This is a genomic window from Coxiella-like endosymbiont, from assembly GCF_030643785.1.
Taxonomy (GTDB): domain Bacteria; phylum Pseudomonadota; class Gammaproteobacteria; order Coxiellales; family Coxiellaceae; genus Coxiella.
In genome coordinates this window covers 922,743-980,413 of the sequence record NZ_CP094378.1, presented here as the reverse complement: position 1 = coordinate 980,413, position 57,671 = coordinate 922,743, and the positions used below count along the sequence as shown (strand labels likewise).

Sequence of the window (57,671 nt, the reverse complement as noted above, 5' to 3'; positions counted from 1 at the left end):
TTGAACTAAGGCAATATTAGGTTTCGACAAGTGATTAATCAATTGCAAAAGGTCGGCAAAAGCAATTGCATCAGCTTCGTTTTCTTCACGAGTGAATCCTGACATACGTTTCATCCAATTTAAATCGGCACCCGCGCAAAAATTAGTCCCCTCCGCATTGATAATAATGACTTGACATGTTTCTTCGTGATTTGCTTGTTGTAAAGCTTGTTTTAATTCAGCAATAAATTGCTCATCAAACGCATTATGTTTTTCAGGACGGTTAAAAGTAATTAAACCTATATTTCCTTCATAACGTTGGCGGATATAAGTAAATTTATTCATAATTGTCCTTCCTTTTTACATTCGCAAAATTCCAAAACGGGTTTCCCGAATAGGTGCATTTAGGCTTGCAGAAATGCAAAGACCTAATATTCGACGAGTGTCGAGAGGGTTAATAACACCATCGTCCCATAGTCGAGAACTGGAATAGTAAGGGTTAGCTTGTGCTTCATAATTAGTCCGGATATTGGCTTTAAATTGAGCTTCTTCTTTTCCATCCCATATTTCGCTGTGCCGTTCCATTTGGTTGCGCTTCACTTGTGCCAAGACGTTTGCAGCTTGTTCGCCTCCCATAACTCCAATACGTGCATTAGGCCACATAAATAAAAATCGTGGATCGTAACCACGACCACACATGGCATAATTTCCTGCACCGTAACTATTTCCAATAATAATAGTGAATTTTGGAACCTCTGTACATGCGACAGCATGAACCATTTTGGCACCATGTTTAGCAATGCCTGCATTTTCATATTTTTTACCGACCATAAAACCGGTGATATTTTGCAAAAAAACCAGAGGAATTTTGCGTTGACTACATAATTCGATAAAATGGACACCTTTAAGTGCAGATTCGGAAAAGAGAATGCCATTATTGGCAATAATCCCTATAGGATAACCATAAATATGTGCAAAGCCACAAACTAACGTGGTTCCATACAATGCTTTAAATTTTTCAAATGAAGAACCATCAACCAATCGAGCAATAATTTCATGAACATCGTAAGGTTTCCGGGGATCTGTATTAATGATTCCTAAAAGTTCTTCAATAGGGTAAGCAGGTTCTTGAGGAGTGCGGATATAAAGGGGGATATTTTTTTTACGATTCAGGTTATTTACAATATTTCGAGTTAATTTGAGTGCTTGCCAGTCATTTTCAGCTAAATAGTCGGCTACACCAGAAAGTCGACAATGAACGTTGGCGCCTCCCAATTCTTCAGTAGTAACCACTTCACCTATCGCTGCTTTTACGAGAGGAGGGCCACCCAGAAAAATAGTCGCTTGATTTTTTACCATAACTACTTCATCCGCCATTGCAGGGACATAGGCTCCTCCTGCAGTACAGGATCCCATAACGACAGCAATTTGTGGAATATTTTTGGCAGACAAACGCGCTTGATTATAAAAAATATGACCAAAATGATCCCGATCAGGAAAAACTTCATCTTGCTTGGGTAAGTAAGCTCCGCCAGAATCGACGAGATAGATACATGGGAGGTTATTTTCTTCTGCAATAGTTTGAGCACGTAAATGTTTTTTTACACTAATAGGGTAATATGTTCCGCCTTTAACGGTAGCATCATTAGCTACGACTGCGCATTCTTGTCCCGCAATTTGACCAATTCCACTGATGACACCTCCTGCAGGAACGGTGTCATCATAAAGTTGATAACCAGCGAGAGTAGAGAATTCTAGGAAAGGGGAACCCGGATCCAATAAATGATCTATACGTTCTCGTACTAATAATTTTCCTTGTTCCCGTTGACGGTTGCGAGCTTTTTCCGGACCTCCTCGCTTAATTTCAGACAGCACTCTTTCCAGTTCTTGAATCTGTGCGTCCATGACGTTTTTGTTATTCTTAAATTCATCGCTGTTAATTTTTATTTTTGAAATAATTTTTGGCATAGGTGATCTTTTTCCTTTTAACACCTCATACTAATTAACACCTAAATACTAACTCTAACTCTCCTCCGAAATTGCAATGGCTGTTGCTTCTGCCGCGCTGCAAATTATTTTTTTGTAATGCATAGGAGTAAAGTTGACCACAATGCGCCGCGCACCAGAAACCCCGTTAGGATGGCCTAACCGCACAAGCCCCTCCGTAGAGATTAACTTTCTTTATGCAGTAAACTAATTTCTTTCATAGCTGCCATTGTAACACAGCGGCAAAGACTTCGTTAATTTCAAATAAATCGACCTCTTCTTTTTTTAATTTTTCCATAAACCTTGGGTAGCGTTAATTGGTGCTATTGTAAACCAGAACAGGCTCTTGGGTATGAGTGAAATGGCTGATAATTTTTGCCATTTGTTCGGATACTCAATTTTTTTGCTTCTAAGAGCCGCATCAAAATTAGTGCCGCTTGCATCATCTGAAATAGAGCTGGAGTTTGCTGCTGTTACTGATCTATCTAGTTTAAAAGCAGGCTTTAAATGGGAGATTTTTCTGGGTTAGCTTTGAGAGCATTTTTATCATGATGAATAACTTCAATAGTTTTTTCCCATGTTTTACTGTAATCAAAACAATTCCTTGCGAAAAAGGTCCCATCTTCGCTTGCTTTTTTTGCTCGAGTTAATGATGTAAGAGAAAAATCATCCAGTTCTTTTGACGAAAATTGATATTTATCCACACATTTTTCCCCAAATACACCCATGGCTTTCCTAGTATCATATGCATCCTCTAAGGCATTCAGCATCATGTGGCCATAAATTTGGTCGTATCCCAGAGTCGATGATAAACCAAAACGAGCTTTTATCCTTAATATAAGGAGATATGGGGGGCCGTAGACATATTTTAGGTATATTTTCCATACCGACGGCAACAACATGGCTTATAAGAACTGGCGAGAATCCCATTGTGGGTTAAAATGGTTTTATAGCTTTCATCCCACAGAGCCATATCATTAGTGGTGCAGGGAATATTCGGCGGAAGCCCTGCTTTTATAGCGGCTTGCCGAACGGGGCTCCCGCGGCGGCCCACCGCTTGTCCCTGATCGGTGGAGAGTATATACAACCCATAATGACTTCGTCGATATTTTCGAGATCAAGTCCGGCGCGTTCAATGGTCCGCTTTGATTGCTGTAGTGCCTAATTCACTCGCTAATTCACTCGAATGTATTTCTTTAAAATATCCGCCATAACATAATAGGCCCATTGGCGTACGCGTGGCGCTTAAGACAACAATTGGATCTTTTATCATTATTCACCTTCTCGAAAGAGCTCACGGCCAATTACAATTCGTCTAATTTCTGATGTACCTGCACCGATTTCGTATAATTTAGCATCACGCAGAAATCGTTCTACCGGAAATTCCGTAATATATCCATTACCACCTAAACATTGAATAGCTTGCAAAGCCACTTGGGTAGCATTTTCGGCAGCAAACATCAACGCACTCGCGGCATCTTTGGGGCAAATCTTCCCAAGATCGGCCGATTGGGCTACCGCATATACGTAAGATCGGCTGGCGTTTAATGCGGTATACATATCGGCTATTTTAGCTTGAATCAATTGAAATTCACCTATAGATTTTTTAAATTGTTTGCGTTCATGAATATAAGGTAACACAAAATCCAAACAGGCTTGCATTATTCCTAAGGGTCCACCGGCTAGAACAAGCCGTTCGTAATCAAGCCCACTCATTAATATGGGAACACCCCGATTAATTTCCCCTAATACATTTCCTTTGGGCACTTTGCAATTATCAAAAACTAATTCACAGGTATCTGACCCACGCATCCCTAATTTATCGAGCTTTTGAGCAGTTCGATAACCTTGGAAATTTTTTTCAATTAAAAACGCACTGATGCCACGTGAACCGACAGTGGGATCAGTTTTGCCATACACAATTAGCACGTCTGCTTCAAAACCATTCGTAATCCACATTTTAGTGCCATTCAAAATAAATCCATCCGCTTCTTCTTTGGCGGAGAGACGCATACTAATGATGTCGGAGCCCGATTCGGTTTCGCTCATAGCCAATGCACCAACATACTCTCCGCTAATTAACTTAGGTAAATAACGTTTTTTTTGTGCTTCCGTACCAAAACGACTCAGTTGATTAACGCATAAATTAGAATGGGCACCATAACTTAATCCAACGGAAGCGGAAGTACGACTAATTTCCTCCATAGTAACTACATGGGCAAGATAGCCCATATGGGCACCCCCGTATTTTTCATCGACCGTAATTCCAAAAAACCTAATTCACCCAACTTGGGCCAAAGATCGCGTGGGAATTGATTCGTCAGATCTATTTCTCTTGCTCGAGGAGCAATTTCTTGTTCAGCAAACTGTTGTACTGCTTGGCGTAGCATTTGAACGGTATCATCGAGCTGAAAATTGAGTCCGTGAATCATGTTATGATTACCTTAGTAATGGAACTCAGTTACTCTTACTCTCGTAGGCAACACAGGTGACTATTTTCGTTTTTAAATAGATAGCTGAGTCACTTATACCGGGAAGTTCCTGATAAGTTTTCGTTATTTTAACATTCAACATGGAAGATAACATGATAATGGCTTCAAGAGATACCTCATTAATTCCCAGTTGGGTTTATTGCTATGTTTACTTTTAACCCACGATGATTGGGAGCAAAAAATTTTAGATTATCCTAGCAGAGTTTTCGAATTTTAATGCTGAAATGTATCAAGCTTGTGGGCACATACCAGCGTGATGAGTGCTGACTCTCATTGTGATCTTGAATCCTTAGATATGTCCACGCATGTTAATAAGGTTATTCAAGACTTAGTGACCCAACTCTACCATTGCGAAGATCAAATTCAAGAACAAGGCGAGAATATACCCTGGAAAATATCCTCAGCGTTTGGAATAATCATTATGCGCGACTTTTCGTAAATGATTATTCTCAAGGGGCCGAATAGAAGACCGCTATCAAGTTGCTCATTTATCTCGCTTTCCTTTCGAAGATTTTCAATTTGAGTTAGCGTTATATACCGATCTCCTATTCCAAAATAAACAAGCTTCACCATAGCTCGTTATTATCGAACTTTGCCAAGTGGGCCCCAGAAGTACGCGTATTTCCACTTTTGGATGAAGCAGGGAGAAGTTTCTGGTTCGCTCGGGTCAGTTATAGTTTTTTTACAGGAACGAGATTACGGAATTGAAGTGTGGGAAGTTTTCCTTTATAAACTGCAGAAAGGAAGTAACGCGATGTTGCAGATATGGACAAAAGAGTTGACTTTATGATTTACGAATATTTGCGTCCTTTATTATTTCAGTTAAAACCTGAACAAGCGCATTATTTGACCTTATCTGCTTTGAAATCATCTTTCCGTCCTTGGATGATCAAACGATATTTGCAGCATTTTCCACAAAAACCCATCTCAGCGTTTGGTTTGCAATTTCCAAATCCGGTTGGACTTGCAGCAGGCTTAGACAAAAATGGTGATTACATAGATCTGTTACTTGGACTTGGTTTTGGTTTTGTGGAAATAGGTTCGGTGACTCCAAAATCTCAACCCGGTAATCCAAAGCCCCGCTTATTTCATCTATCAAAAGCACAAGCGTTAATTAACCGTTTTGGTTTCAATAATGCGGGTGTTGATTATTTCGTGGAACAACTCAAAAAGCGAAAAGTAAAGGGTATTGTCGGGGTAAATATCGGTAAAAATTTAACAACTTCTTTGGAAAATGCTTATGAGAATTATCGATATTGTTTTGAAAAAACCTATCCTTACGTAGATTATGCGACAATAAATATCTCTTCTCCCAACACCCCCGGCTTACGAGAATTGCAATCTGAACAATATCTTTCAAAATTACTGAGTCAGCTTAAAGAAGAACAGCGTCGGTTAGAGGACCGTCATCAACGACATGTGCCATTACTTTTTAAAATATCGCCGGATTTAACGCTGGAACAATTAAAAGTCATCGCATTGTTATCTTTGGAACATCGTCTAGAAGGCTTGATTGCTACGAATACGACTAATAGTCGTCAAGGAGTGGAAGGGTTGATGTACGCAAATGAAAAGGGTGGGCTCAGCGGTAAGCCACTTTTTCCTAAAACCCTTACCATTATTAAACAACTTCATAAGTTGGTGCAGGATGCTGTTCCGATTGTTGGGGTGGGAGGGATTTTTTTCCTGAAGATGCCGAAGCCTTTTTTAAGGCAGGAGCTTCTTTAGTTCAAATTTATACGGGCTTGATCTATCAAGGGCCTGGAATTGTTAAATCAATTGTTAGTTCGTTAAGCGAATAACAAGAGATTAGCCGCTCCAAAATCACTAAAAAAGAGTGCTAGTCGCGTAATACTGAAGAATTCAGTTTTGCATGTTGTCGATGTCCTAATATAAATGAACTTTCCAATGAATCCTCCAAGTTGGAAGCGGCAGACTTATATACCTCACAATTATTTCACAAGCGTAAAATAGTTTATCAAGATTGCCGTCAGAGAGAGCCAAGTGGTTGTTCTTTAACTTTTCTAAAATTTCAAAATCAATATTACCCCTATCACGTCTTTCAATGTTTCAGCTGTTACCTACTATCAGCTCCTACTATTTGGAGAGGGTATATCCTCCTCAATGGAATAAACCTCTTAATATTATAGGAAATTATAGGAAAAACCAGAGAATTATAATTTTCTTTTTTATTTTTTAGCGTAGCTAAATATTTCCCTAATAATTTTTTGGTAATACAGCTTAAATTGGTAGGTTTAAAAATTTCTGGTGAAAAATATTTCAATATTAATCGTGAATGAGTGGCTATAATTCGGTCAATCTCGGCTATATGATTAGAAGAATTCAGGCGTGCTAGTTTGTGATGAATAATAGTTATCAATTTCATTTGAGTCTTATATTTTATAAATTTTAAGTCTTGATGATAATAGTTTATGAAAAAAAGCAATAATTTACTAAATAATCGTATCTAGAAAAGCAAAGCTTTTAAAGTTGTTTTAGAAAATATTTTTTTAGTTAATTCCGAATGAAAAGAGGTGCTAATAACAACTTTAGAATTTCAGGATCAAACTCGACAAATGATAAAATTGGAGTAACAAGTCCTGGACGAGATTAAATTATTGAGTTAACACTTTTCGAATCATTAGGGGACCTAACATTTCTTTATATTGTTGCATAAATTCTATGATGACTCTGGATACCTTCGAGTGGTAGCGGGGGCGCTTTTATACGTCGTCACAGAAAACGTAAATGATGCGGATTGTCAATTAATTGGTAAAACTGCCACCGAATCATACTTGGAAGATGAACGATATGGGGACGGCTATTTTAACTGCATAAAGTAAAGTATAGTGAGGGCCAAGGGTTTTCAACCCTTAGATCGGATTTGTTGAAAAATACACGGCGGGTGATGATGGTGCGCACCGCGTTAACTATTACACACCCTTTAATAAGGGATCAAAAAGGGATCAAAACGGTCAAGGAGATATACTCGATTTTATCTCTCAGCTTCCTAAAACTGACGACCTTCGATTATCAAGCCGATTAGCATTGCAACAGTATTGCGGCACTGAGATGGATGCCCATCGCTAATCAGACGATAGGAAGTCCACTATCAAAGGAAAAATGCTATTTTACCTAAAAAACACACCTACTGCGGTAAAGCTTGCGGATTCCTTAGAAAAGTACACAAGGGTCAGTTTCTTGAATTAAGTGGCGAGAGGGATCCGGTGCGCATTTTTTCTGTTATCGGATTTTTCACATCATCCGCCGGGATCCTTTGTAGGGTCTGAGGAGCATGCGTTAATCATACCCGAACTTGCGCCGGTATACCATTCACAGTTTATGTGGGGTGGACAACCACGGGCTCAGATGAGCATTTTGCGCGATCGAAAACTGCTTTTTCCCCTATCTTCCTTTTTTAATGACTTAGCAAGGTCTGGCTACTTTGTGGTCAGATACAACAATTGTGGTAAAAATGATTAATGAAATAATGTTGGTGAATTTTTAAAAAAACTACAAGAAAGTCTTGTTACGATCAGTTTTTTCTTCCTAACTCTTTGTCTTTTTGCTCGCGAAAAAACGGGCTGAACGATTTTTCCAAACGACGGTGAGGGTTTTTGAAAAGCCAAAAAAATCGTTAGTAGTACCGACACTATGGAGTTGTTAGTTTGGTGTGGTTTCCGATTTCGGCCGGGGGAGTATGATAGACGCGGGTATTTGGTCTTGCAGCATGGGTTTTTGGCGATATGATTGGTCCTTATTGATCTTTATATGACCTAACTGAACGAGATGTGTTGTGGGGGACCTAAATGATTAAGCTTTTTAGCTTTTGGTTTCATTTTTAGCAACACTATTTCGCTGGTACAAAGAACGCAGTGAAAAAACGCATGACCTTAAGATTTCTGAGATATAAGCGCGAAAGGAAATGGTGTTGTTTAAGCAAATAACGATTGCGCAGTGGAAATTAGTGCAACTCATCGATAAGATACCGATTACCCTATTAGTTCTTTTTAGTTTTTTCCTCACCCTTATGGTCGGGTTTCATGGGTTGCTCACGTACGTCACTATGTACTATCACTGTGGCAGAGGTTTGACGCCCTTTTTCAAGAAAACATGTTGGCGATGATGTGTTGTGTAACGCGTCTTTGGTCGACGAACAATACCCAGTTTATTGCAGACCCATGTTTGGTGCACACACGGTATGAATTATTGGTTGAGTCAGATATCAGAGTAAGCTAACATTAAGAACTTAATAGGGCTGGGTGGCAGAGTGGTTTATGCAGCGGCCTGCAAAGCCGTATACGCCGGTTCGATTCCGGCCTCAGCCTTACTCAAAAATTAGACAGATTTCTCTGTCTATCTTTATTGCCCAGGTGGCGGAATTGGTAGACGCAAGGGACTTAAAATCCCTCGGGCGAATAACCCGTGCCGGTTCGAGTCCGGCCCCGGGCACCAGATTATATTGAAATTCCTATGGCTCTAGATCTAAGTGAATTAGGAGGTAATTTGCTCATTTAAAGAAGAGATTGATTATTTTAACAACCTTTCTAAAAATATTGCTGCCGACATTATTCGTGATTCGGTTATCCAGCGTTTTGAATAAACTTATGAGTTGGGTTGGAAATTATTACAGCGTTGGATAAAGCTTAAATGTTGGGGCCCGAAGAAGCAGGAGCCTAGAACTAAGAAAAATTTATTTCGATTAGGGGCAGGGGGGCAGGGGCTAAAAAATTTGATTAACAATCTCCTGCTCTTTGGTTTGAATTTAATGAGACCCGGGGCAGCTCCACTCATTAACAATTAAAAAATGCAAAATATGTTTATGACATTGCCATCCAATTTTTACCAGCGGTGAAAGCTTTGCTCAAAGAATTAGAGCAAAACAATGATTGAGTTAGATTTAAATTCACTAGCATTAATAAAAAAGATTTTAAAGAAACACTTTCCCATTGAAAATATAAATGGGTTAAAATTTGAATTTTCAAACTCTGATTTGCTAACTTTAGTTGATATCATAGACTGGAATTCTATTTTGAAGAATTTCATGAAAAAATTGCAGGAGGTTGTATAACTTTGACTACAAAGTAAAATGCCCTCGTAACGATGACCGTTCGGTTACATGGACTGTGTAGAATAACTACCGCTTAAGAGATGGAACACTGTCAATACTATCTAGTTCCTTGCGTAATTTTTTATGGCCTATCTTTATTAAATTTTCTCAAACAGAGTGACCATTTTTTTCTTCAGTGATTCTAATTAATTCTGGATCAGCTTTTTTAGGAGAACCAGCGTAAAATGGCGGTTCAGGATTATATCCTATATCCAGTTGTAATGTTTTAGTGATTTGTTCGCCTGAAATTTTGGCAGCCAATGTTAATGCCATATCAATATCGGCAGATACACCCCGCTGCGGTAACAATTTTTCCAGATTCTAAAATTCGTTCTTATATTTTGCAGAGACAGAGACTTCCAGAGTCATTGCTCAAATTTCATATAAATTTCATATATTTATGATATGGAAAAATGTATATATTTTGCAACCTTAGAACTAGTATTAAACAAACAGTATACTTTGAGTGTGAAAAATTCTTACGTGACTTTTGAGTGACTAGTGCACACTCGTATTCATTTATACACATATTTTAGGGAGGATCCTGGAGATATAAAAGTAAATTGGTGAAAAACGTTTATAACGTATCTCTCATTATGATATTTTCAAGAATTATTATCTTATCAGGTGCAATTAGCACAGAGTTAATCTGTAATTCAATCTGCAGTGGGATAAAAAATAGATAAAAAAAGAATGGATGACTTAGTCATGAGATTAAATTCCATGGAAGCTATTTGAAATATCAAAAAAATCATTGATGCTTTCACTGAATTGTCTGGGTAGTTAGTTAACGTTAATTAGTTTTGTTTAAAATTCTCTTTCATTTACAAAAGGGCTATGATGATATAACACTAGCTGTCATTATAGTTAGCTTACTTATTTTTTTAATAAAAAATTTCGAGAGTAGGGAATTTTGGCTAACAACTGTTTACTCCTTTAGCTTCGAGTATTGGGAGCGGCTTTTTAATTTCTGCTCTTTTACTAAAAATCGGCGGTATAGCGGCGATATTTGGAAATCTTAATTATTGCTGGAACATATTAATCATTTACGATTTGGGTGGGAGCATTCGATATAGATATAATATTAAGCATGTTGAATCCAAGATAAAAAATAATTTAAAAAAACTACTTAGGATCACTAAAATTGATTATTTATCAGATCCTATACTTGGAATATCCTATATTATTAGTATCGCGTTTTCTTCAAAATTACTGATCGCGTTTTTAACGCGTTTTTAAGGAATTAATCTTAAAGGTATCGCTTGGGAAAATGGTCTCATAACATTTATTCTTTTATTCATATGCGTATATGGCTTTATAACAGGAAGGTTTTTGGATAGGTATGCTCATTATTATCTAAGGCTTTGACATGAAATATACTCAATTGATTTCAGGAATAGTTTATATTCTTTTGATGAGGTTTTCAGCTGTTCTTTTCAAAAATATTAGTAATGTAAGTAAAACAACATCATCGATTTAAGTAAAAAATATTTTACATTTTACCTTATGAATTGATAATTGAGTCAATAATGAGCCAATTTAGTGTCGCTATTGCTGATACTGTATAGGAGGAAGCGGATTATTTACCGAGACAACAAAAAAATATCCAGTAATTTGAGCTATCTCATTATGGTTCTGATTGATATTGGTTTAATTCAATATTGCTTCAAAAGGTTTTGATGCATATTATAGTCTTCAGTTAATTTTAACTTTAACTTTGCTCTGTTTAAAAAATAAAAAAATTTAATTTTTTATACGATTTTTTAATATTTGTGCTTCTTTTTTATTTTTAGGAATACCTTTTGATCCTATATAATTGATTTTTAAGTGATCGATTTATCATATACTAAAACTTGAATTTCTTTTTTCTATTTGAATTGTTTTTGATATTAAGTATTATAGAAGATGTAGTTGAAGTTAGGAAGTAAACAAGTCATTTTGGATCATCTTAAATCGAACTCTAAAAGAGCTAAATTGGAAAATCAAGATAAGCTCGTATCTTGAGGCTAAAAATAATTGAGTTATTGTATCGTTAGCGGAATTATCTTTTATCCTGCGATCAATATTCTTAATAATTTTAATAATTATTATAAAATCCTGACATAGGTTTTGAAAAAACAACGATCAGATAAAGTCGAAGGTTAGTATTCAAATAACTGGAAAAAAAATAGAAAAGAGTTACTCAAATTAAAATGCCATCAAAATTTTAGGTACTAAATTTTTGTTGGATTTTTAATATTAAATAAGCTAATAGAGTTAGAAAAGTTCGCCCAATGGGCGGATAACCAATATTCGACATATGGGGAGTATAAGTATATACTTTTCGTTCAATAATTTTGTCTTTTGCAAGTTCTTTAATTTACGATGTGAGCATTCTTTGGGTAATTTTTGGGATTTCGCGATGCAGTTCATTAAATCATTTTATATCTTTCGAAAGAAAGAATAAAATAAAAAGTTTCCATTTCCCATTTATTACCTTTAATATTGCTCCAATAAGGAAATTTATATATTTTTTAAATATTTCAGACTTTAGTATATAATAAAATAAATGAAATAATCAAAATAAAGGATAAATAAGATGAAAAAATTAACTGGACAATGCTTTTGTAAAAAAATTTCCTATGAGGTGAATGGTGAGTTTGGGCTGATTATAAATTTCCATTGTTCGATCTGACATTGGTGGCATGGTACTGCTTTTCGAACAGCTTCACCCATTAGAAAAGGATTTTAAGTCGTTAAGAGTATTTATCAAAATATCGTTCCATCAGAACGGATTATAAAAACTTTTTGTTCTATATATGGTTTTAATTTAATGATTACATGGGGAGAATAAGCAGGATTACATGGGATTATCTTTATCTATTGGTGTACTTGAACAAGAACTCGATAGTGGATCATTAATGAATATATTTGTCGGTTCTAAAGCGTATTAGTATGAAATTACCGACAGATTACCTCAATGTAATGAATGGAAAACAGATTGGCCCAGATCGACACATTTCGCTGGTGCTATCCAGATTTTAGAAATCGTTTCCGCTTGTTTCTCTTCGTCAGATATTTCTCGATACTTAATTTCTAAAAAGTGCAATTGGTGTTTGTAAAGAGTTTCAGATCCTATCTTAGACCTACTAGAGAGATAGAGAAAATCTATATGTTCTTTTAATATTTTCTCCATTATTTTTATTTCATTAAAAGGTTTGAAAAAACTAACGATTAATCTAGAAGTGATAGATTGTTTAATTTGAGAATGAATATACATTTTAGTGAATGAATTTTATTAAAAATCTCATAATTGGTTTTATTTTTAGGTATTATTTTTTTACAAATTATAAAATATGCTCCAATAGTTGAATACATTTCTGATAAATTAAAGGTGGGATCAATGTGGTAAAATATAAAATTCAATTCATATTCATGTTTTTGAGCTCAATGTAAAATTTGAAAATTTCGCGTAATAATTTTGTATAAAGACCATAATTGGTAGATTCATTCATAGAAACTAGAAATATCATTTTTACCTTATTTTTTCTTGTAGGGAATTCTCATGTTGGATAATAAGTCTGTATGTTATGTAAAGACTACCGTTTAAAAAAGTGACTGACTGGTTTTTATCAAACCCAAGAGCTTCTAATCCAAAATAATAATCTATCTTTCGGTGACAAAATAATCTTGTAAATCCTTTTATTTAAACTCTTCTGAAGAAAAAGTGGGATAAGCATTGGCACGTTTTTGATGAGAAATTTTTCTAAATCATGTTTATAACTTTCGTCAAGTTGTTATCAATAATCAGAAACTATTTTTTATATGAAAAGGTTCGTTCTTAGATAAATTAAGAAGATTTTTTGATACAGTTATCCAAGAAAAAGTGGTTAGGAATTCATAACTTGACATGCATCTTTTTTATTCCATTTCCTATATTGGGATAGCATAATACCGTTTTCAAAAAATAATCGACTATAAAATAGAGATTTATTAAATAAAGATATTTTTCAAGGAGATCTCTTCTTCGTTTTAATTAAAATTTACTATTATTGTTAGTAACATTTAAAATTTTTTTTATTTTTTAAGCTCTGTTCCAGATGAGGTGGAGCCTTTCTTTTTTTATCTTTTTCCTTAGCTTCTGGATATTAGTTATCGATATTATAAAATCGATCAGAAGATTCTAAATAAGTATAAGCGTTTTTCAATAAATTTTTATTTTTTTCATTTTTAATTTCTTATTTTTCTCACTCCTCTATTAAATCTTTTATAAAATTAAAAATTATAGCAATAATTGTCTTTAATTTTATTATCTTCTTTTTATCAAGAGTGATAAAAATTTTTAATTTTCTTTTAAAAAAAATTAAAAAATTCTTTCGATTTTTTGGATTTTATAGCGGTAATTTTGTAGAGATATAAAAATTATTAGATTTTATATAGAGATCTTTTAACGACGTTATTATTTATTGTAATTTTTTATCATTTTTTTAGAATTCAGCTTCATTAATTGGATTTTTGGTAAGATATTTTTTTCAGTTTGAAATTATCCCTAGCCAATCTTCAAGAAAATTAGGGTTAAAAATATCTCTAGTTATTTCCTTTTGCCACTTTGTTTGAATGAGTTTATAAATATCTTTATATCTTTAATATCTTTATATCTTTCCCGAACGTTTTTGAATCCTTTACATCCCCTTGGCTGTGTTTGAACTGAATTATAATTCATCATTTGTAGTTTCTTAGAGTCTGATGCAGGTTAATTTCAAGTTGTGCAGCCAATCTTTTTGTTAATTTCATTTTTTTATTTTCCTCAGAATGTATTTATTCCAGTGCATTGTAATAATGCTAACTTAAATAATTATTAAGAAAAAAGAAAATTTTACTCCGGATAATATTTAGAAAAATTGAAAAGATTAAAAAACGGGTTTAAAGGCGAATTACATTTACTTTGTTAGAAAACTTAACTGGGGCTGTAATAACTGAGGCGTAATAATTATTATTAATAGTTATTGAGGGTGGTATAAGCTATAATGGGAGTAAAAAATCCAATGTAAATTAAAAGATATCCCAACATCAGACCGAAGAGACTAAACAAAAAAGGAACTTTGTTCAGATGTTCTTCTATTAAGCTTTTCTAATCATTCACGAAGATTACCTGAAAAAAGCTGATAGCTAACATGAAAAGGCCGATAATAGTAACTGCAATTTGCCAGCTTGATTCAAAGCTGTTATTTTGTATGAACGCTAGAGAGTCAAAAATGATGGGGAGAACACCACCCATAATATAACCTGACTTATTGTGTATCATATTTCTTGCCATATTTTTGGTATCGTCCATGTTGAATAAGATTCCCAGGGACAAAATAATAGAAACTAAATCAAAACAGAGAGCCTAAATGAGGTATGAGAATTTTTTATCTCCATTTGTCTTTAAGGTATTGTCTCCAGACGATATTAACAATATATTATGGCAGAAAAAAGTACTCTACTAGATAAAGAACTAGATAAAGAACTGGTTAAATAATGACCTATAGAAGTTGCGATGATTGATAAGAAAAACGCGAAACTTTATAACTCTTTGAAAAAATTTTTGAAATTTTCATTATTTGGTGTGAGTATCTTAAGTGCTTCTACTTTAGTAAGCTGTCGTACGATGATGATTGGCATTCTGAATCCTACAGGGGTAATAACCTACGAAGAAAAGCAGTTATTTTTCGATTCGCTTGCCTTGATGTTAATCGTAGTCATACCCGTTTTCATCATGAGCTTTACCTTTATTGTTCGTTACCGCGCAAGTCGTAAAACCTCAGATTACCAGCCAAATTGGGGCCATAGCGTTTTGTTAGAGGCGATATGGTGGGGCATTCCAATGGTTATTATTTTCGTTCTAGGCATTATAACGTGGACGATGAGCAACAAATTGGACCCTTATCGCCCTATAAAAGGGGTGGGAAAACCGATGGTGATACAGGCGGTAGCTTTGCCTTGGAAATGGCTCTTCATTTATCCAGAACAAAATATTGCTACAGTCAACTATTTAGAGATTGCTAGGAGTGAGCAGGTCGAATTTATGTTCACTAATGATAACGTTCCAATGAGCGCTTTTTTATTCCGCAGTTAGGAAGCCAAATTTATACCATGGCCGGAATGCGGACACGCTTGCATTTAATTGCTTCAAAAGATGGAACTTATCAAGGGCTTGATAGCCAATATAATGGAGATGGATTTTCGGATATGTGTTTTGATGTGAAAGTGGTAGAACCGAATGAATTGCAACGTTGGTTTGCTAAAGTTAAGCGGTCGGGTGAAAAATTAACCCCCCCGTGTACCAAAAGCTTATTCAACCTTCTATCAAAGAACCTGTGCATTATTATTCGTCAGTAGTATCTAATTTATTTTCACAGATAATGATGAAGTATATGCAAACAACTGGAATGCCCACTCAGTGGGAACATAAAGAGTCTCATTATTAATTTTTAATAAAAGGATCAGCGATGTTAAGAGAACTTTTTTAGGTAAATTGACACTTGATGCTATCCCTCTTCATACTCCAATTATTATGGGTGCTGGTATTTTCATGGCTGTGGTTTTTTTGGAGTTTTAGCGTTTATCACGACTACTAAAAAATGGTCTTATATCTGGCATGAATGGGTAACTTCCGTAGATCACAAAAAAATTGGCATCATGTATGTTCTTTTGGCCGGTATTATGCTGCTGCGTGGGTTTTCTGATGTGATATTGATGCGTTCGCAACAAGCTATAGCAGCAGGTGCGAATATGGGTTTCTTACCTCCCGAACATTACAATCAAATTTTTACGGCCCACGGCGTTATTATGATTTTCTTTGTGGCCATGCCATTAGTATTTGGTCTTGCCAATATTGCTTTACCACTACAAATCGGTGCCAGGGACGTCGCTTTTCCTTATCTTAATTCCTTCAGCTTCTGGATGACTTTTGTCGGAGCGATGTTATGTAACATTTCTCTCGTTGTAGGCGATTTTGCAGGAACGGGTTGGTTGGCTTACCCTCCACTTTCTGAATTATATTATAGCCCTACAGTGGGCGTGGATTATTTTATTTGGTCGTTACAGATTGCGGGCGTAGGAAGCCTTCTGGGGGGTATTAATTTCATTGCGACCGTGATTAAGATGCGCGCTCCAGGCATGACTTTTATGAAGATGCCTATTTTCGTTTGGACGACATTTAGTTCAATGATTTTAATTGCTCTTGCATTTCCCATTTTAACCGTTAGTTTAGCCTTGTTAACACTCGATCGGATTTTAGGAATGCACTTCTTCAGCCAGTACGCTGGTGGCAATATGATGATGTATATCAATTTAATTTGGGCCTGGGGGCATCCTGAAGTTTACATCTTAATTTTGCCTGCTTTCGGTGTGTTTTCCGAAGTTGTGGCTACGTTTAGTCAAAAGAAGTTATTTGGTTATGTGACGATGGTGTATGCCACTCTTGTTATTACTTTTTTTCGTTTATCGTTTGGGTTCATCACTTCTTTACCATGGGCAATGGGGGAAATGTGAATGCCGTTTTCGGTATTGCAACAATGATTATCGCTGTACCTACTGGGGTCAAAATTTTCAATTGGCTCTTTACCATATATAGAGGCAAAATTATTATTCGTACTCCCATGCTTTGGGTATTTGCTTTTTTTATTACTTTTTCCATTGGAGGAATTACAGGGGTATTGATGGCTGTACCGCCTATCGATTTTCAGGTGCATAATAGTCTATTTTTAGTTGGGCATTTCCATAATGTAATTATCGGTGGTGTTCTGTTTGGATTTTTCTCCGGATTAATTTATTGGTTCCCGAAAGCTTTTGGTTTTCGACTTGATGAACGCTTGGGGAAATGGTCTTTTGTTTTTTGGGTATCAGGTTTTTATGCCGCATTTATGCCCCTTTATCTTCTCGGACTAATGGGAGTAATGCGCCGACTTAATCATTATGCGGATGTCACCTTGCAACCGTATTTCGTTGTTGCGGCTGGTGGTGCAGCTCTGATTATGATCGGCATCTTATTGCAAATCGCTCAGATTATCGTGAGCATCAAGAATCGTCATAAGTTGCGTGATAATACTGGGGATCCCTGGAATGGTCGAACTTTGGAATGGTCGGTGGCTTCACCTGCGCCATTGTATAATTTTGCTTTTATTCCGAAAGTGGAGGAAAGGGATCAATTCTGGATTGAAAAAAAGAAGCGAAAAAGCAAGGCCGTCCCTGGCGTGTCAATCCACAAGATATTCAATACAAAGATATCCATATGCCAAAAAATACTTCAGTCGGTTTCTTTATCGCTATGTTTTCTGGGGTTTTTGGATTTGCCATTGTTTGGCATATGTGGATCCCTGGCATTCTTGGATTAATTGGAGTGATCGCTATCGTAATTGCCCGAACTTTTAGTCGAGATATTAATTATTATGTTAAAGCCAAAACAGTAAAACAAACTGAGTTACGTCATTACGAGGAGGCATTATCATGAGTACACACGCGTCAGCTACTGGACACGGTCACTATCAGGATTCAGACGCAACAGATATTTTTGGTTTTTGGCTTTACATTATGACCGACTGCATTTTATTTGCTTCGTTATTTGCTACCTTTTTGGTATTACATCATCCTGGAGCGTTTGGTCCTTCGTTAAAGCCATTCATTGATTTGCCTTATGTTTTGATTGAAACCTTCTTTTTATTAGCGAGTAATTTTATTTATTGCTTAGCCATATTCGGAATTAATAAAAATAAATTGCCCGCTGTCATATTCTGGTTGGTATTAACTTTTATATTAGGTGCCGGATTTGTCATTATGGAAGTGAGAGAATTTATTCATTTAAGCACTGAGGGCTATGTCTGGAACGTGAGTGGTGCTGCCTCTGCCTTTTTTACCCTTGTAGGAACGCATGGTTTTCACGTTACGATGGGCTTGTTGTGGATATTGATTATGATCATTCAATTACCGATTTTGAAAATTAATCGAAACACAGCAAGACGAATGGTTTATTTGGGTTTGTTCTGGAATTTCTTGGATATCGTTTGGATTTTCCTTTTCACAATCGTTTATTTAATGGGGGTCATATTATGAGTGAGATACTCTCTGAAGAAACGTACGGCACCGGAAAGAAAAAGTTAAGTATATATATCACTGGAATGATCTTATGCGTGATCCTTACCTTAATCTCTTTTATGACTGTAATGTACACGACGCTCTCTAAAACGGCGCTGTTGGCCATTATCTTTATCTCTAACTTTGTCCAATTTATAGTTCAGGTTATTTTCTTTTTACGATTAAACACGAAAAATGAACAAAGCCAAATGAATTTAATGTCTTTCGTATTCACCATAGTCGTATTAGCCGTATTGATGGGTGGTTCTTTGTGGATTTTGTTGAGCTTGCATTATCGAATGATGCATTGATCGAAAGTAAGAACTAAACAACCTAATTTCATGAGCCACAAACTCTAACTTGATATATCAAGATAGAATTGTTCATTTTAACAATGGTGTAGGGTGGATTGGCGCCGCAGATGCATAATTCACCAAATTTCTTGGTTTCTAGTTCTAAACAGGATAGAATGGCTGTTGTGAGGATCTTTTTCACTGACCAGGCTTGTTTTTCAATCCTGCTTTGATCATTCCTGTTTTAAGACGTAAAGGTCGTAAAAAAGTAAAAATTAGCTCTCCGTTACTGGTTTTATATATGTGACAGAATAAACCCATAAAAATGAAATCATCTAAATCTCTAATGTCTTTTTTTAGTAAATCTTTGTGGTACGGAATGCATATCTTTATTGCTAAAGTCTTTATTGCTAAAGAGAAAAAATAGCTGTTTTTTTTTGAATGCTTCGTCAAAAGAAGTTATTTGTTCTTGGGTCAATACCTGATGTATTTTTGCAATATTGAGAGAAAAAGAATGTTAGATTTGTCGGGAGCTAACAGAGTAAAATAAGCTGCAATATCGTCCAATCTGTCTGATGCGTGTAGCCATTTTAAAAAATTAGGGGAAAGCAGAAAACCTTTTTCAATAAAAAGCTTCACCTATTTTTGTTTCCTTGCTAAAAAAGCATAATCAAACAGTGCTTTCTCTATATGGGGAGAGGCGTACTTCTTGCTTCCTGATGCAGACATTGTGTCGTATTTGGCAAGCCGTTTCTTTTCGATCTCTAACGTAATCCTATTCCAATTTGTATTCTATTCATGGAATACAAACAGGTCGTTACGAGTTACTGATCTAATATAGGCTTTATACCAATTCTTTGTAGAGCAGGATCCCATACATCACAACGTTCAGAGAAGGTTGGAGGTTTAATCTACTTTGGAAGGGATCATTTTTCTCAAAAATACGATTCCCGTTCTAAATGAAGTCGAATAGGTTGTGGAAACTAACCATTGATCCACAAAATGGTCGTCACATTGTTTGATTAAATCAAAAAAATAGACAAAATCGATATCCAATTCCAAAATGGTAGTTTTGTATTTAATTTGTATTTAAATAGAATGAATATCAACCGCCAATTTTTTTCGTCAATAGCTCTTTGTAAGAATTTCCTTGTTTGTTCTCAAAGAGAGGGAAGATCATTAATATAAGCAGAGAGCTGTGACCATCGACTTATCTATAATCGCTTTTTTATTTCATCAAGATTCTTCAAGTTAGCATCTCGTTTTGTTAATTCAGCCAAGATGCTGGATTTTTTCAAAGGCAAATTTAAATGCGGCAACAGAGACCTTAAAGGGAAATAGGCACTCGGCGCATCACTACGTGAAGTTGTATCGTATTGAGAAAGCTCTGACTGCCTTGGGTTTCTATATCAATCCATTCATCCCAGCGCGCCCACACTCTACCCAAAAATAATGTACAATCGGTAGCTATTATCATCCACTTGCAAAATTACATTAAGCCATTTTCGTTCCGTGTCCAAGGCATCACATTGTTCTCCCATATCAAGCATAATTAGTTTATGCCAGGTATTTGAATTGATGACTATTTCTAGCAAAATTTTTACAACCTCAACTGTATTTGATTGAATCCCAAAGTATAATAGGCTTTCACATTCTCATTATTGGGATCCACATTGCTCCTCTATCCATTCCACTATCATTTCTAAATTAGGCAAAAAATAGCATTTTCTTAAGTTTTCATAATCCATTGCTGCAGGTAAAGAATCGATTTTTGCAAGTACCGCTAACTCTCCAATAGAAATAGACTGTTTTTTCTGATTTTGTTTTCCTCGTAATAGGAGATAAAAAATAGCGAGCTCATTAATGTCTTCTATTTTGAGAATACTCGAAACGAGGCTTTCTTGGTTTTGTTTTAATAAAGGACTGAGTTTACTATTACTGCGATGTCTTTAAAGACAGTGTATTATTTCTCAATCAATTTGTGGATATTGATTATGATCATTGATTTAAATGCTCTCGGAAAGGGGATATTTCAGAAAGAAAGCGTCAAAAACATCAAAAACAGTAGGGGGTTTTTCTTTATTTCTTTCTATTTCACGGAGAAATATTTTTTTGAATTTCATCAAATTCTGAATGGCTCAAAGGCTGGAAAGACAGCCAATCGTCCATTTCACGAAGTTTCCGCTGCACTGTTTTAGAAGCTAGCACTCTTGGTCAAAATCTAATCATTAATTTCGACGCAGTATTCCGCATCGATACGATCGACTACACTGGAAAGATCAAGAATAATATCAAAGACACTTCCGATCGTTTGTTCGTTGTACTTCAGGTTTTGAATTTTTGTTTCGAATATCTGTATATCCAGTGATACCCCACCATTCAGAAAATAGCGCAGTAGCAGCAGTATAGGCGGGGGTAGCTCTGCTTTCAGTTTAGAACCACTATAGTTTTTCTATCTCCATGTGAAGCAAACCATTACGTAATTCCGTAAGTGCGCTTAAACAAGAAACTCGCCGTTGTTTCTCTCGTGCTCGGTGCGAAGCTTCAACATAGGCAAAACTAACCGAGTAATTGAAGGTGCTCGAGCTTTAAGGGAGCGTAATATTTTCTCTAAAAACTTTTTCTCAAAAAGGCTAGAGAGAGTCGCTGGATTTCCATATAAGATCTTGAATGGACTTATCATCTGATATTCTAAAAAAATCATTGGAATTGCTATTGAGTGTTTTCTCACCGGTATAGGGATTAATCCAGCAACTAGTAGCCACTTCGTATGCTTCTACTTCTCGAACTGTATAGATAAAACTTCTCTCTGTTTTCTGATAAGGCTTCCTGCTAATAATATATTGAGAAGGTTTTGATCTGAAAAAAAATCGTGAGCAGATTTCAAATCAGAATTGATTGATTGAGTAGTTAATGGTAATTCGGCGAATTTAGATCATCAAAACTCGTTGCATATATAAATCGATCTCTGAATGCTAGAGCGTTGAGAAAGTTTTTTTGAGTGCTTATGCTTGCTTGATTAATGGCTCAATTGAGTTCGCTGAAGAAGAGATATCTCTTATCGATACAAATAAAAAGAAAGTAATCCAGCGCCTGTATTTTTTAGTATGCGGCATTTAGCGAATTAAAGTAATTCCGATACACCGCTGATATTTATCTTTGAAAATAGAAGTTTATCGATTGGAGCTGATAGCAAACGAAAATCGAGTGATAGTGTGTTTTTTAATGGCTTACAGATTTATTTGTGATCTGACAGGCTGACGAGATCAAAGTCATTCTGTCCTCTATATACCCAATACATTTCTTATTTTCATACATTATCTAAGATGGCTGGTTTTCAGCCCGCCGTAGAGTATAAGAAGTTCCACTAATCCTATAATCCTAGGTAACTAATTTTGCTCGCTAGCATCAGGGCGGTATATCATTAGTATTGAAAGAAGTGTTTATAAGTTTAGGATTTTCTTTTATAAGTAGGATTTTCTTTTATACGGTCGATAACAACTTTTCTGTTATTGTGTATAATAACATCTTGGCGCAGCGCAATTCCAAGAGATTGTTTATACGCTTTAATTTAGCTGACTTGTCTCAGACGGATGAATTTCGTCTATTATGAGCTTATCTTTCAATTCTTTCTCACGCATTTGATTTGCTCTGATTTAGCGAAATAGGACGCTTAGATTATCCATTAATACATAAAAAAAACAGGGGTTACTTACAGAATTGATCAGTTGCGAGAAGAAAAGTTCACCAACCATCGCAATTTCTAAGAAACTCCTCACCTACCCCCTCTCGCGCCGAGCCCAAGCGCGATAGGAATCGTAGCTACCAAATCCAACCAATGTAGTTTCATTATGATGGGTCTAAAATGAATTAAACAGACTTGAATAATGGCTTCTTTACGAAGATAAATTTTGTTTCCCTTAGCTTCCAAAGCAAAATCAAATATCATGATTTCATTTTTCTTTGTTAAACTAACAAACATAATCAAGCCGATAAAACTAAAAAATTTAATTCATGGTAAAGCACGAAAAGCGAAAGTAATGAGCCAAAAATAGCAGAGGGTAGAGTGGTTAAGATGGTGATGAGATGAATAAAATATTCGTAGAGAATAGCGAACACCATCTAGATCAAGCGATTGTTGGAATTTTTGACCGATTCCAACAAAAGATTCTGAGATATTGGAAGGCAATATTTGTTTGGTTAAAGTATTAATCTGTTGTGTGATGTTGCCTAGTGAATAGCCCGGAGCGATGTCAAATGAACGGGAAAGCGTAAATTTAATAAATTGATATCGCTGGGACCCCGTTGATAACACGGATCGATATCCATGATGACATTATAAGCACCGTTGCCGTCATGATACTACTTATTTCTCTTCCTCTATAAGCAAAATAGAGCACTGTTTTGATTTGTGTTGGTGTGAATTCCTAAAACTGCTGTTCTGCCCCATAATATATGCAATTTCATTTCAGAATTTTTTAATTGCAAATCCGAATCTATACTATGAACACCTTTGAATTAAGCTATTTGCGATTGCAATTTTTGAGCAGCAGTTTCTAATAAATCCCAATCAGTACTCTGAAGCACGTATTGATAATTTTTGTTAATTATTTTACTTCCAATGCTGACAGCAGGAGGATTAGTTAGAAAGACTTTCAATCTAGAAATTGATTTTAATTGCTGACGTAGTTGTTGAATAATTTGGTTCACATTTAATTTTCTTTGATCCGTTAGTTTAAGACGAATAATAAGTCACCCAATATTACTACTATTTATAGCTATTTTTCCTTGTCCTACGGAAGATACTAATGACTGGATGTTAGGATTGCGCTGTATAATTATAGAAACTTTTTATCGTTGGGCAATAAAATTAAGAAAGGTAATACCTTCCAAAACTTGAACGTTTCCAAATATCATATCAGTATCTTCTGAAGGAATAAAATCTTTAGGCACAAAGTGAAATAAGAAATTCGTTAAAATAATTATAATTAAAGAGCCAAAAAGTGTTAGTTTTATATTTGAAATTGTCTAATATAGACTATTTTCATAACAGATTTTAATGTGATCAAAATAAATTTCAAATTTCGCCTATTTAGAGGGAACTCTGGGGTGAGATATAAAATAGACAAAAACATAGAAACTAATCATAATGCCATTGCTATAACCGTGAAACTAATTTCTTTAGAGCCTTTTAAACTCGCCGACAAACTCCAGTTCTTGTTCTAGGTGGCGTATAATATTTTCTAAGACTAGAAGCATCATCAATTAAAAACCCTACAGCCAACACTAATTCCATTAAGAAGAGATTATCTAAACTAAATCCGCATAAATACATAAATCCAAAGGTGGCAATAACAGAAGAGGGCAGTAAAAATACAGCTATTATGGTTGACAATAAGTTATTAAGAAAGAGAAAAATTACCCCGATAACCAATAACGCAGAAAAAAATAAATTGAAAAGAACCACGATTATAAAGGATTTTAATCTCTGCGCCTCCTAGTAAATTTTTTGTAGGGGCAAGAAGCATGGAGTTCTTTTAGAATATTTTATACCACAGATACAGTATTGGAATTGGGTTGGCGCTGGACAACGAGAGCGATGGAATGTTTTTCCATTATACCACGTGATGGCTTTATCATTAAAAACACTGTTTTCTAGGGTTGCAATATCCTCTAATCCGAACAGGTACATTAATCTGAAGTAATAATGGCGCGTTGGGAAATGCTTTGATATTTTTTAATTGGTAATCCATTTTAATCAAACGGTAATAACCGTCTGTTTGCAAAGTTTCCGAAGATTGATTGTGGTATTTAAACTTTGGATTGCGCTTGCTATATCATTAATAATTAAATTACGGTTAGCCATAGCTTGTGGGATTAAGGTAAATTCGAACAGCAAATTATTCCCAAAAACATTAACCTGATACACTATTGTGATTAATAAGCTTGGAGCAATGTAATTTATGTAATTTTTTTGCATAGTCATCAACTTCATCATTAGTAAATTATCTTGCTGTTAAAGCCCGATAAAGTACGGGAAGAGCCCGCCGGATTCACTTTTCGCACGGTAGGGGAGTTGCGCATTTGTGAAGGTAAAGTCCGAGTTATTTGTAAAAGTGCGGATTAGACATCAGGGGCAGTTGCATCTATCTTCCGATTTAACGAAAATTGCAGAGTTATTTGCGTGGAGCCTGTAGTATTTTACATGGAACTCATTAAATCTAGTTCTAAAATTGTGCTTAGCTCTTTTTCAATCGGTGTCGCCGCTGACGTAGCCATGGTTTTGGGATCGACGCCGAATAAACTTGCGGAAACCATAATTGTTAGGAAATCGATATGTTATAAATAACCTAACTCTCCAAAGATAAATAGCGATAAAATAAAATAAAAATGACGATGGCTACTGGTTCGATTAATAAAGATTTCACAAATATTCATGATAGGCTTTTATTTTTGACCTTTGAGGAAGCGATTTTAACTTCTGCACTATTTTGAATTTCTGGTAGTGAAATCGTGATGATTATATCGCCAGGTTTTAACCCTTCTTCGATAACAGTAAATCGGGGAGACCTATTTGCCTGTCGATTTTAATTCTTTTAACCACCGTCTTTCGATTGATGATTACCATATAAATAAAAGGTCCTTTATCATCGATCTTAATAGCTTGACTGGGAGTAACGAGGACATTTTTTCTATTGCTAGAATTAATTTTACCTTGACCTTTAAAAGCCATAGGAGTTGTTGTTGAGTATTATCAATGGTGCCTTTAAGCAACACAGTTCCCGTTTTCGAATTTACAGTGTTATCTATGAAGGTTGATTTACCTTTTCCTAAAATTTTATCTCCACTTTTGTTAATGACTTCGAAGATAATTGAGTTTAGACGTTGATAACTGAGCAGCTTAGAAAATTTCTCCTGCGGTAAATTAAAATTAACTAAACCAGGATTTAATTAATTAATTAATCATGACAAGAGGCTAGACGTTTTCTGATGTAATTAAATCTCACAAGCTTTGAAGGAGACATTTTCCGTTTTACCCGTTATTTTACCCGTTAAAGGAGCTTTTATCTTTGTATAATTAAGCTGAGCTTTGATTTCTTAAAAATTTTGTTTAGCTTGAACTAATTTAGCTTTGAAAGGCTCAGGGTTAATCTAAAATAAAAGCTATCTTATTCTTACCGTTTCGCCTGGAGAGTAAGATCAATTTTTTTAAAATACCAGAGCCTGCGACATGATCGATATGGATTGAGCAGGCTCAATATTTCCTGGGATTTTCTATTCAAGTGGATGGTCGGTTTTATCCGCGGGCGAATACATTAAAAAGAAGTAAGTAGCAACGACGATGCCATACTTTTGATAAGTTTTGACATTTTATTGATGCATGCCTTTGAAGTAGAGCAGCATTCGGATTCTCAAGATCGGCGCAGCAAAACCGTCCATCTGACTTCAAAGGCACAGAGAATATTAAAGAGAATTAACCGTATTTCAGAAGAGTTAAAAACAGAAGCGCTTTCGCCCATTCCCCGAAAAAGAATTGTATAGCTGCATTCATGTCTTAGGTCTTATAAAGTTAAAACTTCTTCAGGAATTAACGCATGATGGGTCTGAATCCTAATCAACAGGTTGCGGATCATAAAGTCGTAACCTTTGACAGTGCAGCCACTTATAGTAAAATCGGTCGTTCTCTCTGAAGCAGGGAAGCCTCGCTAGCTCTAAACGCGCGCCCGTAGCTCAGTTGGATAGAGTACCTGGCTACGAACCAGGCGGTCGGCGGTTCGAATCCGTCCGGGCGCGCCATGTTAATCAATAGTTATCTGAGTTACTTGATTCGCCCTTTATGGTTCCCAAAACTTTTCCCAAAATTAACTCATCGCTTGTGTCTTTGTTGGACGATAATTATTTATAATTAAATTTAATATTTTTAAGCAGAGATCCAAATAAGAAATTATGATTTTTATATGATTTTTAGGATCCCCAATAGAACCCTCCAGCCATGAAATCATTTTGAACGTCGACGATGATTAGAGTTTTCCATTTTTTTATAAGCTTCTATTAAATGGTTACGTCGCTCATTAAGCTCACTACTTAATCCTACTTTGTAAATATGAGGGTTATCAAAACGCTTATATTCTTCCGGCAACAAACTTAAGCGATGTTGGTTATATTTTGCTATTTCATTGACCGTTTTAACAGGAGATAACCGTTTACCATTTTCCATTATCTTATGGAGAAGCGCTTCTTTTTTATAATTTTTAATACGAAAGGATTTTAGTGATTCAAAAGGATGATACATGATGTCTGTATCTTTTTCATCAATTAAAGTAACAACATCGGCTCCTAGGAAACCGCCCTGGTCATCCAATAGTCGATACACCTGCTTTTTGTAAGGTAGTGTTGTTTTAGTAGGTGTTTCGGAAAGTTTGAGACGAGGTTTATTGTGACTAAAAGCGAGTTTATACACTCCATCTAGAACACCATCTGGTTTACCAATAACAAGTTTGGTTCCGACACCAAAAATATCAATAGGTGATTTTTGTTCTAATAAGCTTTTAATTACGTACTCATCAAGCTGATTAGAAGCTACAATTTTCACATAAGAAAGACCGGATTCATCTAGCATTTTACGTGTTTTTTTTGACAGATAACTAAGGCCACCGCTATCCAGCCGTACACCTTTTAATTGCTGGCCGCGTGACTCCATTTCTTTGCCTACTTGGATAGCATTTGGCACGCCGCTTTTTAGCGTATCATAGGTATCGACCAATAAAACACAATCCTGGGGTCGACTTTCAGCAAAATCACGAAAGGCTGATAGTTCATTGTCATAACTTTGTACGAAAGAATGGGCCATTGTTCCTGCAACTGGAATAGCGTAGTCACGTCCGGCGATTACGTTGCTGGTAGCATCAAAACCGCCTACCATCGCAGCGCGACTGGCATAATAGCCTGCTAATCCGGCTGTTCGGCGCAATCCAAAATCAATAAGCCTTTTGTCTCTCGCCACATATCGCATTCGGCTAGCTTTCGTAGCGATAAGCGTTTGGAAATTTAGAATATTTAAAATCAACGTTTCTACAATCTGAGCTTCAATGAGTGGAGCTTCAATAGTTAATACTGGGCGAGTGGGGAATATAAGATCCCCCTCCTGTGAAGCGTAAACGTTTCCATTAAATCGGAAGTTTTTTAAATAATGAAGAAATTCGGAATGAAAACCTTGGTGAAATAAAAAATTAATATCTCTTTCACTAAATTTAAACTGCTGAAGGATAGTGAGCAGATCTTCCAATCCTGAAAAGATAGCGTATCCGCCCTTAAACGGCAATTTACGGAAAAAATAATCAAAAACAGCCATCTGGTTTTTTTTCCTTCCAGGAAATAAACCTGTCCCATAGTAAGTTGATACAAGTCCGTATAGGTGGCTGTAAGCTGAATCATCGAATAAAGAAATGACTCCTATTATTTTTTTATTGAAATGATTTTTTAAGTTTGCAGGTTTTTCCATTGTAGTTCAATTCAACTAAGCTGTCATTCATCAATTTAGTTGATCTACAATAGACATCTTTGCCAGCCGTCGTTCGCAAACCAAAACTATAGGTAGCATTAGCAGGGCCAGTTTTCGTCGTTACATGTTTTAGGGAATCTCTGCTTTGTTTTCCAACACTTAAAACTACTGCTCTAACGCCAACGTGCGAGGAAGTCTGTTACTCGAACTTGGACTTTAATGCTTTCGGAAGAATTTTGCGCAACTAACATTTCAGAAAAAGCCATTTTCCTACTATGGCTATACACAATCCTTGGCTCCTTTTTTCATAAAGCTTCCTTTGAAATAATTTTATAGAAATCCATTTTAATTATAAGTTAAAAAATTAAAATTTCCAGAATAGGTGCAGAGGCTTACCCTGCGCCGCTAGCGCTTGTAATTTCTGGATGAGCCAAGTGGTTCGGCATCTAGTTTTAATACTTTATAATACTATTATAATACTATTCCAATAGATAGAAAGTTGATTAATGCCTATTTAAGAGGTAACATTTATCGGCTAGCTAGACTTTAAAGAATTAATTATCTAGTATTAAAAACTATAGGATAGATATTAAGTCACAGTAAGTGAGTTTACGTTTCCAACGAGTCTTTTTCCTTTCTTTGTTTTCCGACACTTTATTTGATCTTCACTTTCTATATCCGATGTATTCGTCTGTATTCGTCACTAATATGTATTCGTCACTATAAAAAAATAAACGTGAAGTGCGGCGACAATTTCGTCAATTTTAAAAAAAGATAAGAGTCCAATTCTTATCCGTGCTAATCATTTAACTTTTTGGTGCTTTTGGCATCCTTTGGGGATTGAGTTCTCTCTGACATTATTGGGTGTGCTTTTTCCGATTTCCTTAGAATACCCATTTGGCAAAACTTGCTAAGTCAAATTTGTTTAGTCATTTCATTAGTTATTTAGGTAAAATAATAATTTCTATCGAGCTTTAACGAGCTTTAAGGCAAAAGAGCAAAGGAGACATCTGTTATGATGTTTCCAGAGGATACGCGCAGCCTTACTGCAAGATTAAATTTAAATTATTATGGTTATGGCACAGGTCAATTCTTGCAAGCCATCCTTCAAGCAAAGATGCTATTAATTTATTTCCGGTGGGATACACTGTAAATCTTCCTAAAAAGGATTGTTAATTCTACATGAAATTAAAGTGGTTAACCCTTAAAATTCATTCATCACGGCGACAAGGTGTGAAAAAACTTTCTGCAGAGATCATAAATGATCTGTAGCAGACGGAACAAAAATATTTTGAAACTTATCCCGAAAAAATTAATGCTTCCAGTCTTTTAATGCTTCCAGTCTTATAATTAAGTTTATTTTAATAAAACAAGATATTTTAATAAAAAAATATTAGAATAAAATAGCGTTTTTGTTTCTAAATTTCATGTAAGGAAATATTGTATGCTCTAATTTGAGGAATCCTAAAACAGTAATGCTAAATGAGAGTGAGGGACAAGTATCTTCGTTTCACAAAGAAGTGATTCCACACGTAAGCAATTTCGACTACTAATTCTCCGAGCCTAAATGCTTTTCTTAGGCTGTTACAAACTGCTTTTAATAAAGAATTTAGACGATTCCCAATCAAAGAAATCGTAGCTAAAATCGTGGCTAATCCAAAACGATGGAGAACTTATTAAAGCACTTTTTGTAGAACAATTGGCAGAAGAAGTATTTAGTCAGAGTGAAAATAAAACTTCAACTCGCAAAGAAGAACTAGAAGAAATTTTAGTATTGGGAGAAGCTTCTAATTCCACTTTTATGGGGCATCTTCCTCTTTGACGAAGATACTAAAACTATCTGCCAGAGCCTATATTGGGTGAAGACTTGATAGCTGCACGTAGAAGAAACCTTTCTATGTTAAAATAAACTCATGTGTATTCAGGTAATTTCACATGTGCCTTATGAAGATTTAGGGGTGATTGACAATTGGATTGCAGTGAAAAACTATGCACTTTCACGTACTCGAAGTTACGCGGGTGAATGTTTGCGGCCTACCCTAGAAACTTTTGACTTTCTTATTCTCATGAGCGGACTGCAAATTGCCTGCGTATATCATCTCTATGATTACCTACTCTATGATTACCTACAAAGAGATGAGCTGATCCAAGCGGGCAAACCAAGCAGGGAAGTCTATTTTAGGAATTTGTTTAGGTAACCAAGTTAATCAGCGTAGCTTTGGGATCTAAACCTCTGCTTAGCCCAGAAAAAGAAATAGGCTGTTTTCCAGTAGAACTTACGCCGGAAGGGAAATCCGTAGTCATTTTTAAATATGCATTGTCATATTTTAATTGAAAAATATCCGGAAGATTTACAGGAAAGCATTTATAAACAAGCACCAGAAACTATTTTAACCAGTGACTTTCAAGTATTAATAACTTGCTATTGAAATTTTTGGAAATGTTTAATGTTTGTGGTTTTTGAGCAAAGCGAGGAATTACCTCGCTTCGTTCGTAGTGATATTTAGAATCGACTTCGTCGGTCTCCACTATCACGTCCGCCACCTTCACGTCGGCGACCGCTACCATTGCTGTTATTATCTCGTGCAATGTTGACTCGGATTTTACGGCCTTGTAGCTCAACGCCGTTGGCAACCAAGGCAGCTTGCGCTCCATTTTGGTTCGCATAGGTGATAAAAGCAAAGCCCTTAGATTGGCCCGTTTCGCGGTCCGTAATTAATCTGGTTTCTTCGATATCGCCATATTGCCCGAAAAAAGATTGAAGATCATCAGCTGTCACATGATATGACAAGCTCCCCACATAGACTTTATTTTGACTCATCGTCATTTTCCTTTAGTTATAAAAATAAAAATGCTTTCGCAAGAATGTCAGGAACTGTCACACAAAAAGAAACCCAAACGAATCTATGCTCGGCTTTAATATTGTACGACATAATCTTGAAAAAAGATATGAATATCGGGTGCTTGCAAGGTTCTTCCGTAGAACCCACTCCAAATTTTTTAAGTAAAATTAGGGGGAAAGGTTTTCTAGTATAATCCCCCCCTTATGTTTGAAGTGTATCTGGATAATAATGCAATAACACCAGTAGCTCCATAAGTTTCTGAAAAATTTTTTCATTTTTTAAAGAATTACGGAAATCCCTCTAGTCTTCATCGCATAGGGGTCGACACAGAGAGGACTATAAATGAGGCAACACCGCTGCTTGAGTGCATTGTTGCACGCCAAAGAGCAGAAATTATTTTTATCTTCTTCTCCGGTGGCACGGAAAGTGTCAATTTAGCAGTTAAAGGAGTGATTGAGGCTACGGGGTGACGCCGGGGCTCACATTGTCACAACACCGATAGAGTAATTCTGTTTTAACCACTTTGAAACAACTTGAATCAAGAGGGGTGACTGTTGTTGATTTCACACGGATCGACTCTAACGGCAAAGTTTCGCCGGAAAGGGAATAGCGCTCTTTACGTGAAAGAAAAAATACCGATTCAATCCTTGATCACCAGGGGGAGAACAAGAGTTTCGTTTACGCTTGGGAACTGAAAAATGTTCTCGCTATCGTTGGATTAGCTGAAGCAGCCTAAACTTGCTTACGCAAGGTTGCAAACGACTTAAAAGCATTTACGAGATTTAAGAGGCTATTTCTTAGAAGAATTAAAAAATTCCACAAGTAATGATTAATTTTCTTGGGGAGACGCTTGAAAATACTGTGAACGTTTCCTTTCAAAGGCAATGATGCATTCTGTCAAAAAAAAGGCAAAAAAAAGGAATTTATGTGTCAGCCGGTTCAGCATGTAGAGGGACAAAACGTAAGCCGAATCACATCTTAAAAAACAATTGGTTTACTGCCTAAGCGAATACAATCAGCAATTAGATTTATTTTTTCTAGTTATACTACTCAGGATGAAATTCGCTATACCGTAGAAAGTATTAAATCGATAATTGATAAAATTGATAATGTTCGCTAATTGATAATTTTTGCTTGCTTGATTTGAATTTAGCAGAAGATAAAATGCTCTCGCATTTCGAGAAGCATTGAAGCGGATTTTTGTAATGGTAACGTTTTCTAAAGCGTTTCGCTTACCATTTAATAGAAATTTAAATGAAATTGCAGAGATAATGATTTCGTATATTGGAAAAATTATCCTTCAAATTCTATGAAAGTTAATAGAGAAATAGGCACAAAGGTTCTGCAACGTTTTTCCAGATTGAAGGTTGATCTTAACTGAACTCAATTAACTATTTTTATTGAAGTACGTAAAGAAGGAGTATTTGGATACACCAATTTTGATTATGTGAAAGGGGTCAGGATGCCTTTCGGTTGATGTTGGCAGCCGTGATTTGCTTCTTTTATCTTTGGGAATTGATAGCCATGTTGTAGGCTGGACTTTATTAAAACGCGAAATGATGATTAACACTGTCTACTTTCATAGTTTTTTACATGGGCGAAAAAGTAAAAAAAATTTGTCGATCTTGCTCGTGTACTAACGCAATAAAAATTACGATCAATAAATTTATATATTCCTCATTTTATTCAAGTTCAGAAGTCAGGTAACAAAAGCTGCCCAGAATCCATATAGGCGATTATTCGTTGTTGGTTTATGATGAATATAGTGGAAAAACTTGCAACGCCTTCTTATCAAGTGCTTAGTTTTAGCTTGGCTGGAGATTTTATCAATTTCATGAGAAATGACAACAAATGAAGAAATTAAATAGGATAGCTTAGTTGATATTGAAATTTATTGTCGTTTGTTTTGACGGTATGAGAAGTGATAGGAATAATTTCACTGGATATTTTACCTTTAATCACTTCCTGAAAAGGATAGGACGATAAGTGCAGTTGTATTTCAGAAGGCATGTTATTCCCTTTTCTGCAGTGCTAGAAAATTCGCATAACAAGCATGCACATCAGTACATGGAGATAAGCTTCAACTTTTCTAGATCTTCTTTCTCAGATATCGTTGCTATTGATTGATCACTTAAGATCTCAACTATTTGAATAACTTGTTGAATAATTTTATAATAATAAAAATTAATCTAATTTATATTTTTCTGAGATTTTTGTGAATGGCTGGCATTAGCTCGGTTAAAAATTTCGATGATATCTTTTCGATGATATCTTTAGGAAATAGATAATAATCAGTTAACACTTTTGATACTTGAGCTTGAGTTTCTTTATCAAAAGCGAATATAAGAAGTATTTTCTAATTCACGCGTGAGAATAATACAATAGGTTCGAAAAATTTTGCGTTAAGTTAGCAAATATGCCGGAACTGTTGGAGGCACCTCTTCTCATAAATGGTTATTGCCGCTGCGATCTCTTCTTTTTGCTTTAAAAATATTCTTCAATTCAAAGTTATTTTCTTTCCATAACAAGCTCTTTATCCAAGTATATTTTTCATAACCAATATCAATGGCAAATTGGATAGACTAAGCCAAGTTGTGCGTGAAGTGTTTTAGAACCTTTTCTGATAAAAGAAACGTGACCAGCAGTTTTTTATAGTTGCTTCTCAAAATGCGTCATTGATGTTTAAGGTTGCAAATCATCTGACTGACTATAATATTCAGTGATGCATATCACCCAACGATATCACTATCACCCAACTTGAAAAAATCAATGATTACTACTGGACCTGGACCTTGCGCGAGCAAAGGGACTTTTGCCTGCGCCTATTCGGATTTAGTGTGCTCGAACAAATCACCAACGTGGCTCAATTGCCGCTTGCCTGCCCGGGTCAGTTAACTTCTTGGGGGCCCCCGCGGGGGGTGGGGGTTGATCTCTTCCGATCATGGGCCCATGCCAGACCCTACCCAATCGCTGCTTTTGACCCTCAGCAGGGAAAAATTATTTCCTCGGGCAGCACGTGGGATTATTCGATATTTCTTGAAGATTTACTTTTCGTAGAAGAACAAAGCCAAATAGGCCAAATAAAGAGGGATCCATTCTCAAGAATGTTTCTGAGATAACAAAAAAATGCCAATACAATGAAATGGGCGAGACATTGGGTTCCGGGAAACCATTATATTAGAACAGCTCGTCCATATGTTATAGGGATAAAAATGGGGTCAGAAAATTCTGACCCACTTATTCTTGCCACATTTATTCTTGCACAAGCAAGAAGCTTACTACTGCATTTGTTACTTTCGTGCGAAATGGAAAGTGAATCATATAGCAACAGCAGCTAATATAATAAGCTGTTCCTGAAATTAAATAAATCCCTACTTCCTTACACTATTATAGTAAATGAATTATAGTAAATGAATATCGTTAAATAACCATTTAATTTTAATTATTATTTTCGTCTTCAATTTGTATTTTCCGCATTCCAGAGCGTTTCATTTTTGGGATGGAGATTTCCAATACACCATGTTTGCTTTTTGCTTTAATCTTTTCGGAGTTGACAGATTCTGGAAGGCTAAAACGACGAATAAAAGCCCCTTTAGTGCGCTCGACTCTTAAAAAATCCTCTTTCTTTTCTTCAGTTTCAGTTTCTTTTTCTCCTTTAATTGCTAAAACGTTATTTTCCATTGAAACTTCAATGTCTTTAGGGTCGACGCCGGGGATATCGGCACGGATGATATAATTATCACTCATATCTTTGATATCAATACGAGGGGACCATTCTGTCGAAAAAGCATCCCATAGCTGACTTTCTGTGGACCATCCAAAAGGTTCAAATAAACTATTAATATCTTGTTGCAAATGACTTAAAAGACTTCGTGGATGTTTTTGAATATTTGTCATAATCGATCTCCTTTTCTTTAAGGGTTAACTACTTTAACGGTTATCTATTTAACGGTTAACTATAACCAATTTTAACCAATTTTAACTATAACCAATTAATTTTAACTATAACCAATTATATAATAGTTGTTATATTTAGGTATATAGGGTTTAAAGACTAAATTTCAAGGGGAGTGGGTGGCTCCCTATGTAAGCCTAGCGTCTAAACAGGAGTCTTGATTCAAGATGATGTTCTCGCGCTCTGCTGGGCAGCTGTGATAAGATGCGTTTCCCTTTAGGCGCTCGTAGCTCAGTTGGATAGAGTAACCGGCTTCGAACCGGTTGGTCGGGGGTTCGAATCCCTCCGGGCGCGCCATAAATTAATCAATTAGATTTTCTCATTTTCCATTCTCGTCCGTTTGAATCCGATTTATATCAGACAATGTATTAGCGGCTACTTGGGTATTCGCAATTTAATTTTCCGATGGAAACCTTTTGGCGATGCCATTATTTTTTTACTTCACACGTCATTGATGAAATTTTTTTAATTGAGATTTAAGTTAATAAAAAAATTAATTTTTATTTTTTAGAATAAAATTCTGTCAGAGCGTTAAATTTTCCAATTGGTTAAAAAAATCGTAAACATCTGTCTAAATTAGACTAAATTAAAAAAACAAAACAATTCTTATTTTTTTAACCTAGGGAATAGAATGATCGTATTCGATTTTTAATATTGCATTACACAGCAGAAAATTTCCTAAATCCTTAAAAAAATTTATGAATCCTAAAAGTGGGATAAGCGCACATTATTTGGTACCGGAGGAGCCTGTTGAAGGACAGCGTGAAGTTTTTGGATTAGTTCCAAAAAGGAAAAAAGAGCTTAGTACGCTGTGGCGTCAGTGGGTGGCAGGGTAGAACGAATTTAAATGATATATCGATAGGGGTTAAGATCTTCAATTTAGGTTACACTTCTTTAATTGGGATAGGTGTAATTTTGATTTCTTTCATTAAATCTAACAAAAAATCTAACAAAGTTTCGTGGCGACCTGACCTGCTGTCTCGGCACAAAATAATACTCGTCCTTTTTTTCTGTGAAATCTTGAAGAAAGTTTTGAAAGACTTTAGAAAGTGAAAAGATTTTAGAAAGTGAGCAGCTTTGTAATCAATCAATCAAGAAGAAGGAAGAGTCTTAGTAGTAAAATTAATATGACCCGGTTTTGCAGTAAGGCGTCCGCTATGAATCTTAATTTTAGTAAAGATTTTTATATCTGCTCTTGCTTGATTTAATGACCAAAATATTTCGTCAGGAGTACATTAACGGCCGGGTAACATCGTAGCATAATTGTTCATAACGATGTTTTACCTCATGACAAAATTGTTTAGCAGATGTCTCTAAATTTCCCATTAAAATAATGACCGTATTTTACGGTAGATAAGAAAAAAACTTTTGGCACTCTCAAAAAATAAAGATAAATAATATTCTATGCCCGTTGTCGCTTTTCCTGCACTGACTTTTCCTGCACTGACTTGTTGATAAAGAGGAGCATCTTGTGGGTTGCCTGAAAATTTAGCTCACCAGCTCTGGCGGAAGCGGGTAATCGCTTTGTCGGTTAGCGGGTATTCACGTGTTGGAAATAAGCAAATCGATTCTGTTTTTTCAAGCGAGTGTTGGGTTTCTGGATCAAAATTACGAATACTAACAACTTCATCGTCGAACAATTCAATACGATAAGGTAAAGGACTTCCCATTGGAAAAATATCAATAATAGATCCTCGTTGAGCGTATTCTCCATGTTCCATAACTTCCTGAACAGGATGGTAAAATGAAAATTTTTGCTTTTTGCTTAATGAAAAATACAAAGGTATTTTTTTCTAAATGATCAGAGGGACACAAAGACGTTGCATAAGGGTAGGAAAGGCACAGACTACAGTTCTGTAAGAAAGATGAGGTAACTGGTAAAGAGTTAGCAGCCTTTCAGAAACAATATCTTGATTGGGAGAGAAGTGGTCGTAAGATAAAGTTTCCCATGCAGGAAAATGTAAAATGGGTGTTTCATTTTCAGCTGTAAAAAAGGACAACGCGTGGCGAAAACGATTGTCGGAATGAGAACGTCCGTCCGAAATGATTAACAATAGAGGTCCAGAATTTTTAGCGGTGAGAACGCTAACAGCGAGACTAATACCATCACTTTTCAAATTACTCCAGTGAAGAAAGGTATCTGCAGCGCGAAAGGCCGGTGGTTGTTATAGAGGGACTTATCAACATTAATCGATTAACTGATCAATTTTAGCTGCGCATATAACAGCGTGAGTAGTGAATTTTACAAGGCAGCGATTATAGATAATTTCAAGATCCGGATGGATAGTTTTCTTGGTTGGTAATCCATGCAATTGCATTAACGAAGTTGATTATCTGATAACAATTTTTAAAACAAAATGTTTTGCCGAAATGTTTTGCTGATTTGGGTGGCACTTTCATTTAAGTCCTACACATTTAATTCTTTCTATAGGCTAGTAACTTCTTCTTTGCTTACATTTTTTTCAGAAAGTTTGTAAGCGATCATTTTTCAATAATGCCTCCACCCAAACATTGATTCCCTAAATAAAAAACTACAGATTGGCCGGCTGTTACGGCTCGTTGCGGTTTTTCGAACACTGCTCGACAGCGGTCCGAAGCAAGCGATAAAACAATGCACGATTGATCTACTTGACGGTAGCGCGTTTTAGCCTTGCAGGTCAAGGGTGATAAAGGCGGACTGCCTTGAATCCAATGCACGTTGGAACAAGAAAGCTCTTTGGTATAGAGTAAAGGATGATCATGCCCTTGACCAACGATTAATACATTACGCTTAACGTCTTTATCAATGACGTACCAAGGCTTTTCATTACTATCAGGACGACCGCCGATACGAAGGCCTTTGCGTTGTCCGCGAGTATAGAACATGATGCCGTCATGCTCACCTACAACCTTGCCTTCGGGTGTTTCCATATTTCCCGGTTGCGCTAATAAAAATTCGTTAAGAAATTCCTTAAATTTGCGCTCACCAATAAAACAAATACTTGTGCTATCTTTTTTATCGTGAGTGATTAAACCCGCATCTTTCGCTATTGCTCGAACATTAAATTTTCGATAATTACTTAGTGGAAAAAAGCTATGAGCCAATTGGTATTGATTGAGAAGATATAAAAAATAGCTTTGATCTTTGTTCTCGTCACGGGCTTTTAACAACTTAAAATAGCCGTTTTCCTCTTGCAAGCCGGCATAATGGCCTGTAGCAAGATAATCTGCGCCTAGTCTTTTAGCATGTTCAAGTAGGGATTTAAATTTAATTTCTCGATTACATAATACATCGGGATTAGGTGTGCGACCATTAGCAAATTCATCCAAGCAATACTGAAAAACATTGGTCCAGTATTCCTTACTAAAATTGATCGTGTATAAAGGGATGCTAATATGATCCGCAATGGCCTTGGCATCGCTTAGATCCTGTTCGGCTGTACACATAGGGTCATTCTTGTCGCCTTCCCAGTTTTGCATGAAAAGCCCAAAGATTTTGTATCCCGCTTTTTTTAAGGTGAGCGCGGCCACAGAGGAGTCCACACCTCCTGAAAGGCTTACGGCAATCACTTGATTTTGTTTAAAATTTAACATGATAGTAGTGTAGAAGATGGAGAATGAAAGTCAAGAAAAGTCAAGAAGGGTAAGAGAGCGAAAGATAAGGGAATGTTGCATACAGTAAATTTGCGTCTTGGCTTTGAAAACGGTACATTAAAGCATTTTTTCTGGCGATCTCAAGCGCCTAAACTACGAGGAGCAACTATGAGTCTTTTGAATCTTTTAGGTATTGGTATGGCTTATGGTGCGCCAGTTGCCGCCCAACAACCTCCTCATCCCGGAAGCTTTTGGTCGATGCTGTGGTTACCACTCTTATTAATTCTGGTTTTTTATTTTCTGTTAATCAGACCCCAAGCTAAGCGAGCGAAGGAACAAAGGCAGTTACTGGAAAATATTGCCCTTGGAGATGAAGTTATGACGACTGGAGGCATTGCAGGAAAAGTAACGCGATTAAAAGATAACTTCGTTGTGCTTGAAATAGCCAAAGACACAGAAATCACTGTGCAAAAGGGATCGATTGCTTCGATATTGCCTAAAGGCACCATCGATTCAATTTAAATTTTTTTGCTTAAGGTAAAGCATGAATCGATATCCGCTCTGGCGTTATGTTTTGCTCACCTTTCTCATCCTAGTGGGTGCGATTTATGCGTTCCCTAATTTATATGGTGAAGATCCAGCTATTCAAATTTCGGCAAAAAAGGAGTGCCTATTAGGGCAGAGTTAGAAAAACGGATTGCATCGAATCTGAGTGCTCAGAGTATTCCTTACCAATATTTTCAACACACTGCGCATGCAATCTTAGTCCGCTTTCCCAATACGGAAGCTCAACTCAAAGCACAAGATGTGATCCAAGGGAGTGTGGGTACAGATTACTCAGTCGCATTAAATTTAGCGCCCCGTACTCCGAAATGGCTCCAAGCGATTGGCGCCAAACCCATGCGATTGGGATTGGATTTGCGGGGAGGGATTCACTTTTATTAGAAGTTGATGTCGATGCTATGCTGAAGGCTCAGGAAAGCGGAGATGTTCATAATATCGCTGCTGCTCTTCGCAAAGCACGAGTTCGATATACTAATACGACCCGTAATTTACAGGGAATTATCATCCATTTCCGCGATATGCAAGCGCGTGAGCGAGGCATGGATCTATTACAAAAACAATTCAGGGATTATCAATTTCAAGGCCAAGGGCTAACCATTCGAGGGACCATTTCTAAGGAGGCTTTGCATCAAATCCAACAAAATGCAGTCGACCAGATTACTACCATTCTTCGAACACGAGTAAATGAGCTAGGTGTGGCTGAACCAGTAATTCAACAGCAAGGGGAAAGTCACATTAGTGTCGATCTCCCAGGTATCCAAGATACTGCCCGGGCAAAAGATATTATTGGTAAAGTGGCTACTATCCGTTTGCAATTGGTTGATGTGGGGCACGATGCTCAAACGGCTGCTAAAACAGGGGCCGTGCCTTTCGGTTCAAAATTATATACCTATGAAAATGAACCTATCTTATTGAAGCAGCAGGTAGTTTTAAAGGGAACTTCAATTATTAATGCCTCAAGTATTATTGGAGAAACCGGCCGCCCCGCGGTACAAATTCGGGTAAGTGGTAGTGAAGTGTCTTCTTTCAATCGAATTACTGAGGAAAATGTGGGTAAACCATTAGCGGTGGTATATGTGGAAACCCAAACCACTCGTCATTTGAAAAACGGCAAAGTAGTTATGTGGCACCGTCAACTGGAACGGGTAATTAACATCGCGACCATCCAGACGGCTTTAGGAAATGATTTTCAAATCACTAATCTTTCTACTATGGAATACGCTAAGAATTTATCGTTATTGCTACGTTCTGGTGCTTATCCGGTTCCGGTGGATTTTGTTCAGGAGCAGGTAGTGGGTCCTAGCCTTGGCCAAGAAAATATCCATATTGGTGTGCTTTCTACTGAGATTGGTTCCTTGTTAGTGATTTTATTTATGGCATTTTATTATTGCTTATTTGGAATTATTGCGGATATCGCATTGATATTAAATATTATTTTTATTGTTGCCGTACTGTCAATTTTGGGCGCAATACTAACATTGCCCGGTATTGCCGGAATTGTTTTAACCGTGGGTATGTCCGTAGATGCCAATATATTAATTAACGAGAGAATCCGTGAAGAGCTTCGAAACGGGATGTCATTTCATGCAAGCATTAAAGCGGGATATGATCGTGCTTTTGCTACCATCGTTGACGCTAATGTGACGACATTGATTGCAATGATCGTTTTATTTGCTTTAGGCTCTGGGCCTGTCCAAGGATTTGCGGTGTCCACTACAATTGGACTTCTTTCCTCTATGTTAACGGCGATTTTCTTTACTCGTGCCGTCGTCAATTTGATTTATGGACGGCGAGGCGTTTTCCGATTATCTATTGGAATTAAACCTAAACTTGTTGAAGGTAAATAGTAATGGAATTTTTTAAAGCTAATACCAAAATTCCATTCATGCGCCAACGTAAATGGGCCAGTATTTTTTCAGCCATTATTTTTCTTGCTTCTATAATCTCTCTTTCTATTTATGGATTAAATTTAGGATTGGATTTTACGGGAGGAACTCAGGTTGAGGTGAGTTTTGCGCAACCGGTTGATACGTCTGCGATTCGAAAAAATTTAGCGGATCAAGGTTTTCCTCAAGCAGTGGTCCGGGTTTATAATATTCGTCATATTTCGGTTCGTGTAACACCGCACAAAGAGTTAACCCAAGAGCAGCTCAAAAAAATTAATGGCAACGATGCCCGGTGGCACTATTGGATCGTTGGATTATATCGGTCCGCAGGTAGGGCAGCAATTAATGATGAATGGAATTTTAGCTGTCATTGTAGCTTTAATTGCTACTATGATTTACATATCTTTACGTTTCGAATTTCGCTTTGCTTTAAGCGCTGCTATTGCTTTGATTCATGATCCCGTATTAATTTTGGGAATTTTTTCTTTTTTCCATTTAGAATTTAATTTAATTGTATTGGCAGCAGTCTTAACGGTCATAGGTTATTCCCTTAATGATACTATTGTAGTTTATGATCGAATTCGCCACAATTTCCGCAAAGTGCGTCGTGGCACTCCAACGGAAATTGTAGATTTATCTATTAATCAAACCTTATCCCGAACCATTATGACTTCAAGTTTAACATTAATTGTTGTGGTGGCTTTATTTATTTTTGGTAGCACCACCTTGCGACCTTTTGCTTTGGCTTTAATCATCGGAATTATCATCGGGACTTACTCTTCCATCTACATAGCCGGTTCTTTGGTCGTTAAGTTCGGTCTTAACGGCCAACATCTCGTTCGCTCCCCTAAAAAAATTGAAGATAATTTACCTTAGTTGTTAGTTTTTCATTCTCACCTGCTCTTAAAATCATCTTCCCACGGCTAGTCCTCGTGTCAAGAAAACTCTTATAAAACAATTGATTTTTAATACACAATCAGTTTTTAGTACAAGCTGTGGGACGACAAAAGCACATTTTTTATGACAACAAAACTTCCTGCGTGCTTCTTGGAACTTGGAAAAATTTAGTACTTTTGGCTATATCTTTAATCGAGAATAAAAAATTAGTGAAGGCCATGGGAAAGGCAATAATCACATTCTTCATATCACTTTTGGGTTTATCAACTGGTTTTGCGAACGATACTCCTAATGCGACTTATTCCTCAGGATTATGTGACAGACTGGTTTTAAGTGCGTTAAGGTTTAAAAAGGGTAAACCTAGCAAAAATTTGTTTCCGAATGAAAATCAATGCGATCTAGTCCAAAGGTTGAACCGCACGGATATTTTTTTATATCCGGGTAAAACAGATAGTACCGAAGGATTTAAAATACGAACCTTTTAAAAACTCCGATGTTAAAAAACCCCGATGAAAAATTAATCATTTGTAAATCAAGATCAATTGGCCTAGGGAGCTTAAGATTAGCAAAGTCAATTAGTTTTAAATGGAATCCCTGTTTCTTCAGGAAAAACTTTTATCACGACGTTATAATCGTTCCTGTAAAACCATTACGAGTATATTTTATCTTTTTTATAAAAAGGAGAAGGATGAAAATCCAATGTATTCCTGGTAGAGACGAGTGGGGATCAATCATGTCCCATTATATATTCTTTTATAAAGGATTTGTTCTTCATAGCTCTAATGAAGTTAGAGGGTACAGAAGACAGTAATAAATGAAAATTTTGTTGATATTGCAACAAAAGACGGTCATTTAGGAAAAAAGTTGTGATTAAAACTAACTATTGGGGAATAAGTTAAATGAGCACGATCGATCCATCGAAAATTAATAATAACCCTAATCTTAAGTGGACTGATGATCAGCCCAGGTAAAAATACTTTGCTATCCCTATGATGGTTTATTATCCTGTAAGATATAAATTTGATTATTATAATTTAGTACTGCCAACCTGCTGGTCAATATCAGCCATAAACGGTACCAGTATTGCTACTCAAGTGGTCTGTTCTATCGACCGATCAGAAGAGATTGAAATACATTTGTACCAATGAGGAAAGTGATTTCTTGAAACTCAAAGTAATTGACTAAACTCAAAGTAATTGATTGTAGAGAAGTATTGGATATATGTGAATTTCCAGGAACTCGATTTAACGAAACTGGGACTTACTTTATCGGATATGGAAGTAAAGCGACTTGAAGAATTTTTAACGTCTTATGATACACAGTAAGTTAAATTTAACCAGCGACTTTTTTGATCAAGATGCACTTGAAGTCGCTCAAGATTTACTGGGCAAAGTCATTCGAGTGCGCTACCAAACTTTTTGGCTATGTGCCAAAATTATTGAAACAGAAGCATACTATATTCATGAGAAAGCAAGTCATGCCTCGCTAGGTTTTACTGAAAAGCGCAAAGCTTTATTTATGCCTGCAGGAACTATCTATATGTATTATGCCCGAGGAGGTGATTCTTTAAATATTAGTTGCCGCGGCGAAGGGAATGCTGTTTTGATTAAATCCGCTGTGCCTTATGAGGGTGTTGAAAATTTTGAGGCGATGGTGACTATTATGCAGCAATTAAACCCTTTTAAAAATAAACCTGAATACCGAAAACCCGAACAACTTTGTTCCGGCCAGACTTTATTATGTAAATCCCTTAATTTGCGCGTGAAAGATTGGGATCAAAAAAAATTTTCCCCGCAACGATTTATTATTAGCCATCAAGGTTATCGTCCTATCAAAATTATAAAGACTCGGCGATTAGGAATTCCTAAAGGACGAGATGAACACTTACTGTATCGATTTGTGGATCATGATTATTCTCATTGTTGTACTAACAATCCACTTAGTAAAAGAAAGTGGCAAGTCGGAAAAGATTATTTCATAATAATATAATTTCATAATAATAGATCGCGCCCTTAATGGGCCAGGAGTATTAAATGTTCCGACGACTGGATCTCCTAGAAGACCCTCTAGAGCAATTTAAGTTATGGTATGACGAGGCTATTCGAAAGAAAGTCCATGACCCATCAGCGATGACTTTCGCCACTGCTAACTCGAAGGCAAGACCCACTGCGCGTACGGTATTATACAAAGGAATTACTAAAGCTGGTTTTCTTATTTTTACTAATTATCATAGTCGAAAGTCTATCGATTTATTCGAAAACCCTTATGCGGCCTGGGTATTCTATTGGCCAGAAATTTATAAGCAAGTACGTGGGGAAGGGCATGTTGAAAAACTGACGTGTGAAGAATCAGAGACTTATTTTGAAACGCGTCCCTATGAAAACCAAATTAGCGCATGGGTCTCAGAGCAAAGCCAAGAAATTCCTAACCGAGAGTATTTACTTAATCGATATAAAAAATATCGGGAAAAATTTCCTGAGGAAGTACCGTGTCCCGAGTTTTGGGGCGGTTTTCGGTTAGTTCCGACTCGGATGGAATTTTGGACCGGCCAGGAACATCGTCTTCATGATCGATTTTGTTATTTAAAAGAAGATCATAAATGGAGAATCATTCGATTAGCTCCCTAAGGAGTTGAATGTGGTGGCTGTCATTTCCTTATAGGAAATCGGCTCCCACCGAAATTAATCCAACTCATATTAATCCAATTCATTATGCAAATGTAGCTTTGTCAAGTCGCATTTATTGGTGATTACTCCTATAATCACCATAATGCTTTTTTCTTGGAGATAAAGCCAATACTGCTACAACACCTCTAAGCCACGCATGCCATCAATTTAATTTGCCATCAATTTAATTGTTTGCAACAATCGGCCAACAATTAGAGTTAAAATTTCAGTGAATACTGCGAGATATTCGTAATTCTTTCTTGATAATTTTAATATTTTATAATCAACAGCAGCTTTTACTATCAAACTATCAGCTTCAACTATCAGCTTCAACGGACAAAACACCGAGCTCCCCTACAGTTTCTATGGGATTTACCGTGTCTACTGATAACCAATAACAGCATGCAGCAAGCTGCGACTAGCAAGTTGAGTCAATGACACATTAATATTTTCCACCATTTTAAAAGAAAATGTACTAAGTACCGCATCGGCAATTTTTAACCGTGATTCACGTTATTAGTATTCAAGGACTTACAGTGCTTCACGAACATTTGGCAGCACAAAATGACGATTGCGAACGCTAAACCCCTTATGATCGATTTTCAGACTTTCCATTGAATTCATATTGTAATATAATAGATTATTAATAATAGATTATTATAGATTATTAGATAGTTACCATTTATCTACCATTTATAATAGATTATATAATTTATAATAGATTATATAATAGATTACTGTAGAAGTTATGGCTGCAAATAGTCCACTATTACCCTTGTTTGATTCACTAGAGTATATCAAAAAGCAAACACTTTCCTCATCTCTTTATCCCGAATATAACCAAAACGATATAGAAAAAGCCTTGAATTTTTTGAAATGTTACACAGGTAGCCAAGGAACTTTTAATTCTTATAGACGCGAAATTGAGCGCCTGCTGCATTGGTGTACGCTAGCTGTTAAAAAAAGCTTAAGTGAAATAAAACGGGAGGATATAGAAACCTTTGTGGTCTTTTGTCAAAATCCTCCTAAAAATTGGATTGGGATCAGCAAACTTCCTCGCTTTATTATCAAAGAAAGTAAACGTATTCCTAATGCAAAATGGAGGCCTTTTGTAGTTACTCTTTCTAAAGTGCAGCATCGAAAAGGTCAGCAGCCCGAAATAAAAAATTTCGAACTCTCTCAAGGAGCTTTAAGAGAACTCTTTGCAATTTTAAGCAGTTTTTTTAATTATCTTTTACAAGAAGAATATATAAAAGCTAACCCTATCGCGCTGATCCGCCAAAAAAGCAAGTTCATCCGAAAAATGCAAGGCCAACCTAAAATAAGACGACTTTCAGAACTACAATGGTATTATGTCATAAACACTGCTGCAATCTTAGCCGACAAGAATCCAGAAATCCATGAACGGACTCTTTTTATCTCGTCAATCCTTTATTCTATGTATTTACGGATATCCGAATTGACAGCAAGCCCCCGTTGGATACCTAAAATGAATGATTTTTTTCGTGATAGCGATGGTGATTGGTGGTTTATGACCGTGGGTAAAGGTAATAAACAGCGGCAAATTGCTGTAAGTGAAGCCATGTTAGAAGCCCTCAAACGATGGCGCAAACATCTTAATTTATCGCCGTTGCCTTCTCCCGCTGATAATTCACCTCTGCTGCCACGAATAAAGGGCAAAGGGCCTATTCAGAGTACTAACTCTATTCGAAAAATTGTCCAATACTGCTTTGATCAGGCTGTTTATCAGTTAAAAGAAAACAGCTTTGAAGAAGAGGCTGAAGCGCTCCTTGAGGCCACTGTTCATTGGCTTAGACACACAGGCATCTCCGAAGATGTAAAAATTCGTCCGCGTGAACATGTGCGTGATGACGCGGGTCACAGTTCGGGCGCTATTACGGATAAATATGTCGACATTGAATTACGTGAGCGCCATCAATCTGCTAAAAAGAAGTTAATTTATTAACGAATCGGCGAAGCGATTATCACGACCATATACATGTGTGGTAATGCTGAAGCTTTAAAAGCTATAATCATAAATAGCCGGCTTGATAAATAACATTTACGAGATGGGAAGGTAAATAATGCGCTATTGCTTGCTTTGCTGAGAGGAAGTTCCCCTAGAAGTGAGCAAGTAAGGAAGATAGATGAGCTCTGTTCAAATTAGAAGTCCTAGAGAACTTCCGAAGTTGCCGTGAATCCCCGAAATATTTCACCACCAACTCCTCTTTGAGGATCTTTGTGAAGTAGGAAAATGCTTCTTTTGAGTAGGTCGCTTATTTATTAATTTATGGAAAATTATCCAATGAAAAAAAATTAAACCATTATCAATATATGCTCATAAAATTACGCTCTCTTCCGAAAGACTTAAAGTTAGTATTGGAGCAAATTCCAAAACATACTCACCTAATGGATGTTTTGCGCAGTGGTTATAGTTTCTTAGGCTGCCTAGAAACTGAAACAGGCTCTCATACTGCAAGTGGATATTGCCAATCACCCAATTGCAATTTTCCCAGCAATACTTTTTATTGGTATCATTTTTATAAAAATAACAAGCGAACTGATTTTTACTCCGCTGTTTGTGGCGCCATTGGCGCTTTACGAGGTCCGCTCCATGGTGGTACGAATGAAGAAGGATTATAAATTAATTCATCGTTTTAAAGATCCCGATGAGGCGGAGACTAAACTCAGAGAAATGTTAGAACGTAAAGAATTAATTATGGAGTTTGGCCATCGCGTTTATAAAACCTCTGATCCTCGCTCTGCCATCATAAAGGATTGGTCAAAAAAGCTAAGCATTCAAAATAATGATACGCATTTATTTCCTAAATAGATTGTTTAATGATTTTGAAAAACCTCAAGCTGACAATATTCAAGCAATTTGCAACGAATTTCTAGATTTATTAATTAAATAAGGAAGGATCGAGAAAAATTGCAAAATTTGGCTGTAAAAGAAATTCATCAAAAAATAATAACCAATCTAATATAGTTAAATATATAGTTAAATAAAAATACGTATACAAGAAGAACTTATCTCTCTAATGCACTTCACCCAAGAAAACGTTACCTCTTCATCTTCCGAAATTAGGAATTTTAAATGGAGTTGATATTGTCAACGACCTCTGGAAGAAAAACATCTGGCTATAAAATTATTTTCGTGGCTTCCAAGTAAATTGGTTGGCCTCAGAGCAACAAAGTGGTCACCGTACAATAAGAAGCTCAGGAGCTTATTGATTTTTTTGAATCGGCACTAAAAGAAAAAACGAAATAAATATCACCCTAGCTATCTAGAACAGTGGTAGTCCGCAATTAAAACTATTATTTATAGTTTAATTTGCTCTTGTAGTCGGATTTCCACCATTTTTTCTCTCTCGTTTTCCCAATAAATTACCTTATCGATGATCTGAAACTAAATTCGGCAAAGCTCAAAAATTTTAAGTTCGTATTAGCCAGGTGTCAATTAGCTCAAATAAAGGAATTGGTCTTCAAGTAATTTCGGTTTCTTCGCCGCAAAATTTATCGATACGCTGGATCTAAATACCATTAAGGACGCTTAGAGTCATGAAATGAAGCAATTCTGTCTCTTCTCCAAAAACGATTGTGGCAATTAAATGATTCAGCAGCTCGTAGTTCTTCGAAACAAAGCAGATTAAGTCCTATCTTGTTTTTTTGCGTCTTACCCCATGATGAAAGAAATTACACCGAGCAGTTCAAATTTAATAATAAAGTTAGGCTAATAAGAAAATTATTTAGATTCTTCCATCCATTTAGTTAGCGCATCTACGATTTTTTGTGCCTGCTCATTGCTAGAAATAGTAAACTTAGAGCGCTGTTTAAATTCACCAGCATGTTTTTGATAGCGACGAATGGTATAACTCACCGGATTATAGGCTTGTTTCGATCGGTTCCAGGTTTGGATCTTATAAAGAATAGTGCACCAGACACCTTTTGTTAAGATGATTTTATCAAGCTGTCTAAGCGTGACAATGCCGTCTTCAACATATTCGACTGTTAAATCATCAATTATTTCCGACACGATTCTTCCTCCTACTTTAAATAAGTGATATACGTTTGCTTTGGAAGGTTGTCAAGTATTGTGACTCTCTCAGTGATCATTATTGAAAAAAGTATAGAGGCGCGTATAGTGACTCTCTTCGTTAGTAGGATGGCTTTCAAGAAAAATTGTTCACTTGACGCCTAAATCCTCTATTAAAACTCAAAAAAAACAGTGCCGATATTATATTATATATGGCATTTGATGAATGTACCCCCGAAAATGGCGGCCGAGAAGCCGCCTTAGCTGCTTTGGAATAAACACATCGCTGTGGGATTACCAAATCCAAAGAAGTTCATGACCGAGAGCACCGATTCTACTCTTCCTACAGCCCCAATCGGCAAGCCCTCTTTGATATCATTCAAGGCGGCAGCTTCCGAGATTTGTTTGAGAGAAAAAAGTACTCAACAGATTTTGGATGGGATTGTTATCGGTAGTGAGAGGTCATTGGCTTTGTGACATGGTTAAAACAATGGAAGTTATTAAAAACTGGATAAATCCACTTTTAGCAGAAAGCAAATAGCAGAAAGCAAAATTTGCTATAATACTACATGGGTGGTGGACAGGAGCGGGGTGGTAAGCCTCCACCAGAAACGCACCGTAAGGCTGCGATTGTTATACGTGTCAAAATTTTTCCCGATCTTATCTGCTACCTTTTCAAACAAAAATCAAAACCCTATGCTCAGTTGGCTTGTATTCACAATATTTATGCTATGCAAGAAACTTGCCATTTTTTACGTCGGTTGATTTGAGGTAGAATTTCTTTATGAAATGGTTCTTAATCTTATTATTCATTACTTTGAGTCCTATCCTTACCGCCGAGGCAAAAGTTTATCAAATTGAAATGATTGTTTTTTTACAACCGACTTCCCAAAATAACGGAATGGAAGAATGGTCGACTTCCTCCCCTTCTGATCTTAACTTTCTTCGTGCGAAACAAATTAGGACGCTTCCTGTCTCGCAATTCCTTTTAAAAAATGAGCAAACTAAATTGAATGAAAATCTGAGGTATCACACCTTATTGCATTTAGCATGGCAACAATCGATAACTCATTTACCTACTCGTCCTATGCGTATTGAAGGCAATGGGATTCAAGGTTTATTTCGCGTTAATGTTCAACGTTATTTTAATATTTCTTTAGCTTTGCTTTTTAACCAACCAAATGGATCGAATTGGTATGCAATCCAGGAACGACGTATGCGAAGCAATCAGTTGAATTACCTGGACTTTGTCTATTACGGGATACTAATTAAAATTAGTTCTCTTACTTGAAAAGTTAGTCAAGGTTATTTTTTTTCACCAAACTTATTCATGTTCGGGAGCTACTCGATAAATACCGGTGGCATTGCGAAGATATCCTTTATAATCCATCCCATATCCGAATACATAATGATTTCCTACTTTTAAGCCGCTAAAATCGGCAGATATAGGACCACTAGGTAACCGAGCATCGAATTTATCTACTAAAACAGCAGAATAAACCGATTGTGCTCCTTGTTCTTTACAAAAATTAATAATAGCGCCCAAAGTGACCCCTCCATCTAAAATATCATCGACGACTACCACCGTGCGACCTTTCATTTTACAAGTAGGTTTGACTTTCCATTCTAAATTTTTACCTTTCGTATCACCGCGATAACGTGTAGCATGAATATAATCTACTTCTAAGGTAAAATCTAACCGGGGCAATAAATTTCCAAGCGGAACAATCCCTCCAACTACTACACATAAAAAAATAGGATTACAAGAAGACAGAGCTGAGCTAATTTCTATAGCCATCGTATCCAAAGCAGCCTCCACTTCTGTCTTAGAATAAAGACAGGTAGCTTTTGAAAATACTTCACGAATATGCTCAGGCAGAATCATCGGGGCATCCCCCTTTATCAGTGCTCCCTCTACCGTCGTGTTCATTATCAATTTCTCCTTTCTCTGTTTTTAAAAGTACCCCTTCCGGAAAATAAACCGATTGAGTAGGAAAAGCACATTCTGCTTCATATTGAGAAATAACATTTATAATTTCCAAAATCACTTTCTGCTGGATAACCTGAAACTTCACCCATTCCGTCGTTTTGGTGAAAGCATAGACCAACATATTCAGCGAGGAAGAGCCAAACTCAAAGAGATTCACAAACAAAGTGTGGGTAGTATCAATAGCGGGATTTTTTCGTAATCTATCTTCAATAGATTTCACTAAATCGGGGATTTTTGCCACGTCGGAATAACGCACACCCACCGTAATTTTAAGGCGTCGGTTTGTCATTTGGGAAGGATTTTCAATAGCAATATTGGATAATATGCCGTTAGGCACATAAAGCGGACGCTTATCAAACGTTCGGATGCGTGTTAAACGCCAACCGATATACTCTACTGTCCCTTCAATTTGACGATCCGGAGAGCGAATCCAATCACCCACGGAAAAAGGGCGGTCCCAATAAATCATCATCCCACCGAAAAAATTGCCCACAGTGTCCTTTGCAGCAAAACCAATTACGGCCACTCCCACCCCACCAAATGCTAATAAAGCAGATATTTTCACACCGATGGTTTGGAGAAGCATTAATAAAATGAATACAATAATGACAACGCGCATCAATTGCGCCACAGCATGTATACTGGTTTCATCGCTCACCTTACCAAGGCCATGGCGTGCTCGAGTGGTTAGGCCATCTTCCAATTGGCGAAGAAAACGCATCATAAACCAAAAAATAACGACTAGAGCGAAAATAAGGCGTGCTGAGGATGAAGCGTTTGAAAAATCACCATTGAAGACAAATACTTGAGCGATAGTAGAAGCAATGAAACTTAAGGTAATCATCCAAATGTAAATTTGGAGGGGTTGATGGAGTGCCTGTAGAAAGGAATACCGCCAAATACGGTTTTTTTGTTTAAAGCGAGGTAAAAGACGGTGAAAAATTACCCATTCCAATAAGCTTGCTCCACTTCCTAAGGCAACCAGTAAAGCAATTTTAATGATTAAATTCTGCATATGAAATTGGATAGCTCACCCCCTCATTCGTGAGCTAAGATAGTACAACAAAAAAAAGTATTTTTCGAATGGTTCTAAAAATTTCCTTCCAGTTCTCATTTCTCTAACGGAAGAGAATGTGGGAGAAAGTGAGGTGTGTGAAGGAAGAAAATTGGGTTTAGATGCTTAGGTTTAGATGCTTAATTTTGACTTAAATACGCGTAACCGTTGCTCCGATTCCTGGTTACGGTAATGGGAAAAGTCATCTAAAATCGTGATAATCCCCTGAGCGGTCATTACAAATGGTTATTAAATCGCATCCTGCCTCTAGTGCTTCACTGGCTTGGTCGGAATACCAACCCATAATAAATAGCAGCCCTCCTCCATAGTGAGATTATCGCTGATAATAATTCCGATAAATGTAAACTGTTCACGTAAGACAATTTGAAGCCAGTATGGAGAAAATCCTGTGAGTTTATCATCACAAGTATCTTTAAAAGTATCTTCAAAAGTATGATACACAACATGTGCTGGCATAATCGCATCTAATTTGTGGGTGAGAAACCTCGAAAAAGGATGTAGATCTACTTTCCATAGCATTTCACGATCACGGGAATCAACGGGTAGGCAATGGTGAGAGTCGCTCACTACCCCCCGGGGGCCGCCCCCGGCCCCGTGACCAGGGAAATGCTTACCTATACCTGATAGCTTGCATCTCGATAGCTGTATGAAGCGTCTCAATAATGAGACTGGCTAATTCCGTTACTACGGCAGGATCAGGACTGAAGCTTTGCGCTTGGCAATCACTTCTCCTTTCTTCTGATCCATATCTAAAAATAAGGATCAGATTAACCCTAATTCCTACATCTTTAATAGTAATGGTTAATTGTCATCTTTATAGTGCTGTTTTACTTGCTCAGGATCACTTACTGTGTAGATTTGGCCGAAATGGCGCATACTTCGGCAAATCTGTAAAACCTTCACGGAAGCGTTGAACACACCCGCCTTCTTGGTCCACGGCAATAAACAATGAAGCTTTCGCAGAAAGCCCTATATTTTCACAATCAACAATCGCAAATGCTAAATTGTTTATTCCTTATCTTTCGCTGGCTTATTAAAAGCACCTGGGAAATGATGTACATTCCCTTTCGTTGTGGGACTTTTAATCTTAGCAGAGCCTTGTTTTTCCATTTCGTCAATTCGCAAGATCATGTGCATGGGTATATAAGTTCGTTTTACTCCTTGAAATTCGGCTTTTAGCTTTTCCTCTGAAGGATCAACAACCACTGAGGAATTATCATTAAAAACTAACTCTTCCATTTCAATAAAGCCCATTAAGCTTTCTTCAGAAATATATCTAGCGTAAATTTCGTAAACTTTTTTGTCTTGACTAAAGATAACTTTATAAATTCGTTTTTTTCTTCCATCGTAACCTTAAAATCTTTTCATCTCATTTAAATATTGAATTTCTTCAAAGGTAGACTCTCGCTCCAAAACAGTGTTATCTTGGGAAAATCTCCCAAAACGACGAATGATATTGTAATGATGGTTGTCGAATTTAAAAAATCTTTCGTAAATGACTGGGGTTTCTGGTAGTGCCAATTCGTATAACATTTGGTATCCGCGCACGGAGATCTCCTGGTAATATAAATTTTCCGCATGTCATGTAATAAAAGTTAACCTTATTTAAAATAAGGCGGGTAAATAATATGCATGGATTTTAAAAAACGCGCAAGAGGCTGTAGTTTTCAGTTCTTATCTTGAAAAGCTTTATTACAAACTGCTATTTTCAAATAATCTACAATGCCTTCGATCAAATTTTTCCTATTGCTATCAAACCATTTTGCATGAGGCCACCGTCGAAGCCAAGTTAACTGTCGTTTAGCTAACTGACGCGTAGCAACAATTGCCTTGTACCGCATGGTTTCATAATCAGAGTCACCTTCTAAATACTGCCAGGCTTGGCGATAACCTACAGTGCGAAGCGCGGGCAAAGTAGGATTTAAATTTCGTTGATACAATTCTTTAACTTCTTCTAAAAAGCCTTCCTGCAACATTTGATCAAAACGTTTTTCAATGCGTTGGTGTAAATCTTCCCGATCAGTGGGGCTTACAATGATGTTGATAAACTGATAAGGCAAAGCCCCTAAGCGTTTTAAGTTTTGATAATCCGATAAAGGTTGTCCTGTTGTTTCATACACTTCTAACGCTCGTTGAATACGCTGGGCATCATTTTGATTAATTTGCAGAGCAAATTTTGGATCGATTTTTTTAACTTCTCATACAAAGCTAGCCAACCTTTCTCTTCTGCTTCTTTCTTAATTTTTTTCTGATCATGGGTTGGGCGATGGGCAAATCGGAAAACCCATGTTGCAATGCGTGAAAATACAACATTGTTCCCCCCACTAATAAAGGGATTCGATTTTTTGCATTAATAAGTTCGATTGCTTTTAAGGCATCTTTATAAAATTGACCAGCAGAATACGGGATTTCAGGCTCACAGATATCAATCAAATGATGAGTCGTGCTTTTTAATTCTTGAAGAGTCGGTTTTGCGGTACCAATATCAAGACCACGATACGTCATCGCTGAATCCACGCTGATAATTTCAAAGGATAAAAGTTGCGTTAAGGTAATGGCGAGTTGAGTTTTGCCGCTAGCCGTGGGACCCATTAAACAAACAACGTACTTTTCCACCTTATTGTCCACGTAAAAATAATCGATCCAATTAAATAATCGAACTAATTCTTTAACCTCAAATTACTTCCAAGTAGGCCGACTATGATTATATAACCCATCATGCATAGTTTTTTCTATATCCCGCATAAAGCTTCCATTTCTTCTAGAGTTAAACGGATAAGGGGCGCGCGAATTGCTGCATGATAAGCTAACGAGACCAGTGTAGTGTTAATTTTTCCATGCGCAAAGTAGCCCCACGTGAACAATAAGGCCCGCAAGCACATCACGAATTAATTTTTCAATATCATCTGCTTTGATTAAAGAAGGATGAGAAACAAGCAATGATTGAGTTACTATTTCCTCCTTTTCTTTTTCCTGTTTTATTTTTTCATACAAGATGCATTCATACGCTGCGCGCATGTCTACGATAACTAATCCCTCTTTATTTTGAGCGAGAATATAAATTTCATGTAATTGTGCTAACGCATAACCTAAAGGATATTCGAAATGGGGTTCTATGTATATAATTCACGATTATGTGCTATTTTCTTTTTTTCATACAAAATGATCTCTTCTTTAAGTGAAAGTGGTAAATGTGGGACATGAGCTAGAAGGATCCACTGTGAGATAAAGGATATAAACAGGGTATTGCCCACTCGATCGGAAGTCGTAAGGGCTGCTCGAAAATTCATTATTTCTTTTTCATATATATGATAAAGAGTGAATCCGATTTATTCTACTCGAATCCGAATGCTGAAATTCGGTGGTGGGCGGGCGTTCGCAAAAATTTCCTCCGTGCCGGTATGTTATAGAAAAGATCTTGAATTTCCACTGTGGTCCCTGGCGGATGGGCCGCTGGCATGGGTGAAATAACATTTTCCTCTAAGTTACTGATAAAATATGAAAAATTCGCTTCGCGTTGCCTTGAGGTTAATTGCAATCGAGCTACAGCTACAATACTAGCTAATGCCTCACCTCGGAAGCCTAAAGTAATCACGCGCTGTAAATCTTCGGCATTTTCAATTTTACTTGTCGCGTTATAACCGCTCAAGGGCTAAGGGTAAATCTTCATAATGAATTCCCCTGCCATTATCCTGGACGCGAATTTGTTTTAGGCCACCTTGGAGAATATCAATTCGAATCTGGGTTGTCTTAGCATCAATACTGTTTTCAATCAATTCTTTAACCACAGAAGCAGGCCGTTCAATCACTTCTCCAGCAGCAATTTGATTGGCGGTTTAATGGACTTAGTCGATGAATGCGCATAGCTAAATTAATTTAATGTGCTATTTGAGAGAAGAGTCTAACGAATTTTTGGAAAATCTACTAGAAAGAATTGCTATTGCGACAGCTAACTTCACTTACGCAGCTCATCGTGTCTGAGAACCTTGATGAGATCATCCTGCATGATAGGTTTTGCCATTACATCGTTCATTCCAACATCGAAGCACCGCTTGCGATCATGAGTAAAAATATGAGCGGTCATTACCACAATGGGAACATGTTTCCCTGGATCCTTTTCCCAACAAACACACTGAACGGCTTCAAATCCATCCGTGTCGAGCAAATTGATATTCATAAAAACCATCATAAAAATCATATCATAATTTTTTTTTATTTTTTCGATAAAAACATCCTGAGCACAAGAAGCAATATCGACGTGGCAGCCAATCTCCTCCAACATAATTTTAGAAATTTTTTGATTATTTTTTGATTAATTAAATTGTCTTCGACGGGGAGAACATTCATTTTAAAATCATGATCTAGTTTAGGATATAATACAAAGTTATTAACGGATTTTTTTATTAACGGCTTTTTTATCTAGCATTTTATCTAGCAAATATGAAGTTTTTTGAGTAATTACCTCTAAACTTGGAACCTATCCCAATTTCATTACTTACGTTAATAGTACTCCTTAATAGTACTTCCCCCATTTTCTCAATAAGTTCCATTTCAATAGAAAAGCCTAATCCGACACTCTCGTATTTTCGATGATATACCAAATTTACTTTTTGGAAACGATTGAAAATGGAAGAAAGATTAGATTTTTCAATGCCGATTCCTGTATCTTCTTTTCCAGGGTTTCTTACGGAGACAACGAACGTACGGTCAATTGCACATATCCCTTCTCTGTAAATTTTAGCGATCATAGCATATTAAGCTGTCCATCCTGCTCCTCCGACAAATTTCCAGACTTTAAAATCTGCGTCATACCTAAAACGGCATTTGACGAAGTTCGCAATTTATGACTCATCATGGCTAAAAAATCAGATTTACCTTGATTGGCCTCCTGTCCTGACAGCTGTTTTGTCTCACGTAATTCTTTATTCAATTCACGCAGCTGTAATTTTTCTCCGCTGATATCTTTTGAAACTCCTGCATATGTATGACACCCCTATATATACCCAATACATTTCTTATTTTCATAATGGGATAGCAGGCGGGTATATCTCTGAGCCAATAAATTTCTCCATGCGTATTAAGTATTCGATAATCAGCTCCTACAGACCTTTTTATTTTAAAATGGGTTTGCCACTCTCACTTTACCATTCGTTGTCATAACGAATTACAATCTTCTACTTTAAACCCAGATTTAAACCTAGATTTATCTATTTTTTTGTTGTTTAATTTTGGGAATTAACAAAATCTGACCTATTCGGATTCGAGTAGAATAAAGATGGTTGATTCGCTTTAAAGCGGCTAAACTTACACTAAAACGCTCAGCAATATCAGTCAAACGATTTCCTCGCGAAACCCTATAGCGTTCTTGCTGAACCCGTTGATTAAATTTGCATTCTGTAAGCCAAGTTCCTCGTGGCGGGCTATGGACGAAATAGGCTCGAATTCCTTGCATTAAAGCAGAGGCAATACGCTGCTGATAAATCGGATTTAAAAGTTTGTGCTCTTCATAAAAATTAGAAACAAAACCCGTTTCCACTAAAAGTGAGGGAATGTCTGGAGATTTCAATACCACGAAAGCGGCTTGTTCCACATGGCCATGATGCAAGCCCCCACTTGATATAAAGCATGAATGATCTCCTGTCCAATAAGCAAGCTAGCATGAATCGTAGCCGTCTGAGATAAATTGATTAAAACGGATTTGAGCAAATTATTTTTATCGCTGAGATCTACC

The 57,671-nt window shown here is 36.6% G+C and carries 50 protein-coding genes, 4 tRNA genes and 11 pseudogenes (2 of these 65 cut by a window edge); 32 read left to right on the top strand and 33 right to left on the bottom strand.

Translation table 11 applies throughout. The annotated features are described in order from the left end of the window. The 7 genes and pseudogenes from MRH55_RS05095 to MRH55_RS05065 form a co-directional block, all read right to left on the bottom strand. On the bottom strand, positions 1–324 hold the beginning of the coding sequence (locus MRH55_RS05095) for an enoyl-CoA hydratase-related protein (protein WP_304985171.1). It extends 444 nt beyond the left edge of the window; only the first 324 of its 768 coding nucleotides appear in the window; its start codon is at positions 322–324; its stop codon lies beyond the left edge, outside the window. Between the two features lie 15 nt (positions 325–339). Continuing rightward, positions 340–1,947: a carboxyl transferase domain-containing protein gene (locus MRH55_RS05090; protein ID WP_304985170.1), complete on the bottom strand. Its 1,608-nt coding sequence runs from the start codon at positions 1,945–1,947 to the stop codon at positions 340–342. Positions 1,948–2,001: 54 nt separating this feature from the next. Next, entirely contained in the window at positions 2,002–2,133 is a 132-nt protein-coding gene (locus tag MRH55_RS05085) for a hypothetical protein (protein WP_304985169.1), read from the bottom strand. Positions 2,134–2,468: 335 nt separating this feature from the next. Further along, positions 2,469–2,735: a thiolase family protein gene (locus MRH55_RS05080; protein WP_304986141.1), complete on the bottom strand. Its 267-nt coding sequence runs from the start codon at positions 2,733–2,735 to the stop codon at positions 2,469–2,471. Positions 2,736–2,833: 98 nt separating this feature from the next. Further along, positions 2,834–3,052, bottom strand: a complete 219-nt coding sequence (locus tag MRH55_RS05075; RefSeq protein ID WP_304985168.1) for a hypothetical protein — start codon at positions 3,050–3,052, stop codon at positions 2,834–2,836. A gap of 45 nt (positions 3,053–3,097) precedes the next feature. Next, complete coding sequence (locus tag MRH55_RS05070; protein WP_304985167.1) at positions 3,098–3,238, bottom strand: hypothetical protein; 141 nt, start codon at positions 3,236–3,238, stop codon at positions 3,098–3,100. Then, a pseudogene (locus tag MRH55_RS05065) lies at positions 3,238–4,397 on the bottom strand (isovaleryl-CoA dehydrogenase). Before MRH55_RS05065 ends, MRH55_RS05070 begins: the two are co-directional and overlap by 1 nt. 295 nt (positions 4,398–4,692) lie before the next feature. Between MRH55_RS05065 and MRH55_RS05060 the strand changes: the two are divergent. From MRH55_RS05060 to MRH55_RS05045, 4 genes and pseudogenes are all read left to right on the top strand, one after another. Further along, complete coding sequence (locus tag MRH55_RS05060) at positions 4,693–4,896, top strand: hypothetical protein (RefSeq protein ID WP_304985166.1); 204 nt, start codon at positions 4,693–4,695, stop codon at positions 4,894–4,896. A gap of 347 nt (positions 4,897–5,243) precedes the next feature. Further along, positions 5,244–6,259: pseudogene (locus MRH55_RS05055) on the top strand (quinone-dependent dihydroorotate dehydrogenase). Between the two features lie 2,454 nt (positions 6,260–8,713). Next, positions 8,714–8,785, top strand: a tRNA-Cys gene (locus MRH55_RS05050). A gap of 39 nt (positions 8,786–8,824) precedes the next feature. After that, positions 8,825–8,912: transfer RNA gene (locus MRH55_RS05045), tRNA-Leu, on the top strand. A 763-nt stretch (positions 8,913–9,675) separates the two neighbouring features. On the opposite strand, the gene MRH55_RS05040 is transcribed toward MRH55_RS05045, so the two are convergent. Beyond that, entirely contained in the window at positions 9,676–9,840 is a 165-nt protein-coding gene (locus MRH55_RS05040; RefSeq protein WP_304985165.1) for a hypothetical protein, read from the bottom strand. A gap of 651 nt (positions 9,841–10,491) precedes the next feature. Here MRH55_RS05040 and MRH55_RS08175 point away from each other — a divergent pair. Next, positions 10,492–10,806, top strand: a complete 315-nt coding sequence (locus tag MRH55_RS08175) for an Aq_097 family APC-type transporter (protein WP_500784521.1) — start codon at positions 10,492–10,494, stop codon at positions 10,804–10,806. A gap of 3,736 nt (positions 10,807–14,542) precedes the next feature. On the opposite strand, the pseudogene MRH55_RS08055 reads toward MRH55_RS08175, so the two are convergent. Further along, positions 14,543–14,911: pseudogene (locus MRH55_RS08055) on the bottom strand (hypothetical protein). Positions 14,912–15,085: 174 nt separating this feature from the next. Here MRH55_RS08055 and MRH55_RS05035 point away from each other — a divergent pair. The 7 genes and pseudogenes from MRH55_RS05035 (at position 15,086) to MRH55_RS05010 (ending at position 21,151) form a co-directional block, all read left to right on the top strand. Next, positions 15,086–15,664 carry a cytochrome ubiquinol oxidase subunit II gene (locus MRH55_RS05035; RefSeq protein WP_304985164.1) on the top strand — a complete coding sequence of 193 codons (579 nt, stop codon included), beginning with the start codon at positions 15,086–15,088 and terminating at the stop codon, positions 15,662–15,664. Between the two features lie 17 nt (positions 15,665–15,681). Then, positions 15,682–15,927 (top strand): cupredoxin domain-containing protein, encoded by a 246-nt coding sequence (locus tag MRH55_RS05030; protein WP_304985163.1) that lies wholly within the window; start codon positions 15,682–15,684, stop codon positions 15,925–15,927. Beyond that, positions 15,867–16,016, top strand: a complete 150-nt coding sequence (locus tag MRH55_RS07825; protein ID WP_369421029.1) for a COX aromatic rich motif-containing protein — start codon at positions 15,867–15,869, stop codon at positions 16,014–16,016. The genes MRH55_RS05030 and MRH55_RS07825 overlap by 61 nt, the downstream gene beginning before the upstream one ends. Positions 16,017–16,030: 14 nt before the next feature. Then, a pseudogene (gene cyoB, locus MRH55_RS05025) lies at positions 16,031–18,040 on the top strand (cytochrome o ubiquinol oxidase subunit I). Beyond that, positions 18,037–18,639 carry a cytochrome o ubiquinol oxidase subunit III gene (gene cyoC / locus MRH55_RS05020; RefSeq protein ID WP_304985162.1) on the top strand — a complete coding sequence of 201 codons (603 nt, stop codon included), beginning with the start codon at positions 18,037–18,039 and terminating at the stop codon, positions 18,637–18,639. Before cyoB ends, cyoC begins: the two are co-directional and overlap by 4 nt. Further along, entirely contained in the window at positions 18,636–18,971 is a 336-nt protein-coding gene (gene cyoD, locus MRH55_RS05015) for a cytochrome o ubiquinol oxidase subunit IV (RefSeq protein WP_304985161.1), read from the top strand. The genes cyoC and cyoD overlap by 4 nt, the downstream gene beginning before the upstream one ends. Before the next feature lie 1,976 nt (positions 18,972–20,947). Then, the gene (locus MRH55_RS05010; protein ID WP_304985160.1) at positions 20,948–21,151 is read left to right on the top strand and encodes a hypothetical protein; all 204 of its coding nucleotides are present in this window, start codon (positions 20,948–20,950) and stop codon (positions 21,149–21,151) included. A 1,577-nt stretch (positions 21,152–22,728) separates the two neighbouring features. Here the strand turns inward: MRH55_RS05010 and MRH55_RS05005 are convergent. From MRH55_RS05005 to MRH55_RS08170, 4 genes are all read right to left on the bottom strand, one after another. Next, positions 22,729–22,935 (bottom strand): hypothetical protein, encoded by a 207-nt coding sequence (locus tag MRH55_RS05005; RefSeq protein WP_304985159.1) that lies wholly within the window; start codon positions 22,933–22,935, stop codon positions 22,729–22,731. A gap of 536 nt (positions 22,936–23,471) precedes the next feature. Next, positions 23,472–23,663, bottom strand: coding sequence for a hypothetical protein (locus MRH55_RS05000; protein ID WP_304985158.1), 192 nt, complete (start codon positions 23,661–23,663; stop codon positions 23,472–23,474). A 481-nt stretch (positions 23,664–24,144) separates the two neighbouring features. Beyond that, positions 24,145–24,420 carry an efflux RND transporter permease subunit gene (locus MRH55_RS07820; RefSeq protein WP_369421025.1) on the bottom strand — a complete coding sequence of 92 codons (276 nt, stop codon included), beginning with the start codon at positions 24,418–24,420 and terminating at the stop codon, positions 24,145–24,147. A gap of 1,154 nt (positions 24,421–25,574) precedes the next feature. Next, on the bottom strand, positions 25,575–25,853 hold the full coding sequence (locus tag MRH55_RS08170) for a hypothetical protein (protein ID WP_500784519.1): 279 nt from the start codon (positions 25,851–25,853) through the stop codon (positions 25,575–25,577). A 477-nt stretch (positions 25,854–26,330) separates the two neighbouring features. Here MRH55_RS08170 and MRH55_RS04995 point away from each other — a divergent pair, with 477 nt between their 5' ends. Together MRH55_RS04995 and MRH55_RS04990 are read left to right on the top strand one after the other, a co-directional pair. Beyond that, positions 26,331–26,495: a winged helix DNA-binding protein gene (locus MRH55_RS04995; RefSeq protein WP_304985157.1), complete on the top strand. Its 165-nt coding sequence runs from the start codon at positions 26,331–26,333 to the stop codon at positions 26,493–26,495. A 178-nt stretch (positions 26,496–26,673) separates the two neighbouring features. Continuing rightward, positions 26,674–26,750 (top strand) — tRNA-Arg (locus MRH55_RS04990). Positions 26,751–26,952: 202 nt separating this feature from the next. On the opposite strand, the pseudogene MRH55_RS04985 reads toward MRH55_RS04990, so the two are convergent. Then, a pseudogene (locus MRH55_RS04985) lies at positions 26,953–28,388 on the bottom strand (nicotinate phosphoribosyltransferase). A 1,766-nt stretch (positions 28,389–30,154) separates the two neighbouring features. On the opposite strand from MRH55_RS04985, the gene MRH55_RS04980 reads away from it, so the two are divergent. Then, complete coding sequence (locus MRH55_RS04980) at positions 30,155–30,277, top strand: hypothetical protein (protein ID WP_304985156.1); 123 nt, start codon at positions 30,155–30,157, stop codon at positions 30,275–30,277. Between the two features lie 91 nt (positions 30,278–30,368). Continuing rightward, entirely contained in the window at positions 30,369–30,653 is a 285-nt protein-coding gene (locus MRH55_RS04975) for a hypothetical protein (RefSeq protein WP_304985155.1), read from the top strand. Between the two features lie 305 nt (positions 30,654–30,958). Here MRH55_RS04975 and MRH55_RS04970 read toward each other — a convergent pair whose 3' ends face one another. Continuing rightward, positions 30,959–31,276 carry an RNA recognition motif domain-containing protein gene (locus MRH55_RS04970; RefSeq protein ID WP_439647873.1) on the bottom strand — a complete coding sequence of 106 codons (318 nt, stop codon included), beginning with the start codon at positions 31,274–31,276 and terminating at the stop codon, positions 30,959–30,961. Positions 31,277–32,607: 1,331 nt separating this feature from the next. Here MRH55_RS04970 and MRH55_RS08050 point away from each other — a divergent pair. Both MRH55_RS08050 and MRH55_RS07815 read left to right on the top strand, forming a co-directional pair. Further along, positions 32,608–32,679 (top strand): hypothetical protein, encoded by a 72-nt coding sequence (locus MRH55_RS08050; RefSeq protein WP_439647891.1) that lies wholly within the window; start codon positions 32,608–32,610, stop codon positions 32,677–32,679. A gap of 112 nt (positions 32,680–32,791) precedes the next feature. After that, entirely contained in the window at positions 32,792–32,938 is a 147-nt protein-coding gene (locus MRH55_RS07815) for a hypothetical protein (protein ID WP_369421021.1), read from the top strand. Positions 32,939–34,736: 1,798 nt separating this feature from the next. Here the strand turns inward: MRH55_RS07815 and MRH55_RS04965 are convergent. Continuing rightward, complete coding sequence (locus MRH55_RS04965; RefSeq protein ID WP_304985153.1) at positions 34,737–35,195, bottom strand: Hsp20/alpha crystallin family protein; 459 nt, start codon at positions 35,193–35,195, stop codon at positions 34,737–34,739. A gap of 278 nt (positions 35,196–35,473) precedes the next feature. Here MRH55_RS04965 and MRH55_RS04960 point away from each other — a divergent pair. Beyond that, positions 35,474–35,550, top strand: a tRNA-Arg gene (locus MRH55_RS04960). 401 nt (positions 35,551–35,951) lie between these two features. Continuing rightward, complete coding sequence (locus tag MRH55_RS04955; RefSeq protein WP_304985152.1) at positions 35,952–36,089, top strand: hypothetical protein; 138 nt, start codon at positions 35,952–35,954, stop codon at positions 36,087–36,089. Positions 36,090–36,746: 657 nt separating this feature from the next. Here MRH55_RS04955 and MRH55_RS04950 read toward each other — a convergent pair. The 3 genes from MRH55_RS04950 to mnmA form a co-directional block, all read right to left on the bottom strand. Continuing rightward, the gene (locus MRH55_RS04950; protein ID WP_304985151.1) at positions 36,747–37,034 is read right to left on the bottom strand and encodes a hypothetical protein; all 288 of its coding nucleotides are present in this window, start codon (positions 37,032–37,034) and stop codon (positions 36,747–36,749) included. Positions 37,035–37,046: 12 nt separating this feature from the next. Further along, positions 37,047–37,370 carry a hypothetical protein gene (locus MRH55_RS04945; RefSeq protein ID WP_304985150.1) on the bottom strand — a complete coding sequence of 108 codons (324 nt, stop codon included), beginning with the start codon at positions 37,368–37,370 and terminating at the stop codon, positions 37,047–37,049. Positions 37,371–37,734: 364 nt separating this feature from the next. Further along, on the bottom strand, positions 37,735–38,826 hold the full coding sequence (mnmA, locus tag MRH55_RS04940) for a tRNA 2-thiouridine(34) synthase MnmA (RefSeq protein ID WP_304985149.1): 1,092 nt from the start codon (positions 38,824–38,826) through the stop codon (positions 37,735–37,737). A 168-nt stretch (positions 38,827–38,994) separates the two neighbouring features. Here mnmA and yajC point away from each other — a divergent pair, with 168 nt between their 5' ends. The 9 genes and pseudogenes from yajC to MRH55_RS04890 all read left to right on the top strand — a co-directional run bounded on the left by yajC (position 38,995) and on the right by MRH55_RS04890 (position 47,672). Then, a complete protein-coding gene (yajC, locus tag MRH55_RS04935) occupies positions 38,995–39,348 on the top strand; it encodes a preprotein translocase subunit YajC (protein ID WP_304986140.1) in 354 nt (117 codons plus the stop codon). Positions 39,349–39,370: 22 nt separating this feature from the next. Continuing rightward, a pseudogene (gene secD, locus MRH55_RS04925) lies at positions 39,371–41,237 on the top strand (protein translocase subunit SecD). Positions 41,238–41,239: 2 nt separating this feature from the next. Further along, positions 41,240–42,152: pseudogene (secF, locus tag MRH55_RS04920) on the top strand (protein translocase subunit SecF). Positions 42,153–42,271: 119 nt separating this feature from the next. Further along, positions 42,272–42,658 carry a hypothetical protein gene (locus MRH55_RS04915; RefSeq protein WP_304985146.1) on the top strand — a complete coding sequence of 129 codons (387 nt, stop codon included), beginning with the start codon at positions 42,272–42,274 and terminating at the stop codon, positions 42,656–42,658. An 826-nt stretch (positions 42,659–43,484) separates the two neighbouring features. Next, positions 43,485–44,162, top strand: coding sequence for a DNA-3-methyladenine glycosylase (locus tag MRH55_RS04910; protein ID WP_304985145.1), 678 nt, complete (start codon positions 43,485–43,487; stop codon positions 44,160–44,162). 44 nt (positions 44,163–44,206) lie between these two features. Then, positions 44,207–44,800, top strand: a complete 594-nt coding sequence (gene pdxH / locus MRH55_RS04905; RefSeq protein WP_304985144.1) for a pyridoxamine 5'-phosphate oxidase — start codon at positions 44,207–44,209, stop codon at positions 44,798–44,800. A 787-nt stretch (positions 44,801–45,587) separates the two neighbouring features. After that, on the top strand, positions 45,588–46,805 hold the full coding sequence (locus MRH55_RS04900; protein ID WP_304985143.1) for a tyrosine-type recombinase/integrase: 1,218 nt from the start codon (positions 45,588–45,590) through the stop codon (positions 46,803–46,805). A gap of 320 nt (positions 46,806–47,125) precedes the next feature. Continuing rightward, the gene (locus MRH55_RS04895; protein ID WP_304986139.1) at positions 47,126–47,482 is read left to right on the top strand and encodes a citrate/2-methylcitrate synthase; all 357 of its coding nucleotides are present in this window, start codon (positions 47,126–47,128) and stop codon (positions 47,480–47,482) included. Then, positions 47,454–47,672, top strand: coding sequence for a citrate/2-methylcitrate synthase (locus MRH55_RS04890; RefSeq protein ID WP_304985142.1), 219 nt, complete (start codon positions 47,454–47,456; stop codon positions 47,670–47,672). The genes MRH55_RS04895 and MRH55_RS04890 overlap by 29 nt, the downstream gene beginning before the upstream one ends. Before the next feature lie 912 nt (positions 47,673–48,584). Here the strand turns inward: MRH55_RS04890 and MRH55_RS04885 are convergent. After that, positions 48,585–48,875, bottom strand: coding sequence for a hypothetical protein (locus MRH55_RS04885; protein WP_304985141.1), 291 nt, complete (start codon positions 48,873–48,875; stop codon positions 48,585–48,587). 142 nt (positions 48,876–49,017) lie between these two features. Here MRH55_RS04885 and MRH55_RS08045 point away from each other — a divergent pair. The 3 genes and pseudogenes from MRH55_RS08045 to MRH55_RS04875 form a co-directional block, all read left to right on the top strand. Continuing rightward, positions 49,018–49,150: pseudogene (locus MRH55_RS08045) on the top strand (tRNA guanosine(34) transglycosylase Tgt); the annotation flags it as partial. Between the two features lie 347 nt (positions 49,151–49,497). Then, positions 49,498–49,645: pseudogene (locus MRH55_RS04880) on the top strand (tRNA guanosine(34) transglycosylase Tgt); the annotation flags it as partial. A gap of 14 nt (positions 49,646–49,659) precedes the next feature. Next, the gene (locus tag MRH55_RS04875; RefSeq protein ID WP_304985140.1) at positions 49,660–50,166 is read left to right on the top strand and encodes a CsiV family protein; all 507 of its coding nucleotides are present in this window, start codon (positions 49,660–49,662) and stop codon (positions 50,164–50,166) included. Positions 50,167–50,199: 33 nt separating this feature from the next. Here the strand turns inward: MRH55_RS04875 and MRH55_RS04870 are convergent, their stop codons facing one another. From MRH55_RS04870 to MRH55_RS04800, 13 genes and pseudogenes are all read right to left on the bottom strand, one after another. Next, positions 50,200–50,760, bottom strand: a complete 561-nt coding sequence (locus tag MRH55_RS04870; protein WP_304986138.1) for a hypoxanthine-guanine phosphoribosyltransferase — start codon at positions 50,758–50,760, stop codon at positions 50,200–50,202. After that, on the bottom strand, positions 50,747–51,880 hold the full coding sequence (locus MRH55_RS04865; RefSeq protein ID WP_304985139.1) for a mechanosensitive ion channel family protein: 1,134 nt from the start codon (positions 51,878–51,880) through the stop codon (positions 50,747–50,749). The genes MRH55_RS04870 and MRH55_RS04865 overlap by 14 nt, the downstream gene beginning before the upstream one ends. Before the next feature lie 306 nt (positions 51,881–52,186). Next, positions 52,187–52,507: a glycoside hydrolase family 3 N-terminal domain-containing protein gene (locus MRH55_RS04860; protein WP_304985138.1), complete on the bottom strand. Its 321-nt coding sequence runs from the start codon at positions 52,505–52,507 to the stop codon at positions 52,187–52,189. Between the two features lie 441 nt (positions 52,508–52,948). Then, positions 52,949–53,269, bottom strand: a complete 321-nt coding sequence (locus MRH55_RS04855) for a DUF1820 family protein (RefSeq protein WP_304986137.1) — start codon at positions 53,267–53,269, stop codon at positions 52,949–52,951. Between the two features lie 24 nt (positions 53,270–53,293). Beyond that, complete coding sequence (locus MRH55_RS04850; RefSeq protein WP_304986136.1) at positions 53,294–53,473, bottom strand: DUF924 family protein; 180 nt, start codon at positions 53,471–53,473, stop codon at positions 53,294–53,296. Positions 53,474–53,607: 134 nt separating this feature from the next. Beyond that, positions 53,608–54,532, bottom strand: a pseudogene (gene miaA / locus MRH55_RS08040) (tRNA (adenosine(37)-N6)-dimethylallyltransferase MiaA). A 234-nt stretch (positions 54,533–54,766) separates the two neighbouring features. Then, complete coding sequence (locus MRH55_RS04835) at positions 54,767–54,967, bottom strand: hypothetical protein (RefSeq protein WP_369421532.1); 201 nt, start codon at positions 54,965–54,967, stop codon at positions 54,767–54,769. 340 nt (positions 54,968–55,307) lie between these two features. Then, positions 55,308–55,764, bottom strand: a pseudogene (gene mutL / locus MRH55_RS07810) (DNA mismatch repair endonuclease MutL); the annotation flags it as partial. Positions 55,765–55,895: 131 nt separating this feature from the next. After that, positions 55,896–56,222 (bottom strand): response regulator, encoded by a 327-nt coding sequence (locus MRH55_RS04820; protein WP_304985134.1) that lies wholly within the window; start codon positions 56,220–56,222, stop codon positions 55,896–55,898. 145 nt (positions 56,223–56,367) lie between these two features. Next, positions 56,368–56,688 carry an ATP-binding protein gene (locus MRH55_RS04815; RefSeq protein ID WP_304985133.1) on the bottom strand — a complete coding sequence of 107 codons (321 nt, stop codon included), beginning with the start codon at positions 56,686–56,688 and terminating at the stop codon, positions 56,368–56,370. Continuing rightward, positions 56,685–56,870 (bottom strand): histidine kinase dimerization/phospho-acceptor domain-containing protein, encoded by a 186-nt coding sequence (locus tag MRH55_RS04810; protein WP_304985132.1) that lies wholly within the window; start codon positions 56,868–56,870, stop codon positions 56,685–56,687. The genes MRH55_RS04815 and MRH55_RS04810 overlap by 4 nt, the downstream gene beginning before the upstream one ends. A gap of 273 nt (positions 56,871–57,143) precedes the next feature. Further along, complete coding sequence (locus MRH55_RS04805; protein ID WP_304985131.1) at positions 57,144–57,545, bottom strand: N-acetylmuramoyl-L-alanine amidase family protein; 402 nt, start codon at positions 57,543–57,545, stop codon at positions 57,144–57,146. Then, positions 57,503–57,671 carry the 3' end of an N-acetylmuramoyl-L-alanine amidase gene (locus MRH55_RS04800; RefSeq protein WP_304985130.1) on the bottom strand. Its footprint extends 842 nt past the window's final position, so the window shows 169 of its 1,011 coding nt (coding positions 843–1,011); the start codon falls outside the window, past its right edge — the gene reads right to left on this strand; it ends in the stop codon at positions 57,503–57,505. The genes MRH55_RS04805 and MRH55_RS04800 overlap by 43 nt, the downstream gene beginning before the upstream one ends.

Bases quoted from the DNA above. Each gene is read 5' to 3' on its own strand.
- MRH55_RS05090 (WP_304985170.1), bottom strand. From the start codon at position 1,947: ATGCCAAAAATTATTTCAAAAATAAAAATTAACAGCGATGAATTTAAG.
- MRH55_RS05080 (WP_304986141.1), bottom strand. From the start codon at position 2,735: ATGCTGAATGCCTTAGAGGATGCATATGATACTAGGAAAGCCATGGGT.
- MRH55_RS05070 (WP_304985167.1), bottom strand. From the start codon at position 3,238: ATGATAAAAGATCCAATTGTTGTCTTAAGCGCCACGCGTACGCCAATG.
- MRH55_RS05040 (WP_304985165.1), bottom strand. From the start codon at position 9,840: ATGGCATTAACATTGGCTGCCAAAATTTCAGGCGAACAAATCACTAAA.
- MRH55_RS05035 (WP_304985164.1), top strand. From the start codon at position 15,086: ATGATTGATAAGAAAAACGCGAAACTTTATAACTCTTTGAAAAAATTT.
- MRH55_RS05030 (WP_304985163.1), top strand. From the start codon at position 15,682: ATGGCCGGAATGCGGACACGCTTGCATTTAATTGCTTCAAAAGATGGA.
- cyoC (WP_304985162.1), top strand. From the start codon at position 18,037: ATGAGTACACACGCGTCAGCTACTGGACACGGTCACTATCAGGATTCA.
- cyoD (WP_304985161.1), top strand. From the start codon at position 18,636: ATGAGTGAGATACTCTCTGAAGAAACGTACGGCACCGGAAAGAAAAAG.
- MRH55_RS05010 (WP_304985160.1), top strand. From the start codon at position 20,948: ATGATCATTGATTTAAATGCTCTCGGAAAGGGGATATTTCAGAAAGAA.
- MRH55_RS05005 (WP_304985159.1), bottom strand. From the start codon at position 22,935: ATGTTTGTTAGTTTAACAAAGAAAAATGAAATCATGATATTTGATTTT.
- MRH55_RS04995 (WP_304985157.1), top strand. From the start codon at position 26,331: ATGCATGCCTTTGAAGTAGAGCAGCATTCGGATTCTCAAGATCGGCGC.
- MRH55_RS04975 (WP_304985155.1), top strand. From the start codon at position 30,369: ATGTGTATTCAGGTAATTTCACATGTGCCTTATGAAGATTTAGGGGTG.
- MRH55_RS04970 (WP_439647873.1), bottom strand. From the start codon at position 31,276: ATGAGTCAAAATAAAGTCTATGTGGGGAGCTTGTCATATCATGTGACA.
- MRH55_RS04965 (WP_304985153.1), bottom strand. From the start codon at position 35,195: ATGACAAATATTCAAAAACATCCACGAAGTCTTTTAAGTCATTTGCAA.
- MRH55_RS04955 (WP_304985152.1), top strand. From the start codon at position 35,952: ATGAATCCTAAAAGTGGGATAAGCGCACATTATTTGGTACCGGAGGAG.
- mnmA (WP_304985149.1), bottom strand. From the start codon at position 38,826: ATGTTAAATTTTAAACAAAATCAAGTGATTGCCGTAAGCCTTTCAGGA.
- yajC (WP_304986140.1), top strand. From the start codon at position 38,995: ATGAGTCTTTTGAATCTTTTAGGTATTGGTATGGCTTATGGTGCGCCA.
- MRH55_RS04910 (WP_304985145.1), top strand. From the start codon at position 43,485: ATGATACACAGTAAGTTAAATTTAACCAGCGACTTTTTTGATCAAGAT.
- pdxH (WP_304985144.1), top strand. From the start codon at position 44,207: ATGTTCCGACGACTGGATCTCCTAGAAGACCCTCTAGAGCAATTTAAG.
- MRH55_RS04900 (WP_304985143.1), top strand. From the start codon at position 45,588: ATGGCTGCAAATAGTCCACTATTACCCTTGTTTGATTCACTAGAGTAT.
- MRH55_RS04890 (WP_304985142.1), top strand. From the start codon at position 47,454: ATGGTGGTACGAATGAAGAAGGATTATAAATTAATTCATCGTTTTAAA.
- MRH55_RS04875 (WP_304985140.1), top strand. From the start codon at position 49,660: ATGAAATGGTTCTTAATCTTATTATTCATTACTTTGAGTCCTATCCTT.
- MRH55_RS04870 (WP_304986138.1), bottom strand. From the start codon at position 50,760: ATGATTCTGCCTGAGCATATTCGTGAAGTATTTTCAAAAGCTACCTGT.
- MRH55_RS04865 (WP_304985139.1), bottom strand. From the start codon at position 51,880: ATGCAGAATTTAATCATTAAAATTGCTTTACTGGTTGCCTTAGGAAGT.
- MRH55_RS04850 (WP_304986136.1), bottom strand. From the start codon at position 53,473: ATGTTATACGAATTGGCACTACCAGAAACCCCAGTCATTTACGAAAGA.
- MRH55_RS04820 (WP_304985134.1), bottom strand. From the start codon at position 56,222: ATGTTGGAGGAGATTGGCTGCCACGTCGATATTGCTTCTTGTGCTCAG.
- MRH55_RS04815 (WP_304985133.1), bottom strand. From the start codon at position 56,688: ATGATCGCTAAAATTTACAGAGAAGGGATATGTGCAATTGACCGTACG.